General features: G+C 70.4%; 50 protein-coding genes and 3 pseudogenes (2 of these 53 running past the window's edge). 21 read left to right on the top strand and 32 right to left on the bottom strand.

From position 1 onward, the window contains the following. The 3 genes in view from ACWDEX_RS12265 to ACWDEX_RS12255 are tightly spaced (each overlapping or abutting the next) and all read left to right on the top strand, a layout consistent with a single transcriptional unit that may run on beyond the window. Nucleotides 1-977, top strand: the 3' portion of a protein-coding gene (locus ACWDEX_RS12265; RefSeq protein ID WP_450463184.1) for an ABC transporter ATP-binding protein. 154 nt of this gene lie to the left of the window's left edge; 977 of the gene's 1131 nt are visible here — the last part of the coding sequence; its start codon lies beyond the left edge, outside the window; it ends in the stop codon at nt 975-977. Beyond that, on the top strand, nt 974-1690 hold the full coding sequence (locus ACWDEX_RS12260; protein WP_450463183.1) for an ABC transporter permease: 717 nt from the start codon (nt 974-976) through the stop codon (nt 1688-1690). Before ACWDEX_RS12265 ends, ACWDEX_RS12260 begins: the two co-directional genes overlap by 4 nt. Further along, nucleotides 1687-2355 (top strand): ABC transporter permease, encoded by a 669-nt coding sequence (locus ACWDEX_RS12255; RefSeq protein ID WP_450463182.1) that lies wholly within the window; start codon nt 1687-1689, stop codon nt 2353-2355. Before ACWDEX_RS12260 ends, ACWDEX_RS12255 begins: the two co-directional genes overlap by 4 nt. A gap of 83 nt (nt 2356-2438) precedes the next feature. Here the strand turns inward: ACWDEX_RS12255 and ACWDEX_RS12250 are convergent, their stop codons facing one another. The 4 genes from ACWDEX_RS12250 to ACWDEX_RS12235 are packed head-to-tail and all read right to left on the bottom strand — an operon-like array spanning nt 2439 to nt 6704. Beyond that, nucleotides 2439-3056, bottom strand: coding sequence for a GTP-binding protein (locus ACWDEX_RS12250; protein WP_450463181.1), 618 nt, complete (start codon nt 3054-3056; stop codon nt 2439-2441). Then, nucleotides 3043-3483 carry a DUF742 domain-containing protein gene (locus ACWDEX_RS12245; RefSeq protein WP_450463180.1) on the bottom strand — a complete coding sequence of 147 codons (441 nt, stop codon included), beginning with the start codon at nt 3481-3483 and terminating at the stop codon, nt 3043-3045. Before ACWDEX_RS12245 ends, ACWDEX_RS12250 begins: the two co-directional genes overlap by 14 nt. Before the next feature lie 36 nt (nt 3484-3519). Beyond that, the gene (locus ACWDEX_RS12240; RefSeq protein WP_450463179.1) at nt 3520-3996 is read right to left on the bottom strand and encodes a roadblock/LC7 domain-containing protein; all 477 of its coding nucleotides are present in this window, start codon (nt 3994-3996) and stop codon (nt 3520-3522) included. Further along, the gene (locus ACWDEX_RS12235; protein WP_450463178.1) at nt 3993-6704 is read right to left on the bottom strand and encodes an ATP-binding protein; all 2712 of its coding nucleotides are present in this window, start codon (nt 6702-6704) and stop codon (nt 3993-3995) included. The genes ACWDEX_RS12240 and ACWDEX_RS12235 overlap by 4 nt, the downstream gene beginning before the upstream one ends. A 422-nt stretch (nt 6705-7126) precedes the next feature. Between ACWDEX_RS12235 and ACWDEX_RS12230 the strand changes: the two genes are divergently transcribed. Continuing rightward, nucleotides 7127-8086 (top strand): ABC transporter substrate-binding protein, encoded by a 960-nt coding sequence (locus ACWDEX_RS12230; protein WP_450463177.1) that lies wholly within the window; start codon nt 7127-7129, stop codon nt 8084-8086. A gap of 318 nt (nt 8087-8404) precedes the next feature. Beyond that, a complete protein-coding gene (locus ACWDEX_RS12225) occupies nt 8405-9202 on the top strand; it encodes a VOC family protein (protein WP_450463176.1) in 798 nt (265 codons plus the stop codon). Nucleotides 9203-9368: 166 nt separating this feature from the next. On the opposite strand, the gene ACWDEX_RS12220 is transcribed toward ACWDEX_RS12225, so the two are convergent. Both ACWDEX_RS12220 and ACWDEX_RS12215 read right to left on the bottom strand, forming a co-directional pair. Next, complete coding sequence (locus ACWDEX_RS12220) at nt 9369-9785, bottom strand: DUF6114 domain-containing protein (RefSeq protein ID WP_450463175.1); 417 nt, start codon at nt 9783-9785, stop codon at nt 9369-9371. Next, entirely contained in the window at nt 9785-10462 is a 678-nt protein-coding gene (locus ACWDEX_RS12215; protein ID WP_450463174.1) for a DUF6230 family protein, read from the bottom strand. The genes ACWDEX_RS12220 and ACWDEX_RS12215 overlap by 1 nt, the downstream gene beginning before the upstream one ends. A 625-nt stretch (nt 10463-11087) precedes the next feature. Between ACWDEX_RS12215 and ACWDEX_RS12210 the strand changes: the two genes are divergently transcribed. Together ACWDEX_RS12210 and ACWDEX_RS12205 are read left to right on the top strand one after the other, a co-directional pair. After that, nucleotides 11088-11741 (top strand): Tat pathway signal sequence domain protein, encoded by a 654-nt coding sequence (locus ACWDEX_RS12210; RefSeq protein WP_450463173.1) that lies wholly within the window; start codon nt 11088-11090, stop codon nt 11739-11741. 183 nt (nt 11742-11924) lie between these two features. After that, nucleotides 11925-12941: an alcohol dehydrogenase gene (locus ACWDEX_RS12205; protein ID WP_450463172.1), complete on the top strand. Its 1017-nt coding sequence runs from the start codon at nt 11925-11927 to the stop codon at nt 12939-12941. Between the two features lie 20 nt (nt 12942-12961). On the opposite strand, the gene ACWDEX_RS12200 is transcribed toward ACWDEX_RS12205, so the two are convergent. Further along, the gene (locus tag ACWDEX_RS12200; protein ID WP_450463171.1) at nt 12962-14224 is read right to left on the bottom strand and encodes a cytochrome P450; all 1263 of its coding nucleotides are present in this window, start codon (nt 14222-14224) and stop codon (nt 12962-12964) included. Next, entirely contained in the window at nt 14221-14997 is a 777-nt protein-coding gene (locus ACWDEX_RS12195) for an alpha/beta fold hydrolase (protein WP_450463170.1), read from the bottom strand. The genes ACWDEX_RS12200 and ACWDEX_RS12195 overlap by 4 nt, the downstream gene beginning before the upstream one ends. Nucleotides 14998-15161: 164 nt before the next feature. On the opposite strand from ACWDEX_RS12195, the gene cyc2 reads away from it, so the two are divergent. The 4 genes from cyc2 to ACWDEX_RS12175 all read left to right on the top strand — a co-directional run bounded on the left by cyc2 (nt 15162) and on the right by ACWDEX_RS12175 (nt 21959). Then, on the top strand, nt 15162-17333 hold the full coding sequence (cyc2, locus tag ACWDEX_RS12190; RefSeq protein ID WP_450463169.1) for a germacradienol/geosmin synthase Cyc2: 2172 nt from the start codon (nt 15162-15164) through the stop codon (nt 17331-17333). A 250-nt stretch (nt 17334-17583) separates the two neighbouring features. Beyond that, on the top strand, nt 17584-19470 hold the full coding sequence (gene phsA, locus ACWDEX_RS12185; RefSeq protein WP_450463168.1) for an O-aminophenol oxidase PhsA: 1887 nt from the start codon (nt 17584-17586) through the stop codon (nt 19468-19470). Nucleotides 19471-19802: 332 nt separating this feature from the next. Beyond that, complete coding sequence (locus ACWDEX_RS12180) at nt 19803-20948, top strand: aminopeptidase P family protein (RefSeq protein WP_450463167.1); 1146 nt, start codon at nt 19803-19805, stop codon at nt 20946-20948. Nucleotides 20949-21035: 87 nt separating this feature from the next. Continuing rightward, nucleotides 21036-21959 (top strand): phosphotransferase, encoded by a 924-nt coding sequence (locus tag ACWDEX_RS12175; protein ID WP_450463166.1) that lies wholly within the window; start codon nt 21036-21038, stop codon nt 21957-21959. Nucleotides 21960-22030: 71 nt separating this feature from the next. Here the strand turns inward: ACWDEX_RS12175 and treZ are convergent, their stop codons facing one another. After that, the gene (gene treZ, locus ACWDEX_RS12170; protein ID WP_450463165.1) at nt 22031-23776 is read right to left on the bottom strand and encodes a malto-oligosyltrehalose trehalohydrolase; all 1746 of its coding nucleotides are present in this window, start codon (nt 23774-23776) and stop codon (nt 22031-22033) included. A 166-nt stretch (nt 23777-23942) separates the two neighbouring features. Between treZ and ACWDEX_RS12165 the strand changes: the two genes are divergently transcribed. Then, a complete protein-coding gene (locus ACWDEX_RS12165) occupies nt 23943-24494 on the top strand; it encodes an FHA domain-containing protein (protein ID WP_450463164.1) in 552 nt (183 codons plus the stop codon). Nucleotides 24495-24509: 15 nt separating this feature from the next. Here ACWDEX_RS12165 and ACWDEX_RS12160 read toward each other — a convergent pair. Then, nucleotides 24510-24926, bottom strand: a pseudogene (locus ACWDEX_RS12160) (dihydrolipoyl dehydrogenase); the annotation flags it as partial. Between ACWDEX_RS12160 and ACWDEX_RS12155 the strand changes: the two are divergent. Next, nucleotides 24926-25172, top strand: a pseudogene (locus ACWDEX_RS12155) (LysR family transcriptional regulator); the annotation flags it as partial. The pseudogenes ACWDEX_RS12160 and ACWDEX_RS12155 overlap by 1 nt on opposite strands. Before the next feature lie 50 nt (nt 25173-25222). Here the strand turns inward: ACWDEX_RS12155 and treY are convergent. Together treY and glgX are read right to left on the bottom strand one after the other, a co-directional pair. Continuing rightward, nucleotides 25223-27568 (bottom strand): malto-oligosyltrehalose synthase, encoded by a 2346-nt coding sequence (gene treY / locus ACWDEX_RS12150; RefSeq protein WP_450463163.1) that lies wholly within the window; start codon nt 27566-27568, stop codon nt 25223-25225. Between the two features lie 81 nt (nt 27569-27649). After that, entirely contained in the window at nt 27650-29761 is a 2112-nt protein-coding gene (gene glgX / locus ACWDEX_RS12145; RefSeq protein WP_450463162.1) for a glycogen debranching protein GlgX, read from the bottom strand. Between the two features lie 511 nt (nt 29762-30272). Here glgX and ACWDEX_RS12140 point away from each other — a divergent pair. Both ACWDEX_RS12140 and ACWDEX_RS12135 read left to right on the top strand, forming a co-directional pair. Beyond that, on the top strand, nt 30273-31511 hold the full coding sequence (locus ACWDEX_RS12140) for an SAV2148 family HEPN domain-containing protein (RefSeq protein ID WP_450463161.1): 1239 nt from the start codon (nt 30273-30275) through the stop codon (nt 31509-31511). Between the two features lie 98 nt (nt 31512-31609). Then, the gene (locus tag ACWDEX_RS12135; RefSeq protein WP_450463160.1) at nt 31610-32332 is read left to right on the top strand and encodes an exonuclease domain-containing protein; all 723 of its coding nucleotides are present in this window, start codon (nt 31610-31612) and stop codon (nt 32330-32332) included. Between the two features lie 20 nt (nt 32333-32352). On the opposite strand, the gene ACWDEX_RS12130 is transcribed toward ACWDEX_RS12135, so the two are convergent. Next, the gene (locus tag ACWDEX_RS12130; RefSeq protein ID WP_450463159.1) at nt 32353-33216 is read right to left on the bottom strand and encodes a phosphotransferase enzyme family protein; all 864 of its coding nucleotides are present in this window, start codon (nt 33214-33216) and stop codon (nt 32353-32355) included. A gap of 169 nt (nt 33217-33385) precedes the next feature. Here ACWDEX_RS12130 and mgt point away from each other — a divergent pair, with 169 nt between their 5' ends. Then, complete coding sequence (gene mgt / locus ACWDEX_RS12125; protein WP_450463158.1) at nt 33386-34588, top strand: macrolide-inactivating glycosyltransferase; 1203 nt, start codon at nt 33386-33388, stop codon at nt 34586-34588. 92 nt (nt 34589-34680) lie between these two features. On the opposite strand, the gene ACWDEX_RS12120 is transcribed toward mgt, so the two are convergent. After that, complete coding sequence (locus ACWDEX_RS12120) at nt 34681-36948, bottom strand: MMPL family transporter (protein WP_450463157.1); 2268 nt, start codon at nt 36946-36948, stop codon at nt 34681-34683. Between the two features lie 277 nt (nt 36949-37225). Here ACWDEX_RS12120 and ACWDEX_RS12115 point away from each other — a divergent pair, with 277 nt between their 5' ends. Continuing rightward, a complete protein-coding gene (locus tag ACWDEX_RS12115) occupies nt 37226-37774 on the top strand; it encodes a DUF1697 domain-containing protein (protein ID WP_450463156.1) in 549 nt (182 codons plus the stop codon). Between the two features lie 129 nt (nt 37775-37903). Here the strand turns inward: ACWDEX_RS12115 and ACWDEX_RS12110 are convergent, their stop codons facing one another. From ACWDEX_RS12110 to ACWDEX_RS12100, 3 genes and pseudogenes are all read right to left on the bottom strand, one after another. Beyond that, nucleotides 37904-38311 carry an NUDIX domain-containing protein gene (locus ACWDEX_RS12110; protein ID WP_450463155.1) on the bottom strand — a complete coding sequence of 136 codons (408 nt, stop codon included), beginning with the start codon at nt 38309-38311 and terminating at the stop codon, nt 37904-37906. 243 nt (nt 38312-38554) lie between these two features. Beyond that, nucleotides 38555-38686: pseudogene (locus ACWDEX_RS12105) on the bottom strand (IS256 family transposase); the annotation flags it as partial. After that, a complete protein-coding gene (locus ACWDEX_RS12100) occupies nt 38661-38912 on the bottom strand; it encodes a hypothetical protein (protein ID WP_450463154.1) in 252 nt (83 codons plus the stop codon). The gene ACWDEX_RS12100 and the pseudogene ACWDEX_RS12105, both read right to left, overlap by 26 nt. A 76-nt stretch (nt 38913-38988) precedes the next feature. On the opposite strand from ACWDEX_RS12100, the gene ACWDEX_RS12095 reads away from it, so the two are divergent. Next, complete coding sequence (locus ACWDEX_RS12095) at nt 38989-40047, top strand: ketopantoate reductase family protein (protein WP_450463153.1); 1059 nt, start codon at nt 38989-38991, stop codon at nt 40045-40047. Between the two features lie 9 nt (nt 40048-40056). Further along, nucleotides 40057-40656 carry a TIGR03086 family metal-binding protein gene (locus tag ACWDEX_RS12090; RefSeq protein ID WP_450463152.1) on the top strand — a complete coding sequence of 200 codons (600 nt, stop codon included), beginning with the start codon at nt 40057-40059 and terminating at the stop codon, nt 40654-40656. Between the two features lie 291 nt (nt 40657-40947). On the opposite strand, the gene ACWDEX_RS12085 is transcribed toward ACWDEX_RS12090, so the two are convergent. From ACWDEX_RS12085 to ACWDEX_RS12025, 13 genes are all read right to left on the bottom strand, one after another. Then, nucleotides 40948-41742, bottom strand: a complete 795-nt coding sequence (locus ACWDEX_RS12085) for a sirohydrochlorin chelatase (protein ID WP_450463151.1) — start codon at nt 41740-41742, stop codon at nt 40948-40950. A 6-nt stretch (nt 41743-41748) separates the two neighbouring features. Continuing rightward, a complete protein-coding gene (locus ACWDEX_RS12080) occupies nt 41749-42639 on the bottom strand; it encodes an ABC transporter permease (RefSeq protein WP_450463150.1) in 891 nt (296 codons plus the stop codon). After that, nucleotides 42626-43405, bottom strand: coding sequence for an ABC transporter ATP-binding protein (locus ACWDEX_RS12075; protein WP_450463149.1), 780 nt, complete (start codon nt 43403-43405; stop codon nt 42626-42628). The genes ACWDEX_RS12080 and ACWDEX_RS12075 overlap by 14 nt, the downstream gene beginning before the upstream one ends. Nucleotides 43406-43440: 35 nt before the next feature. Next, entirely contained in the window at nt 43441-44517 is a 1077-nt protein-coding gene (locus ACWDEX_RS12070; protein WP_450463279.1) for an aliphatic sulfonate ABC transporter substrate-binding protein, read from the bottom strand. 270 nt (nt 44518-44787) lie between these two features. Further along, the gene (locus tag ACWDEX_RS12065) at nt 44788-46122 is read right to left on the bottom strand and encodes a sulfate adenylyltransferase subunit 1 (RefSeq protein ID WP_450463148.1); all 1335 of its coding nucleotides are present in this window, start codon (nt 46120-46122) and stop codon (nt 44788-44790) included. Nucleotides 46123-46124: 2 nt separating this feature from the next. After that, entirely contained in the window at nt 46125-47060 is a 936-nt protein-coding gene (gene cysD / locus ACWDEX_RS12060) for a sulfate adenylyltransferase subunit CysD (RefSeq protein ID WP_450463147.1), read from the bottom strand. A 55-nt stretch (nt 47061-47115) separates the two neighbouring features. Continuing rightward, on the bottom strand, nt 47116-47826 hold the full coding sequence (locus ACWDEX_RS12055; protein ID WP_450463146.1) for a phosphoadenylyl-sulfate reductase: 711 nt from the start codon (nt 47824-47826) through the stop codon (nt 47116-47118). Then, nucleotides 47823-48008, bottom strand: coding sequence for a hypothetical protein (locus ACWDEX_RS12050; RefSeq protein WP_450463145.1), 186 nt, complete (start codon nt 48006-48008; stop codon nt 47823-47825). The genes ACWDEX_RS12055 and ACWDEX_RS12050 overlap by 4 nt, the downstream gene beginning before the upstream one ends. Then, nucleotides 48005-49696 (bottom strand): nitrite/sulfite reductase, encoded by a 1692-nt coding sequence (locus ACWDEX_RS12045; protein ID WP_450463144.1) that lies wholly within the window; start codon nt 49694-49696, stop codon nt 48005-48007. The genes ACWDEX_RS12050 and ACWDEX_RS12045 overlap by 4 nt, the downstream gene beginning before the upstream one ends. Nucleotides 49697-49846: 150 nt before the next feature. Further along, nucleotides 49847-49930: a putative leader peptide gene (locus ACWDEX_RS12040; RefSeq protein ID WP_450463278.1), complete on the bottom strand. Its 84-nt coding sequence runs from the start codon at nt 49928-49930 to the stop codon at nt 49847-49849. Nucleotides 49931-50056: 126 nt separating this feature from the next. Further along, nucleotides 50057-50629 carry a GNAT family N-acetyltransferase gene (locus ACWDEX_RS12035; protein ID WP_450463143.1) on the bottom strand — a complete coding sequence of 191 codons (573 nt, stop codon included), beginning with the start codon at nt 50627-50629 and terminating at the stop codon, nt 50057-50059. Nucleotides 50630-50735: 106 nt separating this feature from the next. Then, complete coding sequence (locus ACWDEX_RS12030) at nt 50736-52121, bottom strand: hypothetical protein (RefSeq protein WP_450463142.1); 1386 nt, start codon at nt 52119-52121, stop codon at nt 50736-50738. Nucleotides 52122-52345: 224 nt separating this feature from the next. Beyond that, on the bottom strand, nt 52346-53500 hold the full coding sequence (locus ACWDEX_RS12025; protein ID WP_450463141.1) for a YihY/virulence factor BrkB family protein: 1155 nt from the start codon (nt 53498-53500) through the stop codon (nt 52346-52348). Nucleotides 53501-53623: 123 nt separating this feature from the next. Here ACWDEX_RS12025 and ACWDEX_RS12020 point away from each other — a divergent pair, with 123 nt between their 5' ends. Together ACWDEX_RS12020 and ACWDEX_RS12015 are read left to right on the top strand one after the other, a co-directional pair. Continuing rightward, entirely contained in the window at nt 53624-55276 is a 1653-nt protein-coding gene (locus ACWDEX_RS12020) for an acyl-CoA dehydrogenase family protein (protein WP_450463140.1), read from the top strand. A gap of 80 nt (nt 55277-55356) precedes the next feature. After that, a complete protein-coding gene (locus tag ACWDEX_RS12015; RefSeq protein WP_450463139.1) occupies nt 55357-56094 on the top strand; it encodes a helix-turn-helix domain-containing protein in 738 nt (245 codons plus the stop codon). Here ACWDEX_RS12015 and ACWDEX_RS12010 read toward each other — a convergent pair. After that, the gene (locus ACWDEX_RS12010; protein WP_450463138.1) at nt 56077-56478 is read right to left on the bottom strand and encodes a VOC family protein; all 402 of its coding nucleotides are present in this window, start codon (nt 56476-56478) and stop codon (nt 56077-56079) included. The two genes, ACWDEX_RS12015 and ACWDEX_RS12010, sit on opposite strands and share 18 nt — an antisense overlap. Nucleotides 56479-56582: 104 nt before the next feature. Beyond that, a protein-coding gene (mmuM, locus tag ACWDEX_RS12005; protein WP_450463137.1) for a homocysteine S-methyltransferase crosses the window boundary here: on the bottom strand, nt 56583-57234 show its 3' portion. The gene runs 275 nt beyond the window's last position; 652 of the gene's 927 nt are visible here — the last part of the coding sequence; its start codon lies off the right edge, out of view; the stop codon is at nt 56583-56585.

Below are 57234 nucleotides of genomic sequence, written 5' to 3'. Positions count from 1 at the left end.
TCGAGCCGAGCGAGGGCACGATCACGCTCGACGGCGTCGATGTCAGTCAGCAGCCGGTGAACTCGCTGCGGAGGTCCATGGGTTACGTCATCCAGAACGCCGGACTCTTCCAACACCGCACCATCGTCGACAACATCGCGACCGTGCCCCGGCTGCTCGGCTGGAAGAAGGACAAAGCCCGCTCCCGAGCGCGGGAGTTGATGGAACGGGTCGGGCTCGACGCCTCGCTCGCCAAGCGATACCCGTACCAGCTCTCCGGTGGACAGCAGCAGCGTGTCGGTGTGGCACGGGCACTCGCCGCGGACCCGCCGGTACTGCTGATGGACGAGCCGTTCTCCGCCGTCGACCCGGTCGTACGCAAGGGCCTCCAGGAGGAACTCCTGCGGATCCAGGACGAGTTGGGCAAGACCATCGTTTTCGTCACTCATGACATCGATGAGGCGATCCGGCTCGGCACCATTGTCGCCGTGATGCGGACCGGCGGCCGGCTCGCCCAGTTCGCGCCGCCCGCCGAACTTCTCTCCTCGCCCGCCGACGCGTTCGTGGAGGACTTCCTCGGCGCGGACCGCGGCATCCGGCGGCTGTCGTTCTTCACCTCCGAGACCCTCGAGCTGAAGAAGGCGCCGATCGTCGCCGTCGACTCCTCCGCCGAACAGATCGCCTCCCGCGCGACGGGCGAGACGCCGTACCTGCTCGTCACCGACCTCGATGGCAGGCCACTGGGCTGGAGCGAGCCCGAGGACCTGGTCGCCGGTGACATTGCCCCCGGCCAACTGCTTCCGTACGGAAGGCCGTTCGAGTACGCAAAGGACTCGCTGCGGGCCGCGCTCGACGGGGCCGTACTCTCGCCCACCGGCTGGGCCGTCGCCGTGGACGGCACCGGGCGGGTCGCCGGGGTGGTCTCCCAGCAGGCCATCGGCGCGGCCATCCGCGCCGCCCACGCCGAGGGGCGTACGGACGCGACGGTCGCCGGATGAACGGCTTCTTCCACATCCCGAGCGACCTTCAGAACACCTACTTCGGGCTGATCGGCCTGCACTTGAGGGAGGCACTGATCCCGGTCCTGGCGGGTCTGGTCGTCTCGCTGCCACTCGCCCAGCTCTGTGTGCGCTTCCGCTGGCTGTACCCGCCGGTGCTGGGGGTGACGACGGTGCTGTACGCCATCCCGTCGCTGGCCTTCTTCGTCATCCTCATCGACTACACCGGCATGAGCGAGACCACCGTGATGATCCCGCTCTCCGTCTACAGCCTGGTCGTCCTCGTCCCGGCGATCGTGGACGGCGTCCGCTCGGTGCCGCAGGAGACGCTCGACGCCGCCAGCGCGATGGGCTTCGGATCCGTACGCCGTTACCTCCAGGTCCAGTTGCCGATCGCCGTGCCCGCGATCATCGCCGGGCTGCGGGTGGCGACCGTGTCCAGCATCAGTCTGGTCAGCGTCGGCATGCTGATCGGTAACCAGGGAGCACTGGGCAACCTGCTCAACGACGCGAACATCTACCACCGGCCCGTGTACGCGGTGAACTCGGTGGTCACGACGGCGGTCCTGGCGATCCTCGTCGACACCGTGCTGGTCCTGGTCCGCGTCCTGCTGACTCCCTGGATGCCGGGCGGCGCGAGCCGTGGGGCACGGAAGGCCGCCGCGAGCCGGACCGACGCGGCCGTGCCCGCCCTGGAGGAGTCAGCCCGATGAACGTCCTGAACTTCATCCACGCCTTCTTCAGCGACGGGTCCCACTGGCACGGATACGACGGCATCCCCACCCGCCTGTCGGAGCACATCCAGTACTCCCTGGAAGCACTCGCGATCGCCGCCGTCATCGCGCTGCCGATCGGGCTGGTCACCGGTCACTACGGGCGTGGCGGCAACGTCCTCGCGCTGGCCGCCAACGGCAGCCGGTCCGTGCCCACCTTCGGACTGCTGGTGCTGATGGTCACCTGGCTCGGGTTCGGGCTGACGCCCGTGATGATCCCGCTGGTCGTCCTCGCCATCCCACCGATCCTGGTCACCACCTACGAGGCGGTCCGCTCCGTGGACCCCTCACCGGTGGACGCGGCGCGGGGCATGGGCATGCACGAGACGCGGATCCTGTTCCAGGTGGAACTGCCCGGAGCCCTGCCGCTGATCCTCGGCGGCCTGCGCTCGGCGGCCATCCAGATCGTCTCCACCGCCACCATCGCCGCGTACGTCGGCCTCGGCGGCCTCGGCCGGTACATCATCGACGGGCTCTACCAGAAGAACTACGAGAAGGTGGTCGGCGGCGCCACGCTGGTGGCCGTGATGGCGCTCACGACGCTCGGGCTGTTCTGGGCGGTCGCCCGGATCACGGTGTCGCAGGGCGTCCGCAGGAGCGGCTGACCAAGCCCTACCGGTTGCCGAACGGAACACGGGCCCGGGACGGCCTCCCCGCCGTCCCGGGCCCGCGCTCTCCGTACCGTGGATCAGCCGCCGCTGCGCGCCAGCGCCAGCTCCAGGACGACGAGCAGCGCGTCACGGACCGAGCCGCGTTCGCGGGCGTCGAAGACGATGACCGGGACGTGCTCGGAGACGTCCAGCGCCCAGCGGGCCTGGTCGACGTCGTACTCGACCCTGCCGTCGAAGGCGTTGAGGGCCACCGCGAACGGGATCTGCCTGTGCTCGAAGTAGTCCACGGCCGCGTAGCAGTCGTCGAGACGACGTGTGTCGACGATGACGAGCCCTCCCACCGCGCCCTCGACGATGTCGTCCCACATGAAGCCGAACCGGTCCTGACCGGGCGTGCCGAACAGGTACAGCTTCAGGGTCGGGTCGATGGTGATGCAGCCGAAGTCCATCGCGACCGTGGTCGTGGTCTTGCGCGGGGTGTGGGTGAGGTCGTCCACGCCCGCCGCGACCTCGGTGATGGCCGCCTCGGTGGTCAGCGGTTCGATCTCGGAGATCGAGCCGACGGCGGTGGTCTTGCCCACGCCGAAGCCGCCTGCGATCACCATCTTGACCGGCAGCGGCGGCCGTACGGCGGTCCCCCCTGCTCGAGCGGAGCCGAGAGCCTGGGGGAGGGCGGCCGGTTCAGTCGGTGTCACGGAGTACCCCCCGGGAGTCGGGGATGGCCCGGAGGCCATCGATAACCCTGCGCAGGACGGATGCGTCGCGAGTGACGTCGGTGTGTGGCACGTGCACCGTCAACTGCCCGGCGGCGCGCAGGTCCTCGGCGAGGACCCGGACCACGTTGAGGTGCAGCCGCAGCCGGGCCGCGATCTCCGCGATGGACTGCGGTCGCCGGCACGCGGCGACGATGTCGTGCTGCTCGAAGGAGAGCCGGTCGAGCGCCTCGAGTCCCGCGGGGGTGGCCACCACCTGGGTCTCGACCGGGATCGGCCGGCCGGACGCGGTGGGCGCCACCCGGCCGGCGGTGACCAGGAACGGCCGTACGGCGGGGGCGGGCCCCACCAGGTCCGGCGGTGTGGAGCCGTCTTCGTCGGCACCGCGCGGAGTGCGGCCGTCCGCCATGGGTGTTCTGTCCTTCCTGGACCGGGGCGATACCGGTCACCCCGTTGACACGGTGCCGACGCTGTTCTTCAGCTCCAGCACGAGCTGGGGGCTGAGCGCGGCACCGGCCCGGTTGGCGAACAGGGTCATCTCGTAGGCGATGTTGCCCAGCTTGGCCTCCTTGTCGGCGACCACGCCGAGAACGGCGCCGCTGCCGATCGCGGAGACCAGGACATGGCCGCCCTCCAGGTCGATGATGACCTTGTTGAGGCCGCCCAGTCCGTAGTTGCCGGACGCGCCGGCGGCCAGGCTGGTGATGCCGGAGACGATGGCGGCGAGCCGTTCCGAGTCGGCGTGCTCGCGCAGTTGGGAGACGGCGATGAGCAGCCCGTCGGAGGAGACGGCGATGGCGTCGACGACGCCGGCGGTCTCGGTCGCGAAACGGTTGAGCAGCCAGGTGAAGTCGGCTGCGGCGGCCTGCAGATCGGCCGGCGTGGTGTCTCCTGCCGGAGTCTCACCTGTCGACGTGCTCACTGCTCCGCTCCTTCCGGGAGGTGGTTCTGGTCGTGCCTGTCGTGCCTGTCGTGCTCGTGCGGGACGGGCCGGGTGGCGCTGTCACGGTGGGCGCGCTCCACGGCTGCCTCGAACTCCTCGAGTGCGGAACGGACTTCGTCCGCGTCGGCGGGCCGGGGGGCCTGCCGCGCCGCTTGCTGGGTGGCATCGGACCCGGTGGTTCGCAGTGTCGCGCCCCGGACACGCCGGCGCAGGGGGCGGGGGCCGCCGGGTGGGTCCTGGGCGGGGGAGGGTGCCGTCTTCCGGGGACCGGTGCGGGCAACCGGGGCCGGTTCTCCGGACCTGGGGCGGGGAACCAGCGGGGGGTCCTCGGCGTGATCGTGAAGGGTGGTGGGGTCCGGTGGGACCGAACGGCCGAGCGGCGCGGAGGGGCCTTCGCTGTCCATGCCGTCGTATCCGGCCATCCGTTCGCCGAGGCCCGCACGGTCCACGGGGTGCGCGGTCGTCTCCCCGGCCGCCGAATCCTGCTCCCGGCGGGGAATCCGCCGGGGCAGCGGGGTGGGCTGTGCGCCGGTGACACCGTCGGCCGGGAGTGCGGCGGGCCGATCGGCGGCCGAAGGTCCGTCCGCCGCGGTGGCGGGTCGTATCGCGGACCCGGAGCCCTTCGCGGTGAGCCCCGGCGACGGCACCGGGCCGCCGGCCGACGGTTGCGCCGCCGTCCGGCCGGGCACCGTGCCCGGCGCCTGTGCGGTCACCGGGCTCATCGTCAGCAGCAGCGACGAGGGGATCTCGACCGTCGCGGTGACGCCGCCGCCGGGCGTACGGGACAGCTCGACCCCCACCTCCCAGCGGCGCGCCAGCGTGCCCACCACGAACAGGCCGAGCACCTTCGTCGGTACGACGTCCAGACGCTCGCGGCGGATCAGCCGGGTGTTCTCCTCGGCGAGCCGCTCGGCGCTCATGCCCAGGCCGTGGTCGGCGACCTCGATCATCGCGCCCGAACCGGCCGTGCTCACCGCGACCTCGACGGGGCTGCCCGCGGGCGAGAACGCGACGGCGTTCTCAAGGAGTTCGGCGATCATCAGCGTCAGGTCGCCGATGATGTCGGGCTCCACCATGACCTCGGTGCCGGTGCGCAGCCGTACCCGCTGGAAGTCCTCGATCTGGCCGAGCGCCGCGCGCACGACGTTGGAGAGCGCGGTGGGGCCGGCGTCCAGGACCGTCTCGCGGATCCCGGCGAGCAGCATCAGGCTGTCGGCGTTGCGTCGCAGCCGTACGGCGATGTGGTCGATGGAGTAGAGGCGTTCGAGCAGCGCGGGGTCGGTCTCCCCTCGCTCCACCGCGTCGATCAACGAGAGTTGACGGGTGGTCAGGTTGCTGACTCGGCGTCCGACGTTGCCGAACATCTCGGCGACGTTGCGGCGGGTGAGCACCTGACGCTCCAACAGGGCGGCTGCGGTGGACTGCACATGGTTGAACGCCTCGGCGAGTTCCCCGATCTCGTCCCGTACGGTGACCGGCACCTGGCGCAGCCGCGGCGGACCGGCGTCCTCGGCGTCGTCGTCGGCCACACGGGCCAGTTCGCGCCCGGCCACCTCGGCGACCTGCTGGGCGGCGTCGGTGAGCGCCTGGACCGGCTGGACCACCGAGAGGCGCACCGCCACCGAGAAGGCGAGCCACAGGACGAAGCCGAGGATCGCGAGGCCGAGCAGCAGACCGGCACGCCACCAGGCGTCGTTGGATGCGTCATGAGCGCGGTCGGCGATCTGGCCGATGAGCGAGGCGGTGATGTTCAGCCGGCTCTCGGCCTGCTTCGGGTAGTCGGGATACTTGCTCAGGGCGCCCTCGAACGCCCGGCGGATCTCGGCCGGGGTGGTCGCCTGCAGCGCGCTGGGGTCGACCTGGAGCTCGGCGTACGTCTGGGCGATCGCCCGCTGTGCCGTGCTGCGCTCGATGGAGGAGAGCTCGTCCGCCTGCTCTTCGGTGGCGAATCGCGCGAAACGGTCCGCCTGGTAGGTGTACAGCTCGTAGGAGCCGACGGCGTTCGTGAACTCGATGAGGGCGTTGCTGTCACCGGTGCTCGCCGAGAACACGCTGGTCTCGAAGGCGCTGTGGGCGGAGTCGGCGCGCAGCAGGGAGTCGAGCAGATTGCCGGTGAAGGTGGCCGCGAACGCGGCGTTGCGGTCGAGGCCGAGACCGTCGATCAGTCCCTTGGCGGCGTTGGTGTAGGCCGGGTCGATGGCGTCAGCGGGCATGTAGTCCCGCGAGATCTGCTCACGCAGGCTGGTCAGACCCTCGACCTCCTTGAGGGCCTGCGCCTCGGTCTGCGGCAGCCGGTCGCCGAAGGTGGTGCGGACCTTCTGTACCTGGGAGTCCACGGCCTTCTGCGCTCGACGGTAGGCGGCGAGCGAGGGCTCCGTGCCGCGGGCAGCCGACTCGTACCGCACGGAGAGCAGGATGGCCTGCTGGTGTTCGCGCTCCACCCGGTCGACGAGGACCGCGACCTGCCCGCTGTCACGGACGAGTTGGGCCGCCGAGGCCGCGCTGCGCGCCTGTCCCACCTGGTCGGTGATGATGAACGCGAGCAGCACGGCGAGCATGGCGAGCGGCACGCCGACGAGGACGTTGAGCTTGCGTCTGAACGGCCATCGGTCGGCGAAGCCGCGTATACCGCCCCTGGGCGGCGACGGCGCCGGCCGGGCCGACGCGTCCACCTCGTTCGTGGACACCGAGCCTCCTTCGAGGGCGTCTTCGGACGTGCGAAGTTCTCACGTGGCCGTAATCGATCGGCCGGGGTCACCAGCGGAACCGGTTGGGGCCGGCGCGGAACGGCACAAGGAGGACCGGGACTCCGTGCTCGTTCCGCAACGCGGCGCGCCGTCGGTTTCCGGGAGACTATCGCCTCTTCAGGACCTTGATCAGGTTGCACTACGTCAAGAATCCATTACAAAGAGCGCGTGGTTCCGTCACGGTCCGGCCCTCACTTCTCCATGACCGGACGTTCACAACTGGCCGCGCATCGAGGCCAATCGGTGATCAGAATGCTCTTGACTGACCGAGAACGGGCTGGATTGGATCAATGGTGTGCGGTTTCCATGCTCCGCACACCTGTGCCATGCCCCGCCCCATCCCCGAGCCCGGAACGGGAACCGTGACTTCTACCGCGAACACCAGCATGTCCAGCAGGAGATTCCCCGGCGCGGCCGCCGTCGCACTCGCCGCCACGACGGCACTGCTCGCGGGGTGTGGCTCGTCCTCCGACGACAAGTCCGACCCGCTCTCGGAAGGCAAGGCGAGCGGCGACGCGGTCGTCGTCGGCTCCAACAACTTCGCCGAGAGCATCCTGATCGCCGACATCTACGGCGAGGCACTCAAGGCCAAGGGCATCAAGGTCACCTACAAGCCGAACATCGGAAGCCGCGAGACCACATACGGCCTGCTGAAGAACGGCTCCATCACGGTCCTGCCCGAGTACAACGGCGCGCTGCTGGCATACCTCGACAAGGAGGCCGCGCCGAAGACGCTCGCCGCCACGACGGCGGCCATCAACGCCAAGCTCGACTCCAAGCTGACGCTCCTCGAACCGGCGCCCGCGCAGGACAAGGACTCCGTCACCGTCAACGCGGCCACCGCGAAGAAGTACCACCTCACCGACAAGTCCAGCATCGCGGACCTCAAGGACGCCGCCAAGGACATGGTCTTCGGCGGCTCGCCGGAGTTCCAGACCCGTCAGCAGGGCCTGGTGGGCCTGGAGAAGACCTACGGGCTGAAGTTCAAGTCCTTCAAGGCGCTCGACGCGGGCGGTCCGCTGACCCAGGCGGCGCTGACGAAGAACACCGTGCAGGCCGCGGACCTCTTCACCACGGACCCCACCATCACCAAGGAGAAGTTCGTGGTCCTCCAGGACCCGAAGAACCTCTTCGGGCTCGAGAACGTGCAGCCGCTGGCGTACAAGTCGGGGCTGTCGAAGGAGGGCGTCGCCGCGCTCAACGCGGTCTCGGCCAAGCTGGACACTGCGGCGCTGCTGGACATGGACGCTCAGGTGCAGCTCGAGAACAAGGACCCGCTCGACGTCGCGAAGGCCTGGCTGAAGTCGGCCGGCCTGGACTGACGGCCGCGAACGGATCGACGCGGGTGCCCTCGCCCTCCTCCAGGGGCGTGGCGCCCGCGTCGTCCTGGGTGACCGTGGAGCCTCGCTCCGGTCGCCCATCGCCCATCCATCACCCGGATGACGGCGCTCCACTCACCTCCACGGAAGGTGACTCTCCGTACACTTGTCCTGCCTTACTGTGTCGGGCGACGGGTCTCCGGATGACGACCGGCGCCCGGTGACGCATCCTTGCAAGGGTGCGCGGGGTACCCGGGGGGCCCTGAGCGAACGACGGAGGAGGCGTACGGCACCTGCCTCCGGGAACCGGGCGGTGTGGTCATGGTCAAGAACGAGGCACGCGAATGGGGGGAGCGCCCCGGTCACTCGGTGTTCGGCGCACCGTGCTGGGTCAGCCTGACCGCACGCGACGTCGAGGCCGCGGAGGGCTTCTACCAGGCCGTGTTCGGCTGGGAGTGGCAGCCGGACAGCCTCGGTGACCGCTTCCGGGTGGCGTTGGTGGACGGGGTCCCCGTCGCCGGGATCGCGGCCGTCTCCTCGATGTGGCAGATGGCCGTCACCTGGACCCCGTACTTCGCGGTGGCCAGCGCCGACGAAGCGGTGTCCCGCTGCCGGGAGCGCGGCGGGACGGCGGCCGTCGGGCCGATCGCCGTCCCGCCCGGCCGGATGGCCGTGCTCGCGGACCGCGACAGTGCAGTCTTCGGTGTCTGGGAAGGCCCGCTCGTGACGGGCTGGCAGCAGTGGCGCGAGGCCGCTCCCACCTTCATCCGGCTGCACACCCGCGATGCCTTCGACGCCGCCATGTTCTACGGGGAGGTCCTTCAGTGGGCCGCCGCGCGCAGCGGCTGCGAGGTCCACTACGACGGTGACGAGGTGGTCCTGCGCAGCGACGGAGTGGCGGTGGCACGGATCCACTCCGGAGCGGTGGAGGCGGCGCCCGATCCCACGATCCGCCCACACTGGCAGGTCCACTTCGCGGTCACCGACCTCGACGCCTGTGTTCGGGCCGCCCGTGCGCACGGCGGTGAGGTCCTGCTGTGGGAGGAGGGCGCGCAGGAGGCGATGCTGGCTGATCCCGACGGGGCGCGGTTCACCGTGACGTCGAAGCGGGAAGCCTGAGCCGAGCCGAGCCGTCGGGGAGGTGTACGCGGAAGGCTGTAGGGGGTCGGCCTGCCGGAGCCGGCCGCGCACCGGGCGTGGTGGGCGTACGGCCTCGGCGGGCGGGAACCGGTGGGGAGCCCCGTGTGGTACGGAGCCGGAACCCGCCCGCCGAGGGGCACAGGGGTCAGGACGCGGCCGAGTCGGCGGTGGCGGCCCGTGTACGACGGCGGCGCAGGAGGCCGCGGCGCGGCTCCTGGTCCGGCAGCCAGCCGAAGGTCAGACAGCTGCCCGTCGCGCCCAGCAGCAGACCGATCAGGAAGCCACCCAGGTTGGACGTGAGCCAGGTGCCCAGGGAGAGCAGGATGCCGATGACCGAGTAGAAGAGCCGCTGGGCCGGGTTGAAGAGGATCAGCAGACCGCACAGCAGCATCACCGTCGGCAGCAGATACCCCGCCAGGCCCTGCATGCCGACGTGCATGACCACCTTCAGCGACGCCTTCTCGGTGAGGAGGATCTCCGCACCGGCCAGCGTCAGCAGCAGCCCGCCCCAGAAGGGACGCCGGGCCCGCCACTGCCGGAACGCGGCTCTCGGCCGGGCCATCAGCACCCCGTGTCGCTGAAGCGGAGCTTGAGCCCGGGCAGTTTGAACACCCCAGCCGTGGTGGCGTAGTTGGTCTGCCGCAGGTTGGCGATGTGCACGGTGTCGGCCTGCTGGCTGAACATGCCCTTCCTGGCCTTGGCGTTGGCCTTGTTCAGCTTGCTCCCGTCGTTGCCGATCTCGATGTTGTTGAACGCGGCGTCGCCCGACAGCTCGGTCGAGTCGGTGGTCAGATCCTGCGCGGTCACCGGGGTCGCGCCGTCGCCCGCGGTGATGAGCAGGTTCGTGCCGCCGAGGTTGACGCTCTGGCACAGCTTGGTGAGCGTCGCGTTCTTGATCGCGGAGGTGACGACCAGTACCTGGCCGCCCGTGTCGCCGGCGTTCGGGCTGTTCTTGGCCATGTTGTCGAGGGAGCCGAACTGCTCGAAGCCGGTGCCGTCGAGGTTCGTGGCGGTGACCGTGAAGGGCATGCCGGAGATGGCGAACTGCACACCCAGCGCTCCCTGGGCGGTCATGATCGCAAGACCCGCGGCGATCAGGGTGGCGGGCACCGCCATCACCGCGGTGCGGCGCAGGCGGACTCTTCCGCGTCTTTCGGGTGCCTCCTGGGCGGCTGTGCCGCCTTCCGAGGGCTCAGGGGTGGAACCGGTGGACGCCGTGACGTCCGGGGACGAGGCCATGTCTGCTCCTGGGCATAGTCAATGCAAGTAGGGCTTCACTGGCACGTTGTCCTGGCGCGGACAGCGCCTGCCGTGCACGCCTCCTCGCACCTCCCGGCGCGTGCGAGGGCGTTCTCGTGGCGCGGCAGTGGCCGCCGTGGAAGTTACCCGTGGTTACAGTCGGGGTCAAGGAGTTGTGACGCAGAGGTGTTGACTGTGCGGTGTGTCCGTGAGTGACGCCCGCAGGCCGCCGGACCTGAATTCCCGGCCCACCTGCGTATCGCCGCCGGAATGGCCAACTTCGGTGCTGCAACTTGACGTTGACGCTGCATCAGGTCTACAACAGCCTCTGAATTACCATGGATCCGTGGCGTCGGATCCGTCGCACGGCGCACGTCACCCTCCCGGCATCGCCTCCCAGGGGCGTCGGTGACACCCTCCACACGCGCGGTGCACGATGCGCGATCCTTCGCATGGCCGCGATCCACCGTCCCCCCCGTGGCACCGACACGGCCGCCTCCCTGTCTGCGGCCCGCCCCTCGGTGTCCCGCCCGTCGCTGTCGGCCCGTCACGTACGGAGAAGGCGTCATGGGCCGGCAGTGTCGTACCACCTCACCGACCCCACTTCGGAGAAGAGGTATCCCCCATGCGTACGACCAGATCCCTGCTCGCCCTCGTCGGCGCCACCGCCGCACTCGCCGTGGCCGCGGCGTCCCCCGCCTCCGCGAGCGGCGCGGTGCTCACCACCACCGACGGCACCGCCGTCGCAGTCGGCGACGTCCTCAACGCGTCGCTCACCGGCGTTACCGCGGCAACGCTCTACTCCAGCGCCACCGGTACCAGCGGCGTCTCCTGCACCTCGTCCGCGTTCACCGCCACCGTCACCGACAACCCCGCCGCACCGGGCACCGCCACCGAGTCACTCACCGGTCACACCTTCGACAACTGCACCAGTAACGTCGCCGGTGTTCTCAAGGTCAGCGGCATCACCGTCGACAACCTGCCCTACACCACCAAGGTCGCCTCCGACGGCACGGTCACCGTCACCCCCGCGGCCGGCTCCACCATCCAGACCACGGTGAAGCTGAGCACCCTGCTCGGCACGATCACCTGTGTCTACCGGGCCCCGAGCCTGACCGGCACCGCGAACAACCCCGACCAGAGCCTCGCCTTCGACAGCCAGCACTTCACCAAGGTCTCCGGCACGTCCTTGTGCTTCAACGACGGCTACTTCACGGCGAAGTACGCCCCGGTCACCGACACCAGCCTGCCCGGCAACCCGGTGGTCGAGGTCAACTGAGCCCCAGCCGACGGCCGCGCCCGCCAAGCCGGGGGCGGCCGTCCTTTCCTGGACCTCGGGACAGAGAAGTGGCGCTCCGGGGAAGAAGCGGTGGCGCGCGCTTTACTGAGTCACTGAGCGCGAATACGGAGTGGTCCCCTCCGTGGTCAGGGAGCCACTGTGAACCGCAAGGAAAGGGAAGCCATGTCCGTCATGCGAGTGGCCCAGGTGGTCGAGCCCGGAGGAAAGTTCGAGATCGTCGAGCGGGACTTGCCGCAGCCGGGACCGGGACACGTGCGTATCGCCGTGGAGGCTTCCGGTATCTGCCATACCGACGCGATGTTCGTGCAGGCTCCTTTTCCCGGCATCACCTTTCCTCTTGTGACGGGGCACGAGGTGGCCGGCCGGATCGACACCGTGGGAGAGGGGGTGAGTGGCTGGGAAGTCGGTGACCGGGTCGGGGTCGGCTGGTTCGGAGGGCAGTGCGGCCACTGCCGCCCCTGTCGCCAGGGCGACTTCATCAGCTGCCTCAATCTGAAGGTCCCCGGCTTGTCCTACGACGGCGGATACGCCACCCACATGGTCGCGCCCGTAGAGGCCCTGGCACACATTCCGGCGGGCCTCGACGCGGCTGATGCCGCACCGCTCGGGTGCGCGGGCGTGACGACCTTCATGGGACTGCGTAACAGCGCCGCGCGCGCCGGTGATCTCGTCGCGGTGCTGGGCGTGGGTGGCCTGGGGCACCTGGGCGTCCAGTACGCCGCCAAGATGGGATTCGAGACCGTGGCGATCGCCCGCGGTCAGGACAAGGAGTCCCTGGCGCGGCGGCTGGGCGCGGACCACTACATCGACAGCACGGCCTCCGACCCCGCGCAGGCACTGAAGGAACTGGGCGGAGCGAAGGTCGTCCTCGGCACCGCGGCCAGCTCCGATGCCATGTCCGCGACGATCGACGGACTCGCGCCGCGCGGTCAGCTGGTCGTCATCGGCGTCACGGATCAGCCGATCCAGGTGACACCCCTGCAGCTCATCACCGGCAGCCAGTCCGTGAACGGGCACGCGTCGGGCACGGCGCAGGAAGTAGAGGAGACCATGGCCTTCAGTGCCCGCACCGGTGTCCGCCCGATGGTCGAGACAGCGCCGCTCGACGAGGTCAACACCGCTTTCGCCCGCATGCTCTCGGGTGCGGCGCGCTTCCGCATGGTGCTGACGGCGTCTTGATCCCTATCGACTGGTGACCGTCAGACCACCACCAGGGGCAGCGACTTGATGCCGTTGATGAAGTTCGAGACGAGTCTTCTGGGCGGCGCGGCGAGACGGAGAGCAGGCAGGACCCGCAGTGCCTCCTCGTAGAGCACATGGAGTTGCAGCCGGGCGAAGTGCGCGCCCAGACAGACATGCGGGCCGTCCCCGAAGGAGACATGCGGGTTCGGCGTCCGGGACAGGTCGAGCCGGTCAGGTGCGGTGAAGACGCGCTCGTCACGGTTGGCTGACGCATGGAAGACGACCACCTTGTCGCCCCTGCGAATGCGCCGGCCGGCCAACTCGGTGTCGGCGGCCGCGGTCCGCCGGAAGCTGAGGACGGGTGGATGCCAACGCAACAACTCGTCGACGGCAATGGGCAGGTGATCGGAGCGTAGACGTAGTCCGTGGTACGCAGACGGATGCTCGGCAAGCGCCAGAAGGCCGCCAGGCGCCGCACTGCGCACCGTGTCATTGCCCGCGATCGTCAGCAGGAAGAAGAACATCTCCAGTTCGCCGTCGGTGAGTTCGGGGTCGGTGGCGAGGGTGGTCATGATGTCGTCATCGGGGTGATCCCGCTTGTACGCGGCCAGTTGCCGCGCGTAGGCGAACATGTCCCGCAGGGCGCCCGGTGAGCGCGGATTCACCGGACCGCCCCCGGCGTCCCGTAGCGGCTCGCCGGACTCGTCCGGGTCCTGGTAACCGATCACACGCTGCGTCCAGTGCAACAGCAGGCCCCGGTCGGACTCCGGAACACCGAGCAGATCGGTGAGGTTGAGGACGGCGTAGTCATCGGTGACGGCAGCCACGACGTCACAGGTGCCGTCACCCGCGCGTGCCCGTTCGAGGGCGTCGGTGAACAGGGCGCGGGCGCGATCGCGGGCGGTGGAGGCGAAGCGGTCGATACGGCGCGGGGTGAAGGCACGGCTGACCAGCCGTCGCAGCCGTCCGTGCCGCGGCGGGTCCTGATTGAGCATCATGCGCCGGATGAACGGCAGGTCGTCCGGGTCGGGGTCGCGGATCTGCGTGGCGCCGAGGCACGAGGAGTACGTACGTGAGTCCTTGAGTACGCGCGTCACGTCCGCGTGCCGGGTCACCGCCCAGAACCCGGGTCCCGCGGGCCAGCCGAGCACCTCCGGCTCGTCCTGCCAGGCGACCGGGTGGTGATCGCGCAGGGTGCGGTACGCGGCATGGGGAACCCCGTCGGCGTACCGGCGCGGGTCGAAGACGTCCGGGACGGGCGGGGCCTGCCGTACGCTCACGCGACATCCTCGGCCCGCAGAAAGTCCTCGACCGTCCGCACCAGGTCGAGGGGCGTCTCGTCCATCGCGTAGTGGCCGGCGGCCGGCAACTCCAGCAGTTCGCCCCGCGGGTACCAGTTCAGCCAGGTCTCGCGCATCAGGGCCGCGGACAGCGCGGGGTCCAGCGCTCCGATGACGGCCAGCGCGGGCACCGGCGAGCCCGTGACCTCCGTGTGGAAGTCCTCCGAGGCCCACGAGTCCAGCCAGGCCCGGAACGCCTTCGCGTCACTGTGCGCCAGCGACCGCGCGACCATCCGGTCCAGCCAGGCGTCCGGGCGTCGGCCGCCGGTGGTGATGTCGATGATGGCGCGCCGGTTGTCCGGCCTGTGCGCGGCGTTTGCGAACAGCTCCCACTGGTCGGCGGGGAGCGGCAGGCCCGAGGCCGGAACCGGGGAGACCCCGACGATCCGGCGCAGCCGTTCGGGGGCGAGTGCCAGCAGCCGTTGGGCGACCGTGCCGCCCATCGAGTGTCCGATCACGGAGAACCGCTCCCAGCCCAGCCGGTCGGCCAACTCCACGAGATCCACGGCGGCCTCGGCGGTACTGAACGCGCCGACCGCTTCCCTCGCCTTCCCGTACCCGCGCAGATCCACCAGCGCATAGGTGAAGGCCGCTCGATCGAGATCCGGCAGCACCGCCGCGTACGCGGCACGGTCGGCGAACCAGCCGTGCACCGCGAACACCTTGTGGGCGCCGTCGCCGTGTACTTCATGAGGCAGCACGAAGGAGGTCATGCGACCACGGTGGCGTGGGGGAGAGGGCTCGGCAAGGGGGCGTGCGCACCGGAGAGCGGTCGTCGTCGGGGCCGCGGAAAGGCTCCGCGCCCCGGATTCACGCGAAGGTGTGATCATGTTTTGTCCCACGGATGTCCCGGCCGGGCCATGGGTAGGGCCGGGCCATGACGCAGCCGTTCGAACTCCCCCACTTCTACATGCCGTACGCCGCGCGGCTGAATCCGCATGTCGACGAGGCGCGGGCCCACTCCACTCAGTGGGCGCGCGACATGGGCATGCTGGAGGGCTCCGGCATCTGGGAACAGTCCGACCTCGACGCGCACGACTACGGCCTGCTGTGCGCGTACACCCACCCCGACTGCGACGGCCCGGCCCTCTCGCTCATCACCGACTGGTACGTGTGGGTGTTCTTCTTCGACGACCACTTCCTGGAGACCTTCAAGCGCACCCAGGACCGCGCGGGTGGCAAGGCCTACCTGGACCGGCTGCCGCTGTTCATGCCGCTCGACCTCACGGTCCCCGTACCGGAGCCGCAGAACCCCGTCGAGGCCGGACTCGCCGACCTGTGGTCGCGCACGGTGCCGTCGATGTCCCTGGACTGGCGCAGGCGGTTCGCGGTCGCGACGGAGCATCTACTGGGCGAGTCCCTGTGGGAGCTGTCCAACATCAACGAAGGGCGGATCGCCAACCCGGTCGAGTACATCGAGATGCGCCGCAAGGTCGGTGGCGCCCCCTGGTCGGCCGGGCTCGTCGAGTTCGCCACCGCCGAAGTACCCGCCTCCGTGGCCGGGACGCGGCCGCTGCGCGTGCTCATGGAGACGTTCTCCGACGCGGTCCATCTGCGCAACGACATCTTCTCCTACCAGCGCGAGGTCGAGGAGGAGGGCGAACTCAGCAACGGCATCCTCGTCCTGGAGACCTTCTTCGACTGCGGTACGCAGGAGGCGGCCAACGCCGTCAACGACATCCTCACCTCGCGGCTGCACCAGTTCGAGCACACCGCGCTCACCGAAGTGCCCGCGCTGGCCCTGGACCGGAGCCTCACCCCGGACGAGGTCGCGGCCGTCGCCGCCTACGCCCAGGGACTTCAGGACTGGCAGTCCGGCGGTCACGAATGGCACATGCGGTCCAGCCGCTACATGAACCAGGGTGCCCGCTCGAAGCAGCGCCCCCTCGGCCTGTCAGGTATCGGCACATCCGCCGCCGACGTACGCGGTCTGCTCGCCGACGCGGGCGCCGAGAGGCTGCGGGCTTACACCCATGTCCCCTTCCAGCACGTGGGACCATCGCTGATCCCCGATTTCCACATGCCCTACGAGGTGCGGCTCAGCCCTCATCTGGACGGCGCCCGCCGTCGCCTCACCCCCTGGATGCACCAGGCGGGCATGCTCCAGGAGGGCGTCTGGGACGAGGACAAGCTGGCGGCGTACGACCTTCCGCTGTGCGCGGCGGGCCTGGACCCGGACGCCACGCCCGAGGCGCTGGACCTCAGTTCCCAGTGGCTCGCCTGGGGCACCTACGGCGACGACTACTACCCGCTGGTCTTCGGCCACCGGCGCGACCTCACGGCGGCCAAGCTGTGCACCGAGCGGCTGTCGTCGTGCATGCCGGTCGACGGCGAGGAACTGCCCGTCCCCGTCAATGGCATGGAGCGCGGGCTGATCGACCTGTGGACGCGCACCACGGCCGCGATGACCCGTGAGCAACGGCGCACCCTGCGCGCCGCCGTGGACACGATGACCGAGAGCTGGCTGTGGGAGCTGTCCAACCAGCTCCAGCACCGCGTCCCGGATCCCGTCGACTACCTGGAGATGCGCCGCGCCACCTTCGGCGCAGACCTCACCAAGAACCTGTGCCGCATGGGCCACGGCCCCGAGGTCCCGCCCGAGGTGTACAACAGCGGCACGGTCCGCGCCCTGGAGAACGCGGCCATCGACTACGCGATGCTCATCAACGACGTCTTCTCGTACCAGAAGGAGATCCAGTACGAGGGCGAGTTGCACAACGCCATCCTCGTCGTGCAGAGCTTCTTCGGCTGTGACTACCCGACGGCCGTGCGAGTCGTGAACGACCTCATGACCCAGCGCATGCGGCAGTTCCAGCATGTCGCCGCGCATGAACTGCCCGTTCTGTACGACGACTTCGAGCTGTCCGACGAGGCGCGCGCGACCATGGACGGCTATGTCGTGGAGCTGCAGAACTACATGTCCGGCATTCTGAACTGGCACCGCGGCTGCCACCGCTACGGCGCTGCCGACCTGGCCCGGCGCGCTCACGGCTTCGTGCCGGACCTGGCACCGGCCGTCATCCGGCGGGCAGAGCCGGCGGCACGCTGACCGCACGCCGGGACGCCCCGGGGAGTTCCGTGAGGATCCCCGGGGCGGCCCTGCGCAAGGGTCGGTCTACCGTCGTGACGGCTGCCATCGACAACAGGGCGTCCCGGTCGTTTCGAGACGACCGAAAACAATTGCCCGGAACGGGGCATTCAGGGAACTGGGGCGAGACGCCGGGAGTCTTTCGAGGTGACGGCGGCCTGACCAGGTTGCCGGGACACGTGAAAACGGGGAAACACGGGGGTGTTCGACCTTGACCGACATCATCGAGAGGCCCACAGGCGCGGGCGCGCGGGAGCAGGAGAAGACGTGGGGTGAACTGGTGCCGTACGCGGCGCCGTTGACCATCCCGCCGGTCCTTCGCCCGTACTCCGGCGACGTTCTGCGGGAGACCGAGATCGCGCTGCGACCCACCTGGGTGCGCCTGCACCCGCAACTGCCGCCCACCCTGATGTGGGGGTACGAGGGGTCGGTGCCGGGCCCGACCATCGAGGTGCGCCGCGGGGAGCGGGTCCGCATCGCCTGGACCAACCGCATCCCGAAGGAGAGCGAGTACCCCGTCACGGCCGTCCAGGTCAAGCTGCGCCGACAGAGGCCTCAGGCGAGCACCGAGCCGGGCCGCGGGGGTGTCGAGCCGGACAAGGACGTGGCGGCCCTGCCCGCCTGGTCGGTGACGCATCTGCACGGCGCCCAGACGGGCGGCGGCAACGACGGCTGGGCGGACAACGCCGTGGGGTTCGGCGACGCCCAACTCGCCGAGTACCCGAACGACCACCCGGCGGTCCAGTACTGGTATCACGATCACGCTATGAACATCACGCGATGGAACGTGCACACGGGGCTGTACGGCACGTACCTGATCCGCGATGACGAGGAGGACGCTCTCCACCTCCCCTCGGGCGAGCGGGAGATCCCGCTGCTGCTGGCCGACCGGAACCTGGACACGGACGAGGACGGCCGCCTCAACGGCCGGCTGCTGCACAAGACGGTCATCGTCCAGGACCAGAACCCGGAGACGGGCGAGCCTGTGTCCCTGCCCTTCACCGGCCCCTACACCACGGTCAACGGCCGCATCTGGCCGTACGCGGAGGTGGACCCGGCCTGGTACCGCTTCCGGTTGCTGAACGCGTCCAACGCGCGCATCTACGACCTCGTCCTGGTAGACGAGGAGAACACCCCGGTACCGGGCGTGGTGCACCAGATCGGCAGCGACGGAGGCCTGCTGCCGCGCCCCGTGCCGATCGACTTCGACGACGCGCTGCCGACGCTGACCGCCGCCCCGGCCGAGCGTTTCGACCTCCTCGTCGACTTCCGCCAGTTGGCCGGCCGGACGCTGCGTCTGGTCAACAAGGGCCCCAACCAGGCCCCGGGGGTGCCGGACCCGGAGGGCGACGTGCGCTACCCGGACGTGCTGGAGTTCCGCGTCCGCGGCTGCGAGGAGGCCGGGAAGGACGATGCCTTCGAGCTGCCCGAGGTGCTCTCGGGCTCCTTCCGCCGTCTCACGCACGACATCGAGCACGGCCACCGGCTGATCGTGCTCACCCCGCCGGCCACCAAGGGCGCCGGCGGCCACCCGCAGATCTGGGAGATGACCGAGGTAGCGGATGCGCGCGGTCTCCACCTGCCTGCGGACGGCATCATCCAGCTCACCGGTCCGGACGGCAAGACGAAGACATACCGGCGCACGGCCCGGACGTTCAACGACGCACTCGGCTTCACCCTCGCCGAGGGAAGCTACGAACAGTGGAGCTTCCTCAACCTCGCCCCGATCGTCCACCCGATGCACATCCACCTGGCCGACTTCCAGCTCCTCGGCCGTGACGCGTACAACGTCACCGGCTTCGACCCTGCGGTCGGCGGCACCCGTGCCCCGATCACCTTCGATCCGGACACACCGATCCCTCTCGCTCCCAACGAGCAGGGCTACAAGGACGTGTTCCGGGTGCCGGGAGGCCAGGTGCTGCGCGTGATGGGCCGGTTCGACGGGGCGTACGGCCGGTTCATGTACCACTGCCACCTCCTCGAGCACGAGGACATGGGCATGATGCGGCCGTTCGTCGTCATGCCGCGAGAGGCCATGAAGTTCAGCCACGAGGCGGCGCACGGCGGGCACGACGGCCACGCCGGGCACGCCGGCTGACGGTCCGCGGGCGCCCGACGGCTCGTTTCGGCGCCCGCACGATCACGGCCCACACGAAGGGCGCCTCCGAGCAGTGGCTCGGGAGGCGCCCTTCGTGTCCATCTCTTCTTCGCGACTCTGTCCCTGGGGACGTTCACGGCCTCCACCGGACGCCGTTACATCGTGGAACTCTCCGCGAGTGAGCGGCGGCAGAACAGGCCGGGCTCCCGGCCGGCCCGGCGTGCGGCCCCGATCTGTCGTGCGCCATGGCCACGATGGGCTCGCGTCGGTTCTCCTGGAGGGGCAGGATGCTGCTCGTAGAACTGGCTGACCCCGACCAGCGGAGGACATGGATGACCGGCACGCCCGCGCTGCCCGACGAAAACAGCCCCACGCCCTTCACCGCGGAAGACTACGCGGCCCGAATGCGGCGAGCCGCGGAATCCGCGGCGGAGACCGGGCTCGCAGGGCTTTTGATCGCACCGGGACCCGACCTGGTGTGGCTGACCGGGTACCGGCCGGTGGAGACCGAGCGCCTCACCCTTCTGGTGCTGCGGGCTGGACACGACCCCGTCCTCGTCGTGCCCACCCTGGAGGCCCCCGACGTGGCGGAGGCGGCCGGCGCGCCCGCGCTGACACTGCGCGACTGGACCGATGGGCAGGACCCGTACGAGGCAGCCGGCTCCCTCCTCGACGCCGCCGGCCGCTACGGCATCAGCGACAACGCCTGGGCCATGCACCTGCTCGGCCTGCGTGAACGCCTCCCGAACAGCGACCACATCGCCCTCACCCGCGCCCTCCCGATGCTGCGGGCGGTCAAGGACACCGCGGAACTCGACCGGCTGGCAGCGGCAGGCGCGGCGGCGGACGCGGCGTACGACGAGATCCAGAAGGTCCCCTTTGCCGCACGCAGGGAACGGGAGGTCGCCGCGGACCTCGCCGAGTTGCTGCGCCAGTTCGGACACGAGCAGATCGACTTCACCATCGTCGCCTCGGGCCCCAACGGCGCCAATCCGCACCACGAGGCGGGCGAGCGCGTCATCGAGCGCGGGGACATGATCGTCCTCGACTTCGGCGGCCTCAAGCACGGCTACGGCTCGGACACCTCCCGCACGGTCCACGTGGGCGAGCCGACCGACGAGGAGCGCAAGGTGCACGACCTGGTGCGCGAGGCCCAGGAGGCGGGTTTCCGGGCGGTCAGGCCGGGCGCGGCCTGCCAGGACGTTGACCGGGCGGCCCGTGCGGTCATCGCCGATGCCGGGTACGGCGAGTACTTCATCCACCGCACCGGGCACGGGATCGGCGTCACCACGCACGAGCCGCCCTACATGATCGAGGGCGAGGAACAGCCCCTCGTCCCCGGCATGTGCTTCTCCGTGGAGCCCGGCATCTATCTGCCGGGCCGCTTCGGGGTCCGCATCGAGGACATCGTGACGGTGACCGAGGACGGCGGACGCCGCCTCAACAACACACCCCGTGAGATCGCGATGGTCGACTGAGGGCAGGGCCGACCGCCGCCGGGCCCCGGTGGTCGGCCGCCCCAGCACCAGGAGCACTCCGCACGCCCCCGAGACGACGGCACGATCATGACCCAGGCACCGAAACCGACGGCGGAAACCGTACGCCGACTGGTCCGTTCCCTGCTCCGCGACAGCGACGAGACGGCCGTGTCACCGGTCGTTGAGGGCGGCCCGCACTCCACGTGGTGGGTCGGCACGCGTCATGTGCTGCGGCTGGCCCTCGACCGCGAGGCCTCCGCGCGCCAGCGTCGCGAACTGCGGCTGCGGGCCCTGGTGCGTTCGCACATCCGGATCGCGGTCCCGACGAGCGTCGCGCACGGAGAGTGGGCCGCCGGCCTCGGCTACACCCTCGACACCCGGCTGCCCGGTGCCACCGGCGAGGAACCGGGTATCTCCGCGGTCGGCGAGGCGGATCTCGCCGCGCTGCTCACAGGGCTGCGCGAGGTGCCCGTGCGCCAGGCCGAGGCACTCGGCGTCCCGCGCGTCGCACCGCGCTCCCTGGAGGACGTACGGAGGGCCGCCGTGAGCGCCGCCGAGCGCTTCGCCGAGGAGGACGAGTTCGCCCCCGCCCGGCTCGCCCAGCTCACCGCGCCCGCCACCCGCCAGCTCGTCGCGCAGCCCGGTGCCGCCGTCCTCGTACACCACAACCTCCGCGGCGAGCATCTCGTCGTGAGCGGCGACGGACGGGTGCGCGGTGTCCTCGGCTGGACCGACGCGATCGTCGACGACCCGGCCGAGGACATCGCCCAGCTCGCCGTCGCCGTCGGCGCGCCCGCCGCCGTACGCGCCGCCACCCTCGCCGGGTACGGTGCCCGCCCCTGCCTGCGCGGCCTGTGGCTCGCCCGCTGTGACACGCTCGTCCAGCTCGCCGACGGTCTCGAGGGGGCGGACCGGTCCCTGCTGCCGACCCTGCGCGCCAGGGTGCGGCACGCCTGGGAGGCGATCCTGCTGGAGCGGGTCACCGAGCTTCCGGATGACGAGACGCCGTGATGACGACGCCGTAGGAGGCGGCCCCTCCGCTGCCCCGGGCGCACGAGGCCAGCGGCGCCCCGCCGTCCGCATCAACCCTGCGTCAGCACCACGCACGACTCGCCTGGCAAGCTCAGCACCCCGTCCTCGCCCGGAGGCGGTACGGGCTCCCATGCGGCCAGGACGCGCGCGGGGTGGACGCCGAGGGGGATCCGGGCCGGCCGCTTGGCGAGGTTCACGGCGACCCGTACGTCCCCGCGGCGCATGGCGAACCAGCCGGCGTCCTCGTCGTAGGCGACCTTCACGTCCTCGAGGTCGGGATCGGTGAGGTCCGGCTGCGCCCGACGCAGGGCGATCAGCTCGCGGTACCAGGCCAGCACGCGCGCGTGGTGGGCGCCTTCCGGCTCGGACCAGTCGAGGCAGGAGCGCTCACGCGTCGCCGCATCCTGCGGGTCGGGCACGTCCTCCTCGGCCCAGCCGTGCGCCGCGAACTCCCGGCGCCTGCCCCGTCGTACGGCGTCGGCGAGGGCGGGATCGGTGTGGTCGGTGAAGAACTGCCAGGGCGTTCCCGCGGCCCACTCCTCGCCCATGAACAGCATCGGCGTGAACGGGGCGGTGAGTACCAGTGCCGCCGCGCACGCCAGGAGTCCCGGCGAGAGGGACGCCGTGAGCCGGTCTCCCCGGGCGCGGTTGCCGACCTGGTCGTGGTTCTGGGCGTAGCCGAGCAGGCGGTGCGCGGCGACACGGGTGCGGTCCAGCGGGCGGCCGTGCCTGCGGCCACGGAACGTCGAGTACGTGCCGTCGTGGAAGAAGCCGCCTGTCAGGGTCTTGGCGAGGGCCGCGAAGGGGGCGCGGGCGAAGTCCTCGTAGTACCCCTGCGATTCGCCGGTGAGCGTCGTGTGCAGGGCGTGGTGGAAGTCGTCGTTCCACTGTGCGTGCACCCCCAGACCCGTCTTCGCGCGCGGGGTGATGACCCGCGGGTCGCCCAGGTCCGACTCGGCGATCAGGAAAAGTGGCCGGTCCACCTCGGAGGCCAACGCGTCCACCGCTTCGGACAGTTCCTCCAGGAAGTGGATCGCGCGGGTGTCGCGCAGCGCGTGCACCGCGTCCAGTCGCAGCCCGTCGATCCGGTAGTCACGCAGCCAGGCCAGCGCGCTGCCGACCAGATACGCGCGTACCTCGTCCGAGCCCGGCGCGTCCAGGTTCACGGCGGCGCCCCAGGGGGTCTGATGCGTCTCGGTGAAGTACGGGCCGAACGCCGGGAGGTGGTTGCCGGAAGGGCCGAGATGGTTGTGCACCACGTCCAGTACGACGCCGAGGCCGAGTTCGTGGGCCCGGTCGATGAAACGTTTGAGCGCGTCGGGCCCGCCGTACGGCTCGTGCACCGCCCAGAGACTCACGCCCTCGTACCCCCAGCCGTGCCGACCCGGGAACGGACACAAGGGCATCAACTCCACATGGGTCACGCCCAGGTCAGCCAGATGCCCGAGACGCTCGGCGGCCGCGTCCAGCGTGCCCTCGTGTGTGTACGTTCCCACGTGCAGCTCGTACAGCACCGCGCCCGGCAGCGCCCGCCCGGACCACGTGGCACGCCAGGGGTACCGCCCCTGGTCGACGACCGCGCTGAGCCCGTCGGGGCCGTCAGGCTGGCGGCGCGAGCGCGGGTCGGGCAGCACGGGGCCGTCGTCCAGGGCGAACCCGTACCGGGTGCCGTCCTCGGCCTCGGCCTCGCCGGTCCACCACCCCGCGCGCTCCGGATCGCGCTCCAACACGCGCGTGGCGCCACCGCAGTGAAGCGTCACCCGGGCGGCCTGCGGTGCCCACACCTCGAACTTCACGGACTGTTCCCCCTGGTCGGCTGATGCTGGCACGTCCATCGTGCGCCAAAGAAGATCAATCCGCTTCCGAACCGATCATTTTGACGCACCGAACGACTCTGACGGCGGCAAGACCTGTCCCTGCGTTTTCTGGACACCCCAGCAGGACTGTCCGACAATCACATGCGTGACGTCGTCCTTCGAGTTCCATACGTACCCCGCGCGGCTGTCGGACGCCGAGCGTGACAGGGCGCTGAAGGTGCTCCGTGACGGTGTCGCCCTGGGGCGCCTGTCGCACGACACGTTCATCCGGCGTATGGAACTGGCGCTGGCCGCCCGTCAGCCCCACGAACTCGCCGCGCTCACCGCGGACCTGCCCACCGAGAAGCGGTGGTCCCGGATGGTCTTCGGGACCGTCGAGGCGGTCTCCGGGTTCACCGTGCGGCTACGCAGGGCCTGGCAGGCCGAGCGGCTGCCCAAGCTGCTGCTCCCGAACCCGGGCAGCCCGTATCCGCTGAGGATCGGCCGCGACCCCGCCTGCGGCCTCAGGCTCAGCCACGAGACCGTCTCCCGCGTGCACGCGGAGCTGACCCGCCAGGGCGGCCTATGGGTGCTGCGCGACCTCGGTTCGACCAACGGCACGACCGTCAACGGCCGCCGCGTGATCGGCGCGGCGGTCGTGCGTGACGGAGACCAGGTGGGTTTCGGGGAGATGAAGTTCCGGCTGGCGACGGGGTAGTCCCGCGCGGGGCGCCTACTGCTGGTGCAGCCCGCGCCCCGCGAGCGTCAGGAACGCCTCTCCGACCGCCTCCGACAGCGTGGGGTGGGCGTGGATATGCCGGGCCACGTCGGACGGCTGTGCGTCCCAGCCGACGATCAGCTGACTCTCCGCGATCAGTTCCGAGACATGAGGGCCCACCAGGTGCACACCGAGCACCTGCCCGCCGTCCTTCTCCGCGACGACCTTCACCATGCCGCCCTGGCCGTGCACCATGCCCTTGGCAAGGGCGGTCAGCGGCATGGTGTTGACGTCCACCTCGTGCCCGCTCGCGCGTGCCTCCGCCTCGCTCAGCCCGACGGACGCGGTCTGCGGTGACGAGTACGTGACCCGGGGCACGGCCGCGTGGTCCACCGGCATCGACGGCACCCCGGCCAGTGTTTCGGCCACCAGCCGAACACACCTCAACGGCCGTGCGCATGGCGGCGGCCGGCGTCGGCGTCACCACCCGCCCCGTCGCACGTCGTGCGGGGCGCCGTGGGTGAGGGCTGCGTGGTGCTCTCCGTCGACCCGCCCTGGAAGCGCCCGCTGGCGGTCTTCTCGCGCCTGCCACCGACGGGCGTGGCCGAGGAGTTCGTGGACGTCCTGCGCCGCTACGGAGGACTGCCGGCACCGACGGCGGCCACGGACGTCATATAGGTGCCCCACGGGCACCACGGCTGCTCGGGGCCGGTAAGGCTCCACCGTCGTCACTCCTCGGCGGTCCGCTCCAGCAGCGCCACCGGCAGCCTGGCGAACAGGTCCTCCACGCGGATGCGGCCACCGAACTCCCGTTCAGGTGTGAGTGCGTCGGTCCATCGGCCCGGCGGCAGCGTGAGGGAGGTGCCGCGCCAGCCACCCGCCTCCGTCAGTCGCAGCGACAGCCTGGTGACCGCCGTGAGTACCTGTCCGGAACGCACGAAGGCCACGCAGTGCGCAGCCCCCGGTCCCTCGGCGGACAGTGGCGTGTACGTCGCCGACTCGCCGAAAAGCTCCGGGCGCAGTCGGCGCAGCCGCAGCGCCGCCATCGTGAGATCCGCCTTGTCGGAGGCCACCACCTGCGGTGTGAAGGGCCGGCGGTTGTCGGGGTCGACCAGCGCCCGGTACTCGCCCTCCGTGCCCTGGTAGACGTCCGGCACGCCCGGCATCGTCAGCTGGACCAGCGCGGCCCCCAGGACGTTCGCCTGAATGTACGGCGCCAACGTGTCGCGGAAGCCCGTCATCAGCCGCCCCGGCGCCCCGCACGGTCCGCCCGCGACGAACGCCGCCACGGCTTCCTCGTAGGCGGGATCCTGCTCGGTCCACGAGGTGTGCAGCCCCGCCTCCCGGACGTGCTTGAGCAGCGCCCCCTGGAGGCGTTCCCCCGCCGCCGGTCCCAGCCCGAAGAACGTCTGCCAGGCCGTCCACACCAGGTGCGGGTCGGGCGCTCCGTGGCCCGCTCGGGTCACCTCGGCCAGCACGTCGGCCCAGCGCTGCGGGCACTGCGTGAGCACCGAGATGGCCGCGCGCACGTCCGCGCTGCGCTTCGTGTCGTGCGTCGACAGGACGGTGCCGGTGGCGGGCCAGTCACGCTGCACGCGCGCGCAGTAGGCGTGGAAGTCCTCGGCGGCCACGGCCGGGACCCCGGGGTCGCCGCCCACCTCGTTCGCCGACAGCAGTGGCACATAGCGGTAGAACGCCGTGTCCTCGACGGACTTGGCGCGCAGTGCCGACGCCGTCTGCGCGAACCGGGCCCGGAACTCGTCGTGCCCGGGGCCGTCCCCGACCTGCCCCAGCACCAGGTCCCGTACCACGTCCACCGCGTGCGCCTCCTCGGGCACCGTGAAGACGGCACGGGCCTCGGCAGCGGCCTCCTCGGTGACCACCGTGGCGGCGTCCGTCGCGGAGTACGGACGGTAGACCTTCAAACGGACGAGCAGTTCCCGCAGCGCGGTGCGCAGTGCCCAGGGGGCGTGGTCGCGCAGGGCCGGCGAGGCGGCGCACACACGGCTCGCCAAGCGCGTGAGCCGGTCCACCTCGGTGGCCAGCTCGTGCGTGACGACGTGGCGGGCGGCACTGCGCACGCTCGGGGCCCAGTCGCCGCCGCGGTCACCGGGCAGGGCCGCGAACCGCCGGTAGAGACCGAGCAGCTCTTCGGCGCCCGCCGGGTCCGTGAAGAGCCCGTCCACCTGGCGCAGCGCGTCGTAGCCGGTGGTGCCCGCGACCGGCCAGGTCGCGGGCAGGCGCTCGTCCGCCGAGAGGATCTTCTCGACGACCGTCCAGCGGCCCCCGGTGGCCTCGTGCAGGCGGCGCAGATACGCGTCCGGGTCGGCCAGGCCGTCCGGGTGGTCCACACGCAGTCCGTCGACGACGCCGTCGTCGAGCAGCCGCAGGAGCGTGCCGTGCGTCGCCGTGAAGACCTCCGGGTCCTCGACGCGTACTCCGATGAGCTCGGAAATGCTGAAGAACCGTCGGTAGTTCAGTTCGGTACGGGCCAGCCGCCACCACACCGGGCGGTACCACTGGGCGTCGAGCAGCAGCGGCAGTGGCAGTGTCTCGGTGCCCTCGCGCAGCGGGAAGACATGGCCGTGATAGCGCAGCACCTCCCCGTCGACCTTCAGGTCCCCCATCTCCTCGCCGAGCCGCCGGCCCAGCACCGGCAGCAGGAGCTGACCGCCCTGCGCGTCCCAGTCGATGTCGAACCAGCGTGCGTACGGGGACGCCGGGCCCTCGCGCAGCACCTCCCACAGGGCGTGGTTGTGGCGCGGCGACAGGGCCATGTGGTTCGGGACGATGTCCACGACCAGGCCGAGCCCGTGCTCCCGTGCGGTGCGGGCCAGAGAGCGCAGCCCCGCCTCGCCGCCCAGTTCGTCCCGCACGCGCGTGTGGTCGACGACGTCGTAGCCGTGTGTCGAGCCCGGGACGGCCTCCAGCACGGGTGACAGATGCAGGTGCGAGACACCCAGCGCGGTCAGACAGGGCACGGCAGCCTCCGCCGCTTCGAACGGGAACCGCGGTTGCAACTGCAGCCGGTAGGTGGCCGTGGGCACTGCCGGGGCGGGGCGCACAGATGTCATGGGTGCTTACGTACCCGCTCGGCACGGGAACCCGCCCCTGCTTCCTCCGCCCGACCATCCGCGCGTCGCTCGTGGGACAGCCTAGGTCGGCCGCTGCAGCACCATCAGGCTCCGGTCCAGCAGTGTCAGCAGGTCCCCGGGGGCGACCTTCGCGCCGGTGCCCGGTGTCACCCCCTCGGGGAGGGCCGTGTCGGCGACCACCTGCCACTGACGCCCGTGGCCCATCGGCACCGTGAACTCCAGGGACTTCGGGGAAGCGTTGAACAACAGCAGGAACGAGTCGTCCACGATCCGCTCTCCGTGCGGGCCCGGCTCGGAGATCGCGCTGCCATTGAGGAACACGGTCAGTGCACCGGCCTGCGCCGACGTCCAGTCCCGCTGGGTCATCTCCTCGCCCTGCGGGGTGAACCACGCGATGTCGGACAGTTCGTCGTAGGTGGTGCCCTGGGCCAGGCGCCCGTGGAAGAAGCGGCGCCGGCGGAAGACCGGGTGGTCGCGGCGCAGCCACACCATCGCGCGCGTGAACTCCAGCAGGTCGCTGTCGTCCTCCGGCCACTCGACCCAGGACAGCTCGCCGTCCTGGCAGTACGCGTTGTTGTTGCCCTGCTGCGTGCGGGCGAACTCGTCACCGTGGCTGAGCATCGGCACGCCCTGGGACAGCATCAGCGTGGCGATGAAGTTCCGCATCTGGCGCTCCCGCAGCTCCAGCACCGCCGGGTCGTCGCTCTCGCCCTCGACCCCGCAGTTCCAGGACCGGTTGTAGCTCTCCCCGTCGCGGTTGTCCTCTCCGTTGGCCTGGTTGTGCTTGGTGTTGTACGAGACGAGGTCGCGCAGCGTGAAGCCGTCGTGGCAGGTCACGAAGTTGATGGAGGCCAGGGGGCGGCGCCCGTCGTCCTGGTAGAGGTCCGAGGAGCCCGTCAGTCGGGAGGCGAACTCCGCGAGCGTGCGCGGCTCGCCGCGCCACAGGTCCCGTACGGTGTCGCGGTACTTGCCGTTCCACTCGGTCCACAGCGGCGGGAAGTTGCCGACCTGGTAGCCGCCCTCACCCACGTCCCACGGCTCCGCGATCAGTTTCACCTGGGAGACCACCGGGTCCTGCTGGACCAGGTCGAAGAACGACGACAGCCGGTCCACCTCGTGGAACTGCCGCGCCAGTGTCGCGGCCAGGTCGAAGCGGAAGCCGTCCACGTGCATCTCGGAGACCCAGTAGCGCAGCGAGTCCATGATCAGCTGCAGTACGTGGGGGGAGCGCATCAGCAGGGAATTTCCGGTGCCCGTGGTGTCCGTGTAGTACCGCGGATCGTCCGCCAGCCGGTAGTACGAGGGGTTGTCCAAGCCCCTGAAGGAGAGCGTGGGGCCCAGATGGTTGCCCTCGGCGGTGTGGTTGTAGACGACATCCAGGATGACCTCGATGCCGGCCTCGTGCAGCGCCCGCACGGCCGACTTGAACTCCAGGACCTGCTGCCCGCGGTCGCCCCAGGAGGCGTACGCGTTGTGCGGTGCGAAGAAGCCGATCGTGTTGTAGCCCCAGTAGTTGCTCAGGCCCATGTCCACCAGACGGTGATCGTGAACGAACTGGTGTACGGGCATCAGCTCCAGTGCGGTGACGCCGAGTTCCGCCAGGTGTTCGATGATTGCCGGGTGCGCGAGACTCGCGTAGGTGCCGCGCAGTTCCTCGGGCAGCGCCGGATGGCGCATCGTCAGGCCCTTCACATGGGCCTCGTAGATCACCGTGCGGTGGTACTCGGTACGTGGCCGCCGGTCGTCACCCCAGTCGAAGTACGGGTTGATCACCACGGACGTCATGGTGTGCGGCGCCGAGTCGAGGTCGTTGCGCTTGTCGGGCGCCCCGAAGGGATAGCCGTACACCTCCTCGCCCCAGGTCACGACTCCACTGATGGCACGCGCGTACGGGTCGAGCAGCAGCTTCGCCGAGTTGCAGCGCAGCCCGCGGTCGGGGGCGTACGGGCCGTGCACCCGGAAGCCGTACCGCTGCCCCGGCATCACCCCGGGCAGATACGCGTGTCGTACGAACCCGTCGATCTCCCGTAGTTCCACTGCCGTCTCCGAGCCGTCGTCGTGCAGCAGACACAGCTCGATCCGGTCGGCGGCCTCCGAGAACACCGCGAAGTTGGTCCCGGCGCCGTCGTAGGTGGCACCGAGCGGATACGCCTCTCCAGGCCAGACCTGCATGAATACGACCTTCCCAGTTCTGCCGGCCCCTGGGGGGGAGTCCTGAGGTCGAGTCTCCCCGAAAATGACCGCTCCCTCTCCTGAGCGAAAGGGATTTCCGGCGCGCCGCTGGGTGGTTCGGCGGGCGATCGAGTCCATGACGCGGGGGAGGACCGTCCGCGGAAGTCACGCCTCCGCCTTCGTCAACCGCCGCATGGGTCAACGCGCGGACTTGTCGTCACCCCGTGGTGTGGGTGAACGCGGGCCGCCACCACGTCGCGCGCGACGAGGAACGGCAGCGCCGAGCCGACCCACTGACAGGGCATTTTGCTCGGCCCGCACGACGTCAGGGCTATGAATCCGCTCACTCCGCCGGTCGTTGTCGATCAGAACGCGCCTGCGGAAAACGGAAGTTGAGAAAAGACCCTGTCCATCCGGCTGCAGCGCGCGGCGATCCCGGAGTACCCTTCCTTGATCGTTGGCTGGGGCCTGGCCCCTGGGGAGGCTCGGGGGAGCGGAAGGCGGTGCGAGGGTGGGCTCGGCAGGGCTGGAGCTGCCCCCTGGTGACGAGGGTCATGAGGGAAACTCCGCGGATGTCCCACCCGGGGCGGTGTCCCTGGCCCGGCCGATGGACATGGGATCCATCGGGCCGGAACTGGACTGGAACGCCGAGGCCTGGCGTGAGGTGCGAACCCGCGCCCAACGGGCGGGACGCGCCTACATCTGGCTGAACCTGGTCGAACAGCGACTGCGCGCTGTCGTGGCCGCGGTTCTCCGTCCCGTCTACGAACCCGTCCACGGCGATGACTGGGCGGTTGCCGCGGCCGGACCGGCCGGCCAGGAGTGGGTGCAGCGCGCTGTCGCGGTACGCGAGGTCAGCCGACGCAAGGGGTACCTGCTCGACCCCGCCGACGACAACGTACTGAGCTTCCTGACGCTGCCGCAGCTGCGCGAACTGATGGTGCAGCACTGGCCGTGCTTCGAGCCGTACGTCGACGAGCGCCGCGACGTCGAACTCGCCCTGGACGAGCTGGAAGTGACCCGGAACGTGGTCTCACGCAACCGGGCCCTGTCGGAAACCGTCCTCGCCCAGGCCGAGCGCGCCTCGGCGAGGCTGCTGGAGATCCTCGGCGCGGGCAGTGACGTGCCTTCCGCGCGCCGGCTGCCCGTCGACGCCGTGGAGGACCTGGTGGGCGACCGGTACGCGGACGTGGTCGCCGTCCATCCGGACCGGGTGCGGCTGCTGCGTCAGTTCCCCGCCGAGGACATCTTCGGCGGCGCGCGGCGCCTGGACGCCGTCGGAATCGGCCTCAACCTGCTGGTGCAGAACTTCTCCGGCCGTCGGCTGGTGCGTCTGGCGGAGTCGGGCTGCCGGGTGCGGCTGCTGTTCCTCAACCCGGCGTCCAGCGCGGTCAAGCGGCGCGAGCGGGAGCTGGGCATCAAGAAGGGCGAGCTGAGCCGCGCCGTCGAGATGAACATCCTGCACATGCGTCGGGTGCGCTCGAAGCTGCGCGACCCGGGCGCCTTCGAGATCCAGGTCTTCGACGAGACGCCCCGGTTCACCGCGTACCTGGTCGACGGGGACGGCTCCGACGGCATCGCGGTCGTGCAGTCCTATCTGCGCCGCACCCGGGGCATGGAGGCGCCGGTGTTGGTGCTGCGCGGCGGCAGCAGGGTGGTCACGTCGGGGGACGTCGACGAGAGCGGACTCTTCCCGACCTACCGCGAGGAGTTCGAGATGATGTGGGCGGATTCGCGTCCGGTGTCCTGAACTGTCCCCTGGGTGAGGGGCGCGATCCTCGGATTGTCAGTGGTGCATGGGAGGGTGGTGACCACTGGGGGAAAGCACCACCGAGAAGGGGGGCCGCCATGGCCTGGCACCAAGAGCTGCTGATCGGCTTCGACCTGGAGACGACGGGGACTGATCCATACGATGCGCGCATCGTCACGGGGGCGGTCGTCGAGGTCGCGGACGGTCGGTCACTGGGACACCGGGAGTGGCTGGCGGACCCGGGCGTGGAGATCCCGGCCGACGCGGTGGCGGTGCACGGGATCAGCAATGAACGCGCGACAGCCGAGGGCCGCCCGGCCGACCAGGTCGCGGACGCCATCGCGGAGGTCCTGGTGGCGCACTGGAGGACGGGCGTCCCGGTCGTCGCCTACAACGCGGCCTTCGACCTGACCCTGCTCTCCGCTGAGTTGCGGCGGCACGGGCTGCCGTCCCTGCGTGATCGCCTGGGCGGCGAGGACCCGGCACCGGTCATCGACCCGTACACGATCGACCGGTGGGTGGACCGTTACCGCCGCGGCAAGCGCACCCTCGAAGCGGTCTGCACGGAGTACGGGGTCGATCTGGAGGCGGCGCACGATGCGGGGGCGGACGCCCTGGCCGCGGCCCGGCTCGCCGGCGCGATAGCGCGCCGCCACCCGAAGATCGCGGCCCTCGGACCGGCGGAGCTGCACCGCCGTCAGATCGAGTGGTACGCGGCCTGGGCGGCGGACTTCCAGAGTTTCCTGCGCCGTAAGGGCAACACGCAGGCCGTGGTGGACGGGACGTGGCCGCTGCGGCAGGCGGCGGAACAGACGGCCTGACAGGTCCTGGTGCCGGGGCGCTAGAAGGGATACCAGCGGACGGTCTCGTCCCCCTCCCGCAGGGACGCCACCCGTCGCTCGAACTCGGTCAGCGCCTTGGGGTTGCTCGGTGCGTGCTGGGCGACCCAGGCACAACTGGCGGTCTCGCGTGCCCCGCGGAGTACAGAGCAGCCCTCCCATTCGCGCACGTCCCAGCCGTACGTCCGGGTGAAGGTGTCGTACGCCTCGGTCGCAAGTCCGTAGCGGTCGTGGGAGAGGGCCATCACCACCAGGTCGTGCTCCCGCAGATCGGCGGAGAAGGTCTCCAGGTCGATCAGCACCGGGCCGTCCGGGCCGATGTGCACATTGCGGGCCAGTGCGTCGCCGTGGATCGGGCCCGGCGGCAGATGCGGCGTCAGTGCGGCAGCCGCGGCGGCGAACCCGTCACGGCGCTCGCGCAGATATGTCGCGTCCGCCGGGTCGACGGCATCGCCCGCGAGCCGCAGCCAGCGCTCCACACCGCTCAGCAGATCGCGGGGCGGCAGCGCGAAGGAAGGGGAGGGGAGCGAATGCACGACCTTCAGCAGCGCGGCCAGATCCCGCGGCTCGGCGGGGCGTACGGCTTCGGGCAGCCGGTGCCACACCGTCACCGGGTGGCCGTCCACCAGTAGCGCCTTGGGGTCGGCGGCGCGCACCGCCAGGACGCCCGCCTCTGCGAGCCAGACGGCGATGTCCAGCTCCCGCCGCGCGCGGTCGAGGAGTTCGGCATCACGGCCCACCTTGACCACCAGGTCGCCGGCGGCGAACACCGCGTTCTCCCCCAGGGCGAGGAGTCGCACGTCCCTCGCCGCGCCGGGCAGTACGCCCGCCGTGGCCAGTACGTCCCGTGCCGTTGCCTCGTCCATCGTCCGTCTCCGTGTCCTCGACGCATTCCTGTCGTTCGTCGGTCAGTGTCGCATTCGCACAGGTGGGGCCGTGTGGGCGGTGCCGCAACGGTGCGCTGGACCGTCATGGCCACCGGGCCGTCCACAATTGAATTGTACGAGACGTCTCGTCTCGCCTAGGCTCGCGGGCATGACCACCACCCCGAACCCCGCCCACATCGCCATGTTCTCCATCGCCGCGCACGGCCATGTGAACCCGAGCCTGGAGGTGATCCGCGAACTCGTCGCGCGCGGACACCGGGTCACCTACGCGATCCCGTCGGTGTTCGCGGAGAAGGTCGCCGAGACCGGAGCCGAGCCCGTCCTCTACACCTCGACGCTGCCGTCCCCCGACGACGACCCCGCGGCCTGGGGCACCACGCTCCTCGACAACGTGGAACCCTTCCTGAACGACGCGATCCAGGCTCTCCCGCAGCTCGTCGAGGCGTACAAGGGCGACGAGCCGGACCTCGTGCTGCATGACACCGCCTCCTATCCGGCCCGGGTCCTCGCCCGCCGCTGGGGCATCCCGGCGATCTCCCTCGCTCCCCATCTCGTCGCCTGGAAGGGGTATGAAGAGGAGATCGCCGAACCCATGTGGGCCGAGCCCAAGAAGACCGCGCGCGGACAGGCGTACTACGCACGCTTCGAGGCCTGGCTCGCGGAGAACGGAATCACCGAACACCCCGACCGGTTCGCCGGCCATCCCGCCCGTTCGCTCGTGCTGATTCCGAGGGCACTCCAGCCGCACGCGGACCGGGTCGACGACAAGGTGTACACCTTCGTCGGCGCCTGCCAGGGCGACCGTGCGGCGCAGGGCGACTGGCAGCGACCGGTCGGCACCGACAAGGTGCTGCTCGTCTCCCTCGGCTCAAGCTTCACCAAGCAGCCGGCCTTCTACCGCGCGTGCGTCGAGGCGTTCGGCGGGCTGCCGGGCTGGCACATGGTGCTGCAGATCGGCCGGCACGTCGATCCGGCGGAGCTGGGCCCCGTGCCGGACAACGTCGAGGTGCGGGACTGGGTGCCGCAGCTCGCCATCCTGAAGCAGGCCGACGCGTTCATCACGCACGCCGGGGCGGGCGGCAGCCAGGAAGGTCTGGCGACCGCCACGCCGATGGTCGCGGTGCCGCAGGCAGCGGACCAGTTCGGCAACGCCGAGGTGCTCCAGTCGCTGGGCGTTGCCCGTCATGTGCCGAGCGAGGAGGCGACGGCCGGCACACTGCGCGAGGCGGTGCTGGCACTCGTCGACGATCCCGAGGTGGCGCGCCGTTTGAAGGAGATCCAGGCTCAGCTGGTGCAGGAGGGCGGCACCCGGAGGGCCGCGGACCTGATCGAGGCGGAACTGCCCGCGTAAGCCGTGACGCCGGGTACGTGTGACCGTGCTCTGACATGACGTCGTGGCCGGGGGCGCTTGCCCCCGGCCACGATGTGCGCACCAACGGAAGGTCAGACGCCGACCTTCTCGCCTTCCGGCACGTGCGGCGGTGCCACCGCGGGCGACTCGTCGTGGGTGAGGTCGGGCAGCCAGTGCAGCCACTTCGGCAGGTACCAGTTCCGCTCGCCGAGCAGCGCCATCACCGCCGGGAGCAGGACGCCCCGGATGACCGTCGCGTCGATGAGGACCGCGGCGGCGAGGCCCACACCCATCTGCTTCATGGTCTGCATGGACAGCGTGCCGAAGATCGCGAAGACGGCGACCATGATGACCGCGGCGCTGGTGACGACACCCGCGGTGGTCACCACACCGTGCGTGATCGCGTCCTTTGTCGTGCGGCCCCGCATGCGCGCCTCACGGATCCGGGAGACCACGAACACGTGGTAGTCCATCGAGAGCCCGAACAGGATGACGAAGAGGAACAGCGGCAGCCAGGTGACGATCGCGCCCACGCCCTGGGCGCCCACCAGAGACGCGCCCCAGCCGTGCTGGAAGACGGCGACCAGGATGCCGTACGCGGCGCCGACCGACAGCAGGTTCAGCACGATCGAGGTGATCGCGACCGTCAGCGAGCGGAACGACACAAGCATCAGCAGGAAGGCGAAGACGACGACGAACGCGAAGACCGGGACCACCGATCCGACGAGTTGGTCGTTGAAGTCGTGCGAGCCCGCGACCTCTCCGGTGATCGGCGCCTGGACGCCCTCAACCTTGCCGAGGGTGGCCGGCCGCACCTTGTCGCGCAACAGCTCAAGGCTCTTGCCCGCCTTGTCCTGGTCGGAGCCGCCGACCAGGGGTACGGACACCAGGGCGACGTTCTGCGCGTCGTACAGCTTGACGTTGACCGGGCCGCGCGACGCCCCCGAACTGACCGCCTGGCTACGGAGCGCGGTGAGCGCGGCCTTCACGTCGGGGGCGTTGATGTCCTTCGCCTTGACGACGACCTGGGCCGGACCGGAGCCGCCGGGGAAGGCGTCGTTGACCCGGTTGTAGGTGGCCACGATGGGCAGTTTGTCGCCGAACTCCTGGTCCAGGGTGAGGTTCTGGGTCTTCATGCCGAGCGCGGGCGCCGCGATCGCCAGCAGGGCACCGGCCGCGACCACCAGGGAGACGGCAGGCTTGGCGAGAACAACCTTGAGGACGGCACGCCACGTGCGGCTGCCTTCCTCGACGGAGCGACCCCGCCGGGCATTGCGCGCCCGCCGCTTGTCCGGGTGCAGGAACGGGATACGTCCCTTCTCGACTCGCTCGCCCAGCAGCGACAGCAGCGCGGGCAGCACGGTCACCGAACCGACCATGGCGACCGCCACGACCATCAGCGAGGCCAGGCCCATCGCCTCGAAGGTGGCGAGCCCGGTGAAGAGCATGCCCGCCATCGCGACGCACACGGTGATGCCGGAGACGATGACGGCGCGTCCGCTGGTCGCGGCCGCGATGCGCAACGCGGTGCCCGGGTCGCGTCCGGCCGCCCGCTCCTCGCGCTCGCGGCGCAGGTAGAAGAGGCAGTAGTCGACACCGACGGCAAGGCCCACCAGCAGCATCACGGAGTTGGCGGTGTCGTCCATCGGCTGCAGATGGCTGACGATGCCCATCAGACCCATCGTCGCGATGATCGCGGTGATGGCGAGCGCGACCGGCAGCAGCGCCGCGACCAGCGCCCCGAACGCGATCAGCAGGATGCCGAGCGCCACCGGCACCGCGGAGTACTCGGCCTGCTTGAAGTCGTCGCCGAACGCGTCGGAGAACGTCTTCTGCATGCTGGCGCCGCCGATCTCCTCGATCCGCAGCTCCTGGTGTTCCTTCTGGACCTGAGCGACGGCCTTCAGCACCGGCTCGACCCGGTCGCCGGCGGTGTCCGCGTCGCCGCGCATGTCGAACTGCACGAGGGCGCTGCGGCCGTCCTTCGAGATGGTCTTGGTGTCGTACGGCGAGGTCACGGCGGTCACCCGGCCGGTACCCTCGACGGCCCGCACGACCGCGGTGACGGAGGCACGGAACTTCTCGTCCGTGGCCGTGGTCCGGCCGTCCTTGGCCTGGATCAGGACGGTCTCGCCCGCCGGCTCCTTGATCCCGGCCTCATCGATGATCTTGGCGGCGGTGTGTGTCTCCCCCTTGAGCTGGTCGGCGTGGTTGACATCGACCCGGCCGGCCGCCGAGCCGACGGCCATCGCCAGAACGACGAACACCACCCAGATGCCGACGGCAGCCCATCGGTGCCGGGCGCTCCAACCGCCGGCCCGCGCGGCGATGCCCCGCACCCGTGTTTCTCCACTCGCCATGACGGGCTTGCCCCCTCGTACACGGGTGACGACCCCCTGCCGTCACCGTTCGTATCGAAGGTAGGGGCGGCGTAAGCACGACTCGTCGTACTGGTCGGTGAATCGTGAACGCCGCATGTCATACCCTCGGCCCCCGCCACTCTCCCCATCCAGGAGGACAGGACCCCTACATCGTCTCGGGGTTCCAGGGGACCGGTATCAGGGTCGGGCCCCGTACCCTGAGCCGAGGGCGCCAAGCAGACCCTCACGGGTACAACAGCCGTTCTAAGGTGAGCGGATGACGACGACGTACGCGGCGCTGCTGCGCGGCATCAATGTGGGCGGTCACCGGAAGCTGCCCATGGCGCGACTGCGCACCCTGCTGACCGGGCTCGGGCACACGGGCGTGACCACCTACCTGCAGAGCGGCAACGCGGTCTTCACCGCCGACGGTGGCGATGAGGAGACTCTTGCGGCGGAACTGAGCCGGGCGATCGAGGAGCACTTCGGCTTCACCGTCGACGTGCTCGTCCGCGACCACGCGTATCTGAAGGCCGTACGGGACGCCTGTCCGTTCCCGGCCGACGAACTGGAGGGCAGGCAACTGCACGTCACGTACTTCTCCGCACCGGTGGACGCTGTGCGGTTCGCGGAGATCGACCAGGCCGGGTACCTGCCGGAGGAGTACCGGCTGGGCGAGCGTGCGCTCTACCTCTACGCCCCCGACGGCCTCGGCCGGTCCAAGCTCGCCGAGCACCTCGCGAAGCCTCGGCTGAACAAGGGCGTGGTCGCTACCACCCGCAACTGGAACACGGTGGTCAGACTGGAGGAGTTGACCGGTTCCTGAGTAGAAACCCGCCGTCGAGGCACCATCGAACGGTCGAGGGCTGGACGGCGGGCCGCAGCACATGGCTTCTCAGCTCCAGGGCAGAGCGCGCGGGTCGAGCCGTCTGCCCGTTCGATTACCCTCCGGTTATCAACTCTCCTGCTTCAACGGACTTTTGTGTCCCGAGAGCGGCCGAGTGCTCTGACCGCTCCTCAGTGACTGCCGATGTCTGGAGACGTGATCAGGAGGATGTCCGACCATCCCTTGGGCAGCAGTCGATTCGCGGAGTCCGGGTTGCCACTGCTGACGAGGCTGAGCCCAGCCTTCCTCGTCCATGCTGGAGTCAGGGGTACGAAGACTCAATAAAAACGAGGGACGCCCCGTGATGCCCGGCCCGACCGCAGCGAAGAACAGCGCCGGAATGCTGGCCCTGGTCTGCAGTGGGTACAGCGGTATCGGCTGGTCGAGTCCGAGTTCTTCACGGGCCTCGCGTACGGCGGCCTGCTGCGGAGTCTCGCCGGCCTCGCCACCACCGGCCACAACCTGCCACACATTCATGTCCTTGCGTTGCAGCGCAGCGAATTCGACCTGGCCCCGACCCGGCGGAAAGGAACGACAAGGACTTGAAAAGGGGCTCGGGGCATCGTGGCTCCTGACTGGTGGTGGGATCAGCCAAGCTTCTGCCCCAGAAGAGGGCCTGTCCAGTGAACGGTGTTTCTGGGGTTGTTAGGAGTTCAGCGGCGGGCGGCGGAGAGCCGGCCGTCAAGGTGATCTCGAAGGCGTTGAGGGCGGCCTTCAATCGCCGGTCAGCTGGATACCGTCGGCCTTCGCCCGGTCCACCAGCTGACTGATCAACTGGTCGTCCAGCGCATCCCGCGCCCCGGCAGGAGCCACTTCCTCCACAGCATCAGCCGAGACGATCGCGTCTGTCATCAGGTGTCATTTCCTGTTCGAAGATCCACCGTTGACCGTACAGACCCTGGTGCAGGCGTACTTCGGAGATGGTGTGTCCGAAGAGGGGGCCCTCGAGCCGGTGGATGATCAAGCCGCGTACAAGGTGGGCGAGTTCGTTCGGGTCCTGTGGCAGTTCGCTGGTGTCCAGGTCACCGGGGTCGCTGTACGGGCTCTGTGACAGGTAGGGGTCCAGGTACGTGTCCATGCCCTGGACGCTCCACTCTCCCCCAAGGGCAAGGTCCAGCGATCACACGCCCGTCTTCTGTGCGAGGCTCGCCGGTATGCGCTACATCATCATCGGAGCAGGGGCAGTTGGCGGAGCGATCGGCGCGCGGCTCGCCGGGGCGGGGCACGAGGTGGTCCTGGTCGCGCGGGGCGCGCAGTACACGGCGTTGCGCGAGGGCGGGCTGCGCTTCCACGCCCCGGACGGCGAGCACATCCATCGGCTGCCGGTCGTCGACGGGCTCGACGCGCCGGGGGAGTTGAGGCCCGATGACGTTCTCGTACTCGCCGTCAAGACACAGGACAGCGAGGCCGCGCTGGACACCTGGGGTACCGCGCCCGTTGCGGGCGGCGGCACGGCCGCCGAACAACTGCCGGTGCTCTGCGCGCAGAACGGCGTCGAGAGCCAGCGGCTCGCCCTGCGCCGTTTCCGTCGTGTGTACGGCGTCTGCGTCTGGTTGCCGTCCACGTTCGTCGAACCGGGTGTCGTCTCCGCGGCCGGCACGCCGCTCACCGGAGTCCTGCACCTCGGCCGCCATCCGTTCGGCGTCGACGAGACCGTGCGCAGGATCTCCGCGGACCTGGAGGAGGCGCGATTCGAGGCGCCGGTCGTGCCGGACGTGGCGCGCTGGCAGTACGCCAAGCTGCTCGGCAACCTCGCCAACGCTGTCGAGGCGGTCAGCGGGCCGATCGCCGACGAGGAGTCGCGGCGGCTGTACGCACGCGTGCGGGCCGAGGGGGAGTCGGTGCTGCGGGCTGCCGGGATCCCGCACGCGAGCGAGGAGGAACAGCGGGAGGCGCGTGGCGACAAGGTGCGGCTGGTACCGCTGGAGCGGGTCGAGCGGGGCGGCGGCTCCTCCTGGCAGTCCCTCGCCCGGGGCACCGGCACGATCGAGGCCGACTACCTCAACGGCGAGATCGTCCTGCTGGGCCGACTGCACGGCGTAGCGACCCCCCTGAACGAGCTGCTGCAACGGCTCGCCACCACGTTCGCCCGGGAGCGGCGGGCGGCCGGGTCGCTGCCGGTGGCGGAGTTGGTGCGGCTGGCGGACGAGGCGGTTGCGGCCGCCGAGGGGGCTGTCGCGTTTGTTCAAGAGGAACCGGCCGGCCGTCACTAGCGTGGAGGCATGAGCGATGCGTACAAGAACGTGCACCCCTACATGGTCGAATGCGCCGCCGAAGCCGCCCGCGTGGCCCGTGGCGTCATGGCGGAGCACCTGTCCCAGCCCACTCACTGCCCCGAATGGGACGTCCGGGCCCTGGTGAACCACTGGGTCCTCTACACCTCCCACGGCATGGAGCACCGCGCCCGTCGCACGACGCTCCCCGAGGAGCTGACCGCACGCGACTTCACCGCGGACCAGGGCTGGGCGCAGGCGTACGCCGACCAGCTCGACCGTGCCGTCGCCGCCTGGGACGACCCCGCCGTGTGGGAGGGCGAGATCGACCTGGGCATGGCGAAGATGCCCGCGGCCGAGCTTGCGGCGATGATCGTCAAGGAGATGGCGGTCCACGGGTGGGACGTGGCAGTGGCCACCGGCCAGGAGTTCCGTGTCTCCGAGGGAGCCGCCCGGCTCGTCCTGGACGTCGTCGAGACCCACGGCGACATCTACCGCCAGTACGACGGCTTCGCCGCCCCGGTCGCCGTCCCCGCTGACGCACCGGTCTTCGAGCGTGCGCTGGCCGCGAGCGGCCGCGACCCGAGGCAGACCGCGATGACACAGTGAAGTGGTGACGCGCCGGCGGGGTGCCGAGACAATCCCGCGCGGCGCGCCGCCGACCGCACTTCGATGGCGCCGCGCGGGCCGCTTCGATCGAGGACGGGGCGGGTACCCCGGTCAGCGCGCCAGGATGGCCTCGGTGACGGTGGGGTGCCTCAGATAGTCGAGCACGCTGTGCGGCCACAAGGGCGCGTTGGTCTCCCGCGCAGTCCAGTTGACGCTGGCGCCGGAGTCCCGGTCCCCGCCCCGGCGTCGCCTGCTGACGCTACCGGATCACATGGCGGACGGACCCGGTTGTCAGCCGCTGCGGGCGGCTGCCGTCGGCCGGACCGTACGCGGGGACGGTGCCGGGCTACGAGACATCAACGCTCGCGCCGTGTCGTACCGCTCCAGCAGCAGCCGTGCCACCTCCGGAGCCGGGCCCAGCGGCTCGGCCAGTACGTCCGCCGCCGCGGCCCCCTGGGCGATACGGTCCGGCAGTCGGCCCGGGGCGATGACATAGGGGGCGACGGCGACCCGTTCGCACCCGAGCGCCCGCAGCTCGCGCACCGCGTCCTCGGTACGCGAGAACCCCGCGGGAGAAACAGCGGAGGCGAACGCAGGCCGCACGGCGCACCAACCGGTGTTCCGCCACTCCCGCGCGATGTCAGCGATCACTGCGCTCGCCTCCGGGTCGGTGGACCCCGCCGAGGCCAGGACGACCCCGGTCGAGGACCTGTCAGCGGGCGTCAACCCCGCCTCGTACAAACGCCGCTCCAGCGCCTGGAGCAACAGCGGAGACGGGCCGAGCACGTCGGCCTGCCGGATCCGCAGCTGTGGCGGGGCGTCCCGCAGGACAGCCGGGATGTCCGCCTTGGCGTGGAAGGCACGGGTCAGCAGCAGGGGCAGGGCTACGACGTCCTGTGATCCTAGCGCCTCCAGTGACTCCAACACCCCGTGCGCCGACGGGAGGTTGAAGTCGAGGAAACCGGTCTCGACACGCAGCCCCGGCCGCAGCGACCGTACTCGTCGCACCAGGGCGTGGACGGTCGCCGCATGCCGCGGGTCACGGCTGCCGTGGGCGATGACAAGAAGAACCGGCGTGGGATACACGGGACTTCAGCTCTTCACCAGCAGGCCGCGGCCGCGCAGCACACGCCGCTCCAACGGGCTGAAGATCAGCAGGTCGATGGCGACGCCGACGAACAGGATGAGGAGAATGGCCTCGAAGACCATGGGCATCGAGCTGGCGTTGCGGCCGTTCTCCAGCAGCGCGCCGAGCCCGATGCCGAGGTCCGGCGACGAAGCGATGATCTCCGCCGCCATCAGTGAGCGCCAGGAGAACGCCCAGCCCTGCTTCAGACCTGCCAGATAGGCCGGCAGTGCGGCCGGCAGGACGATGTGCCAGGCGCCCCGCAGCCCCGTCGCGCCCATCGTGCGGCCGGCCCGCAGGAACAGCGGAGGCACCTGATTGATGCCGGAGACCAGGCCGCCGGCGATCGAGGGAACCGCGCCGAGGAGGATCACCGCGTACATCATCGAGTTGTTCAGGCCCAGCCAGATCACGGCCGGCGGCACCCACGCCACCGACGGCAGCGACTGCAGACCGGACAGGACCGGCCCGATGGCCGCGCGCACGAACGTCACGCGGGCCACCAGCAGCCCCAGTGGGGTGCCGATGGCGAGCGCGAACAGGAAGCCCAGCAGGCCGCGCGAGACACTGCTCCATATGTAGCCGAGAAGCCTGCCCTGCAGCCAGGCGTCCTTGAACTCGTTCCCCACGTCGGCGGGCGAAGGCAGTTTCGCCGGGTCGTCGACGATCTTCAGGGAGATCAGGGCCTGCCAGACCACCAGGATCAGGGCGATCGCTACCAATGGCGGCAGGACCTTGTGGGTGAGGGTCCGCCGCAGTGGCGGGCGGCCGGTGGCAGGGACCTCCAGGGCGTCCAGGCCCGCCACAGGACTGCCCGGTTCGGCGACCGGCGTCGTCTTCGTCTCAGTACCGGCCATGACGGCGGATCTCCCCACGCAGTACTTCCGTGATCTTCAGGGACAGTTCGGCCACCGGTGCGTCCTCGATGCGGCGCGGCTGCGGGATGTCCACCGTCCACTCGCGGGCCACCCGGCCGGGGCGGGAGGACAGCAGCACCACGCGCTGCGCGAGCCGTACCGCCTCGCGCACGTTGTGCGTGACGAACAGCACCGACAGCCCTGTCTCAGCCCAGATCCGGGTCAGCTCCTCGTGCAGCACGTCCCGGGTGATGGCATCGAGCGCCGCGAACGGCTCGTCCATCAGGAGAAGCCGGCTGTCCTGCGCGAGCGCCCGCGCCAGGGCGACGCGCTGCCGCATACCGCCGGACAGCTCGTGCACCCGCTTGCCGTACGCGCCCCGCAGACGGACGAGTTCGAGCAACTCCTCGGCCCGGCCCCGTCGCTCGGACGGGGGAACGCCCCCAAGGCGCAAGGCCAGTTCGATGTTCTTGCCCGCGGTCAGCCACGGGAAGAGGGCGTGTTCCTGGAACATCAGGGCCGGGCGGCCGTCCGTCGTGATGGACCCCGCGCTGGGCTCGTCGAGCCCTGCGACCAGATTGAGCAGCGTCGACTTGCCGCAGCCCGAGGCCCCCAGGAGGGTGACGAACTCGCCCGGCGCGACGTCGATGCTGATGTCGTCCAGGACGAGCTGCTGCCCGCCCGGCCCCGTGAATGACTTCGAGACATGTTCGAGGCGAGCCGCGTACTCGACCGCCTCGGCGGCCTTGGCGTAAGTCATGGCCATGGTCGTCACCTCCTGGGAACTCATCGGGACGGGACCTACCTGACGCCGAGACCGGCGTCGCTGACCGGGCTCTCGCCCGTGGCCTTGAGGACCTTGTCGAGGATCGTGAGGTCGTAGATGCCGTCCAGCTTCGGGTTCTTCAGCAGCCCGGCCCTGACCGCGTGCCGCGCCTCGGTGTTCAGGGTGGAGGCCAGCGGGTCATCGGTGATCTGGATGGACTTCCACGCGGGGTCGAGGACGTTCGCCGGCAGCGCCTTGCCGGAGTCGGCCTTCAGTTGCCTGTTCGCCGCCGCCCTGGCCTCGTCGGGGTTGGCGTTGATCCACTTGTTGGTCTCGACCGAGGCCTTCAGCACGGCCTCGACGGCTTTCGGGTGTTCCTTGAGGAATGTCTGGGACACGATGATGTTCGTGATCACGAACTTGTTGTCCGGCCACAGCGTGGACTCGTCGAGCAGGACCTTGCCGCCCTCGGCGACCAGCTTGGACGCGGTCGGCTCCGGTACCCACGCGCCGTCGATGGAACCGGACTTGTAGGCGTCCGGCGTGACCTTGTTGTCGGTGCGGACGACCGAGACGTCGCCCTTTCCGCTCAGCGCGTCGACCTTCCAGCCCTGATCCGCGATCCAGTTGAGGAACGCCACGTCCTGAGTGTTGCCGAGCTGGGGCGTCGCGATCTTCTTTCCCTTGACGTCCTTCAGGGATGTGATCCTCTTCGGATTGACGACCAGCTTCACACCACCGGCGGCCGAACCACCGATGATGCGCAGGCTCTTGCCGTCGGACCTGGTGTAGCTGTTGATCGCAGGGGAGGGGCCGATCCAGCCGATGTCGATGGAACCGGAGGTGAGGGCCTCGATCTCGGACGGGCCGGCGTTGAAGATCTGGTACCTGGCCCGCGTGGCGCCGAGCGACTTCTGGAAGAAGCCCTTCTGGACGCCCACGAGCGCGGTGGCGTGGGTGAGGTTGCCGAAGTAGCCGATCTTCACGGCATTGAGTCCGTCGATCTTCTCGGCCCCGGCGGCGACCCGCTGGCGGGACGTGTCGTCCTCGGCCCGGGACCCGTAACCGCAAGCGGTGAGAGTGAGCAGGGGAAGCACGGTGAGCGCGGCCATGCCGCTGCGCAGCCGGAAAAGGGGGAGGTTGGCAGGCACGGGAGGCGGTCCTCTCGTTGGCCCGGCGGTCACGGTCTCTCAGGTCGTGGCCGGGAGATCGGCAAAGGGTCTTCGTCGCTTCCGGGGAGGGGGCACTTCCCCGGCGCGCGGGAAGCGCGCGTGCGTCATCGCGCACATCGCGCCACTCCGCCCTGCCCGCTGCCGAGAGCCCCACTGCCGACGCGGCCGCCCTCCTTCGCGAACGTCGAGTAGACGTCGATGGGGGTCATGTCAGAAGTCCCACCCGTTCTCCACGGCCTCGGCCGTCACCGGCTCAGGCGAGACGAACGAATCGCCGGCCATGCCCGCGGTGAGCGTGGTGCCGTCGGCCGGGTCGATCAGGATGAACGAGCCGGTGCGGCGGGAGTCCGCGTAGGCGTCCATCGGCAACGGCTCGGCGGTACGCACCTTCACCCGCCCGATGTCGTTGGCGGCGAGCTCCCCCGGATGCGGGTGCGGGGACAGGTCGTCGAGGGCGAGTCGGGACGGGATGTCCTTGACGATCGCCTTGACCGTGCGGGTGCCGTGCTTGAGCAGCACACGGTGCCCGACGGCCAGCGGCCGGTCGGCGACATGGCAGACCGTCGCCTCGATGTCCCGCGTGGTCGTGGGGGTGTCCTTGCTCGGCACGATCAGGTCGCCACGCGCGATGTCGATGTCGTCCTCCAGCAGGAGCGTCACCGACTGCGGCGTCCATGCCACGTCGACCGGCCTGCCCAGCAGGTCGATGCCGGAGATCCTCGTCGTACGGCCGGCCGGCAGGACCGTGACCTGTTCCCCGACCCGGAAGGTACCGGCCGCGATCTGGCCGGCGTAACCCCGGTAGTCCGGGTGCTCGGCACTCTGCGGGCGGATCACGTACTGCACGGGCAGCCGCGCGTGGCAGTGCGCCAGGTCGTGACTGACGGGCACGGTCTCCAGGTGCTCCAGGACGGTCGGGCCGCCGTACCAGTTCATGGTCGCGGAGGGCTCCACGACGTTGTCACCGGCCAGTGCCGAGATCGGGATCGCGGTGACCTCCGGGATGCCCAGTTCGGCCGCGTACGCCGTGAACTCCCCGGCGATCGCCGCGAAGACGGACTCCTGGTAGTCGACGAGGTCCATCTTGTTCACGGCGAGAACGACGTGCGGAACGCGCAGCAGGGCCGCGATCGCCGCGTGACGGCGGGTCTGCTCGACGACGCCGTGGCGCGCGTCGACCAGGATCACGGTCAGCTCGGCAGTGGAAGCGCCCGTGACCATGTTGCGGGTGTACTGCACATGGCCGGGCGTGTCGGCGAGGATGAACCGGCGTCGCGGCGTGGCGAAGTAGCGGTAGGCCACGTCGATGGTGATGCCCTGCTCGCGCTCCGCACGCAGTCCGTCGGTGAGGAGGGCCAGATCGGGGCCGACCCGGCCGCGGCTCGCGGAGGCGCGCTCCACGGCCTCCAACTGGTCGGCGAGGACCGACTTGGAGTCGTGCAGCAGGCGGCCGACGAGCGTGGACTTGCCGTCGTCGACCGAGCCGGCGGTGGCGAACCGCAGGAGAGTGGTGGCGGACAGTTCCGTGGTCATGGTCGTGGTCATGGTCAGAAGTACCCCTCGCGCTTGCGGTCCTCCATGGCGGCCTCGGAGAGCTTGTCGTCGGCGCGGGTGGCACCGCGCTCGGTCAGCCGGGACGCGGCGATCTCCGCGATGACCTGGTCCAGCGTCACCGCGTCGGATTCGACGGCGCCGGTGCACGACATGTCACCGACGGTGCGGTAGCGCACAAGACGCCTCTCGGCCCTCTCGCCCTCCTTCGGGCCACCCCACTCGCCCGCGGTCAGCCACATGCCGGACCGCTGGAAGACCTCCCGCTCGTGGGCGAAGTAGATTCCGGGAAGCTCGATGTCCTCCCGGGCGATGTACTGCCACACGTCCAGTTCGGTCCAGTTGGACAGCGGGAAGACACGGACGTGCTCGCCGGGTGCGTGGCGGCCGTTGTACAACTGCCACAGTTCGGGGCGCTGGCGGCGCGGGTCCCACTGCGAGAACTCGTCGCGCAGGGAGAAGACGCGCTCCTTGGCGCGGGCCTTCTCCTCGTCCCGGCGCCCGCCGCCGAAGACGGCGTCGAACCGCTCGGACCGGATCTTCTCTGTCAGCGGGAGGGTCTGCAGGGGATTGCGGGTGCCGTCGGGACGCTCCTTGAGCACACCACGGTCGATGTAGTCCTGTACGGAAGCCACATGGAGGCGCAGGCCGTGTGTCGCCACCACATGGTCGCGGTACTCCAGCACCTCGGGGAAGTTGTGTCCTGTGTCCACATGCAAGAGCGAGAAGGGCACCGAAGCGGGCGCAAAGGCCTTCAGCGCCAGGTGCACCATGACGATCGAGTCCTTGCCGCCGGAGAAGAGGATCACCGGCCGCTCGAACTCACCCGCCACCTCGCGGATGATGTGGACGGCCTCGGATTCGAGGGCGTCCAGATGGGACAGCGCGTACGGGCTGTCCGTGCCCTCCTCCGCCGTGGCGACGGTCGTCATGCTGGTTTCCTTTCACTCAGCAGCGCATGAACGTCCAGCGAAATCACGGTCGACGTCAGCCGTGCAGCCCGCACTCGGTCTTGGCGCGGCCCGCCCAGCGGCCGGCGCGCGCGTCCTCGCCCTGAAGCACCCTGCGAGTGCAGGGGGCACAGCCGATGGAGGGATAGCCGTCCGTCAGCAGCGGGTTGGTGAGGACACCGTGCTCGGCGACGTACGCGTCCACGTCGTCCCGGGTCCAGCGGGCGATCGGCGAGATCTTGACCTTTCCGCGCTTGGCGTCCCAGCCGACGACCGGGGTGTCCACCCGGGTCGGCCCGTCGTCGCGGCGCATCCCGGTCACCCAGGCGTCATAGCCCTTCAGCCCCTCCTCGAGGGGCTGGACCTTGCGCATCCCGCAGCACAGGTCGGGGTCACGGTCGTGCAGCCGGGGACCGTACTCGGCGTCCTGCTCGGCGACCGTTCGGCGCGGGGTGAGTGTGATGACGTTGACGTCCATCACGGCCTCGACCGCGTCGCGGGTGCCGAGGGTCTCCGGGAAGTGGTAGCCCGTGTCGAGGAAGACGACGTCCACGCCGGGCATCGCACGGGAGGCGAGGTGGGCGACCACCGCGTCCTCCATGGAGGAGGTCACACACCAGCGCCTGCCGAACGTGGCGGCGGCCCACTGGAGGATCTCCGGTGCGGAGGCGTCCTCCAGGTCACGGCCGGCCTGTTCGGCAAGCTCCCTCAACAGGCCGCGCGAGGCATCTTCCTGAGTGGCGGTCATGTGTGTTCCTCTCCGCTGTCGGCTCGTCCGAGTCCCCGGGCCAGCAGGCCCAGGAACCTCAGCCGGAAGGCTCGGTTGCACGCTCCGCATTCCCACGCTCCTCCCGCACTCTCGGCTTCGCTGGGGAGCAGGTCTTCTTCGCCGCAGTAGGGGCAGTAGAAGGGGGCGGCCCGCTCGCTCACGACAGGGCCTCCTCACTTGCGCGCGCGGCCCAGGCGGCGAACCGCTCGCCCTCCTCGCGTTCCGCCTGGAACCGCCCGAGGACGCGCTCGATGTAGGCCGGCAGCTCCTGCGAAGTGACCTTCAGACCGCGGACCTTGCGGCCGAGGCCCGCCTCCAGGCCGAGCGCGCCGCCGAGGTGCACCTGGAACCCCTCGACCTGCTCGCCCTTGTCGTCGAGGACCAGTTGCCCCTTGAGACCAATGTCCGCGACCTGGACACGGGCGCAGGCGTTCGGGCAGCCGTTGAGGTTGATGGTGATCGGCTCGTCGAAGTCCGGGATGCGGCGCTCCAGTTCGTCGATCAGTGAGGAGCCGCGAGCCTTGGTCTCGACGATGGCCAGCTTGCAGTACTCGATGCCGGTGCAAGCCATGGTGCCGCGCCGGAAGGGGGAGGGCTTCACGGTGAGGTCGAGGGCCTCAAGGCCCTCGACGAGCGAGCCGACCTTCGACTCCGCCACGTCCAGCACGATCATCTTCTGCTCGGCGGTCGTACGGACCCGGCCCGAGCCGTGCGCCTCGGCGAGGTCCGCGATCTTCGTCAGTGTGCTGCCGTCGATGCGGCCCACGCGCGGCGCGAAGCCGATGTAGAAGCGGCCGTCCCGCTGCCGGTGCACGCCGACGTGGTCGCGCCAGCGCCCCACGGGCTGCGCGGGCGCCGGACCGTCGACCAGCGTGCGCTTCAGGTACTCCTCCTCCAGGACCCGGCGGAACTTCTCGGCCCCCCAGTCGGCGACGAGGAACTTCAGTCGGGCGCGGTTGCGCAGCCGTCGATAACCGTGGTCGCGGAAGAGGGAGATGACGCCCTCGAAGACGTCGGGGACATCGTCGAGCGGTACCCAGGCGCCGAGCCGCTGCCCGAGTTTCGGGTTGGTGGACAGGCCGCCGCCGACCCACAGGTCGAAGCCGGGCCCGTGCTCGGGGTGGCGCACGCCGACGAAGGCCACGTCGTTGATCTCGTGCGCCACGTCCAGCAGGGGCGAACCGGAGATCGCGGTCTTGAACTTCCGGGGCAGGTTCGAGTACGCCGGGTTGCCGATGACCCTGCGGTGGATCTCCTCGATGGCGGGGGTGCCGTCGAGGATCTCGTCCTCGGCGATACCGGCGACGGGCGAGCCGAGGAGCACGCGGGGCGTGTCGCCGCAGGCCTCGGTGGTGGACAACCCGACGGCCTCCAAGCGGTTCCAGATCTCCGGCACGTCCTCGATCCGGATCCAGTGGTACTGGATGTTCTGCCGGTCGGTGATGTCGGCGGTGCCGCGTGCGAACTCCTGTGAGATCTCGCCGATGACGCGCAACTGCCGTGTGGTGAGTCGGCCGCCGTCGATACGGACGCGCAGCATGAAGTAGGTGTCGTCCAGTTCCTCCGGCCCCAGGATCGCGGTCTTGCCGCCGTCGATCCCGGGCTTGCGCTGGGTGTACAGGCCCCACCAGCGCATCCGGCCGCGCAGGTCGTTGGGGTCGATCGAGTCGAAACCCCGCTGGGAGTAGATCGTCTCGATGCGCGTCCGCACATTGAGACCGTCGTCTTCCTTCTTGAACTGTTCGTTGCCGTTGAGTGGGGTGAAGTGACCCAAGGCCCACTGCCCCTCGCCGCGGTGACGGCTCACCTTGTGGCGGGGCATGGCGGGGTTCTGCGAGGTGGCGGCCATGGTGGGGTACGTCCTTTAGGCAGCGATGGGCGGGAGGCTCTGACCTACTTGAGGGAGCGGCTCTGACCTGCGCATACGGGCATATGACAAGAGGCACGCGTCGTCATTGCGCGAGAGTGGGAAGAGGGGGCGGGAGCTGGCTGGGGACTCTCAGCTCGCCGGACAGACGGCGCTGGACGTGCGGACGAGATCGACGTGCCGTCGACTCACCAAGGCAACTCCAGCTGCGGACATGACGGAAGCGTGGCACGGCGATCTGGGCGCAGTCCAGCTTCATCCAAAATGCGGACACCTTTGTCCCGGAGTGCGGAACAAGGGTGTCGTCGGTCGTACGTCCCGGGGCAGGCGCCTCCAGGTGGTTCAGTGGTCGTGGGCGCCCGGCCAGGGCCCCGGTGTGGCGACCGCCGGTTCCTCCTCGACCTTGGTGTCGAACAGTTGGAAGCCGCGACGCTGGTAGTTGGCCATGGCGTGCTCGCCGTCCTTGCTGCACGTGTGCAGCCACACCCGCTTCGTCTCCGCCCGTCCAGGCCAGCGGTCCGCGAGGTCCCATGCGCGGGCGGCCCCGTACGACAGCAGGTGCCCACCGATCCGCCGCCCGCGGAAGGCCTGGATGAGCCCGAAGTAGACGATCTCCACGACCCCGTCGTCCTGCGGTTCCAGCTCCACATACCCCGCCGGCGTGCCCCGGTCATAGGCCACCCAGGTCTCCACACCCGGCCGGTTCAGGTACTCCTGCCAGCGCGGGTACGACCAGCCCAGCCGGTCGGTCCAGCGGATGTCGCCACCCACCGACGCGTACAGGAAGCGGCTGAACTCCGGCGACGGCTCCTGCGCGCGGACGATGCGGACATCGCCGTCGGGGGTAGCGGCGGGCCGCAGATCGGCCGGGGACGTCTGCTCCAGGGACCACGTGGTCACGATCAGGGTGCTCATGCGGTCAGGGAATCACGCGGCCGCGCGGTACGACAAAGGAGTCCCGGTGCCACCCGGAGACACCGCCCGTGGTACGGCGCCTGCGTTCAGATCTCCTGCTCGTGCCCTACTCCAGGGCGTCGTCCACGGAGGCCAGTGGAACCGCGTACAGCACCCGCCCGCCGGCTGGACCGGACTGCTCCTCGTCCCCGTTCACCGTGCCCTCGGTCAGCGTCCACAACTCGCCCGTCTGCTGCCAGTACGAAAGGGACGCGGTGCGCCGACCCCAGCAGGCGTACGTCTCGTCGGCCGCGCATGTCGCCGCCTTCGCCCCCGATGTGTTCTGCCGCCAGAGCGTGCCGGGCCGGCTGTCGACGGACGGTGTCCGGTCGACGTACCAGTCCGCCCGCCCCGCCGGCTCGCGCCGGTGCGAGAGCACGCCGCGCACCTCGGACGCCTCTGTCTCGTACGCCTCGGTCGCTTGGACGTCGCCGCGCGCGTCCGTGGCCAGCAGGCCGCCGCGGCCCGGCGTGGTGCTGTACGCGTAGCGCCAGACGCGGGCCGCCCGGCTGGTACTCCCGCGGTGCGGCCGCTCACCCGCGACCAGGCTGCCCGGGGTCGAGGTGCGGTCGAGCGAGAGGGCGGAGAAGCAGGGGACCGCTCGGTCGTCGGTCCTCGAACAGGGGCCCCCGACCGGACGGTAGGAGCCGATCGCCGGCAACACGTACTGGTTGCCGTGTGCCGCGTAGCCGCCCTTGACCCGGCCGACCGCGGTGCTGTCGACGTTCGTCCTCAGGATGCGGCGCAGGTCGAAGACCAGCAGGGAGTCGCGGGCAGTGACGATCAGTCTGTCCCGGTACCAGACCATGCCGGACATACGGGAGCGGACGGGTGTGAAGTCCTTGCCGTCGGCGCGCGGGGCGACCAGCAGGACCCAGCGGTAGGAGAGGCGGGCCGGGTCGTTGGCGTCGATGAAGGCGATCCGGGCCAGGCCACGGTCGGCGGCCGGGCCGCCGGAGTGGCGGTCGTCGTGCGTCCAGCCCGACAGGATGACCCGGTCGCCGCCCCAGCGGCCGTCGTCGGTGGCGTCGCCGGAAGTGGTGACGGACCGGGGCACCCACCGCGTGGTGGTCGCGTCGTCCTGGTCCCAGCAGTAGGCGCGCGTGGCCGTCGGCCTGAGGGGGAGTGCGGACGTCTCGGAAGTGTCGCAGGCGGACTGGTCGCGCATGGTGCGGTCGGCGGACGCGAGGACGTCGTGAACACCGACGCTGCCGCCGAGCGAGCGGGTGAGCGTGTCGAGGGTGCCGCGGTCTGTGAGGTTCTCGTGCAGGCGGAACTGCGCGATCCGGTCCGGGGCGGTGATGCGGGTCAGGCCCCCCGGATTGTCCCCGCCCGCGGCCTGCGAGGTGCTGATCAACGTGGCGGCGCCGGTGAGTGCCAGCGCGGTCGCGGCCAGCGTGGCCCGCAGTGCGCGGCCCCTGCGCCTGCGACGGTGCCTGCCACGGTGCTTCATACGACCTCCTGGCGTCGGCCAACTGCTCCTCGTGATCCGCATGTTGAACGCGGAGCAGGTGGGGTGGCCTGTGAGAGGGATGCTACGGCAGACGGATGCGGGACCGGTCGAAGACCCGGGAAATGAAGGGTTAACCCGACCGAGGTGCTATGCGTCGGGGTGGGCGACGGGCGCGCGGGCGGCGTGCGCGCCCCGCGCCCGCACCGGCCCCAGGTGACCGCCACTCACTCCCTGGGCCCCCGCCCGTTCTGCGGCTGGGGGCGCGCGCTGCGCGTCTGCGCGCGCAGACGAGACGTGACATCCTCCGGGGGCAGGAAGCGGGACCAGCGTTCGGGGAACTCGGCGGGCATGTCCGGGTCGTCGGGGTCGGGGTCGGCCGCGTGGGCGGCCGCCGCCCGGGCCACGTACTCGGCGGCCTGCTCGTGTCGCAGCCGCTCGTTCGCCGCGCGGGCCGCCGCCGTCGCCGCGGCCGGCCACACCCGGTCGATCGCCGCGTTGACGGCCGCGCCGACGAGCACCGCGAAGGCCGACACCCCGATCCACAGCAGCACGGCGACGGGCGCGGCCAGTGAACCGTAGATCGTCGGCCCCTCGACCGTGTGCGTCAGATAGATGCGCAGCAGGAAGCTCCCCAGAACCCACATCGCCAGCGCCACCAGTGCCCCGGGCACGTCCTCGACCCACTGCGACCGCACCGGCACGGACACGTGATACAGCGTTGTCAGGAACACGATCGACAGGACGATGACCACCGGCCAGTACAGGACCTGGACCACCGTCGTCGACCACGGCAGGACCTTCACCATCGCGTCCGGACCCGCGACCATCAGCGGCAGCGCCACCGAGCCGATCAGCAACGCCACGATGAACAGACCGAACGCGAGCAGCCGCGTCTTCACGATGCCCCGGGTGCCGTCGAGCCCGTACATCACCGTGATCGTGTCGATGAAGACGTTCACCGCCCGCGATCCCGACCACAGAGCGAACAGGAATCCGATGGAGATGACGTCCGGGCGGCCGCCCTTCATCACGTCGTGCAGGATCGGCTGGGCGATCTCCGTGACACCCCGGTCGGACAGGACCGTCCGGGACGCCTCCAGCAGGTTGTTCTCCAGGCTGTGGATGGTGTCGGCGTCGGTCCAGGCGTCGACGTACCCGAGCAGTCCGGTGAGGCTCAGCAGCAGCGGCGGCACGGACAGCAGCGTGAAGAACGCCGCCTCGGCCGCGAGGCCGAGGATGCGGTACTCCATGCACGAGTTGACCGTGTCCTTCAGCAACAGCCAGGCGGTCCTGCGCTTGGAGACGTTCCGGTAGAGGACGCGCGCACGGTGGAGGCGGCCGGACGTCCGCTCGGGGGTTTCACTTGCTGCTGACTGCACTCCCTTACGGTATCCGCCGCGAGGCGGCACTTCTGTCCCGGAGGTCACGCCCCCGCGGAGCGTGGCGTCCCACCCCGGGCGATGGGGGTGACCGATGGCGTACCGAGCGGTAAGTTCGCAGACATGGCAGCGAGCACGCACACCGTGACCAATCAGGCTCCGCCGCTGGTCGCATACGACGTCTTCCGTGCCGACCGGGCCCTCGTCGAAGCCGTCGAACGGCATCTGGACCCCGCGCTCCTGGACGAGGCCCGCGACGACCTGTCGGGGCTCGGGCGCAGCGCGGGCTCCGCCCAGGTGCAGGAGTGGGGGGCCCAGGCCAACGAGAACCCCCCGAAGCTGCGGACGCACGACCGCTACGGCAACCGGATCGACGAGGTCGAGTTCCATCCGGCCTGGCACCGGCTGATGGGCAAGGGTGTCGGTGCGGGGCTGACCGCGGCCTGGTCGCGTCCGGGCGGGCACGTGCGCCGCGCGGCCGCCTTCCTGGTCTGGACGCAGGTGGAGGCGGGCACCGGCTGTCCGTTGTCGATGACCCATGCCGCGGTGCCGGCCCTGCGCACGGACCCGGCGCTCGCCGCCGAGTGGGAGCCCCGTCTGACCTCCATGGTCTACGACCGTGGTCTGCGCCCCGCCGCCCAGAAGGCCGGCGCCATCTTCGGCATGGGTATGACCGAGAAGCAGGGCGGCAGCGACGTACGGGCGAACACCACGGTGGCACAGCCGCTCGCCGAGGACGGGACGTACGCGCTGACGGGCCACAAGTGGTTCTGCTCGGCCCCGATGTCGGACGGGTTCCTGGTTCTGGCGCAGGCAGCCCCTTCCGGCAGGGGGACAGGCGGCCTCACCTGTTTCCTCGTGCCGCGCGTGCTGGAGGACGGCACCCGGAACGTGTTCATGATCCAGCGACTCAAGGACAAGCTCGGCAACCGGTCCAACGCCTCCAGCGAGGTCGAGTTCGACGGCACCTGGGCGCGCCGGGTCGGCGACGAGGGGCGCGGGGTGCGCACCATCATCGAGATGGTCGCGGCGACGAGGCTCGACTGCGTCCTCGGCTCGGCCTCGCTGATGCGGCAGGCCGTGGCGCAGGCGATCCATCACTGCGACCACCGGGAGGCGTTCGGCGGCAGGCTCGTCGACAAGCCTCTGATGCGCAATGTGCTCGCCGACCTGGCGCTTGAGTCGGAGGCCGCGACGACGCTGGGGCTGCGGCTCGCGGCGGCGTACGACGACGGGAGCGAGCAGGAGCGGGCTCTCCTCCGGCTCGCGGTGCCGGCCGCCAAGTACTGGGTGACCAAGCGCTGCACCCCGCTGGTGACGGAGGCCTCGGAGTGCCTCGGCGGCAACGGCTACGTGGAGGAGTCCGGCATGCCCCGGCTGCTGCGGGAGTCGCCGCTCAACTCCATCTGGGAGGGCGCGGGCAACGTCCAGTCGCTCGACGTTCTGCGGGCGCTCCAGCGTGAACCGGAGGCCCTCGATGCCTATCTCCAGGAGGTCGGCCGGGCGCGCGGCGCGGACCACCGTCTGGACGGCGCGATCAAGAACCTGCTCACCGAACTCGCCGACCTGGAGGGCATCGAGGCGCGGGCACGCCGCCTGACGGAGCGGATCGCACTGGTACTCCAGGGGGCGCTGCTCGTCCGGTACGCGCCGCCGGCGGTCGCCGACGCCTTCTGCGCCTCCCGCCTCGGCGGTGACTGGGGCACCGCCTTCGGCACTCTGCCGCACAGCCTGGACCTGGCCGCGGTGGTGGACCGGGCACGGCCGGTCTCCTGACGGGGGCTCCTGAGACGGGGGCGCGGGGGGTCGTCGTGGGTGCGCCGGAGGCGCCGTAGCGTGCGCGTAGGCTGACGTGCGTGGCTGTCGACGAAGACCCCGCGGCCCCCGGCAAGGCTTCCGCGGTCCTCGGGTACGCGGAGCGGGCGTCCCGGCTCGCGGGCGCCGTCGTGTGGACCAGCACACCGCCCACCGTCGCCGGGCGGCCGGTCCTGCCCGACGGCTGTATGGACCTGCTGTGGACCGAGGGCAGACTCCTGGTCGCCGGCCCTGACACGCACGCGTTCCATCCCGAGGGCCCGCCCGCACGCTGGGCCGGTGTCCGTTTCCCGCCCGGCGCCGCCCCGGCCTTCCTCGGCGTCCCGGCCCACGAACTGCGCGACCGTCGCGTGGAGCTGGCCGACCTGTGGCCGGCCGGGGAGGTGCGCCGGCTCACCGGCCGCGTGGATGCTGCCGCCGATCCCGCGGCCGCACTGGAGGAGATCGCGCTGGACCGGGCGGGACCGACGCGGGACCCGGACCCGCTGCCCCGCGCGGTGGTCGCGGCGCTCACCGCCGGCCGCTCGGTCGCCGCCACCGCCGACGAACTCGGTCTGAACCCAAGGCAGTTGCACCGTCGGTCGCTGGCCGCGTTCGGTTACGGACCGAAGACGCTGGCCCGTGTGCTGCGGTTGCAGCGAGCGCTGACGCTGGCCCGGTCCGGGGTGCCCTACGCGGAGACGGCGTCCCGCGCCGGTTTCGCCGACCAGGCCCATCTGTCCCGGGACGTAAGGGAATTGGCGGGGATCCCGCTGGGTGAGCTACTGGCCCGCGGGTAGATCCGCGAACAGGTCGACGCTGTTGCCGTCCGGGTCGTGCACGACCGCGTACCGCATCCCCCACACCGCGTCCCACGGCTTGAGTTCACCGTGGTACCCGGCGCCCACCAGATCCTCGTAGACATCGTCCACCTCGGCGGGGGAGTCACAGCGGAAGGCCAGCCCCACCCGGCCGCTGCCGGTCGACGGCCGCCAGCCGGAGTGGAAGGAACGCACGGTCGCCTCGGTGTCCAGGGCGAGCCGCAGCCCGCCGGGCAGCGTCGCCTCGACGTGCGGCTGCGCCTCGGCACCCTCGGGGAAGGCGAGTCCGAGACGGCGGTAGAAGGCAAGGGACGCGGCCAGGTCGGAGGTGACGAGGCCGATCACATCGAATCGTGGTGTCATGCCGTCACCGTAGGAAGGCGAACCGGCCCGGGTCTTGAACGAATCGGACATGGGGAGCGGGGCCACGCGGTACGGCACCCGCAGCCCAGCCCGCCACCTACGGCTCAGGCCGCCGCCAGTGTCGCGGCGATCGACGCGATCGTCTCAGGCCCCACCCGGCAGCAGCCGCCGATCAGTCGCGCTCCGGCATCGCGCCAGCCCGTGACCTGGGCGGCGACGAAGGTGGAGCGGCCGTCCCAGGCGCGGGCCCGAGCGTCCCAGGCCTCGCCGCTGTTCGGGTAGGCCACCACCGGCTTGCCCGTGACGCGCGCGGCCGTGGCGACCGCGCCGTCCACGTCCTCGGGCGCGCAGCAGTTGACGCCCACCGCGATCACCTCGTCCACGTCGGCGGCCAGGGCGAACGCCTCCTCCAGCGGCTGGCCGGCACGCGTACGGTCGCCTGAGACGGTGTACGACAGCCATGCGGGGACCCCGAGCCCGCGCACCGCCCGCAGCAGAGCCGCGGCCTCGTCGGTGTCCGGGACCGTCTCCAGCGCGAGCACGTCGGGTCCGGCCGCGGCCAGCACCTCCAGACGGGGGCGGTGGAAGGCCGCCAGCTCGGGGACCGTGAGGCCGTAGCGGCCCCGGTACTCGGAGCCGTCGGCGAGCATCGCCCCGTACGGGCCGACGGACGCCGCCACCCACAACGGCCGGGTGACACCCTCGACGTGCGCCCGCCTCGCCGCTTCACGGGCCAACTCAACGCTGAGTACGAGG

The sequence above is a fragment of the Streptomyces sp. NPDC001020 genome (genome assembly GCF_053599115.1).
The sequence above is the reverse complement of the archived record's forward strand: the minus strand, read 5'-3'. Positions and strand labels throughout refer to the sequence as shown.

Coding starts and splice junctions, on each gene's coding strand:
- ACWDEX_RS12260 (WP_450463183.1), top strand. CDS start 974: ATGAACGGCTTCTTCCACATCCCGAGCGACCTTCAGAACACCTACTTC.
- ACWDEX_RS12255 (WP_450463182.1), top strand. CDS start 1,687: ATGAACGTCCTGAACTTCATCCACGCCTTCTTCAGCGACGGGTCCCAC.
- ACWDEX_RS12245 (WP_450463180.1), bottom strand. CDS start 3,483: ATGGCGGACGGCCGCACTCCGCGCGGTGCCGACGAAGACGGCTCCACA.
- ACWDEX_RS12225 (WP_450463176.1), top strand. CDS start 8,405: ATGGTCAAGAACGAGGCACGCGAATGGGGGGAGCGCCCCGGTCACTCG.
- ACWDEX_RS12220 (WP_450463175.1), bottom strand. CDS start 9,785: ATGGCCCGGCCGAGAGCCGCGTTCCGGCAGTGGCGGGCCCGGCGTCCC.
- ACWDEX_RS12215 (WP_450463174.1), bottom strand. CDS start 10,462: ATGGCCTCGTCCCCGGACGTCACGGCGTCCACCGGTTCCACCCCTGAG.
- ACWDEX_RS12210 (WP_450463173.1), top strand. CDS start 11,088: ATGCGTACGACCAGATCCCTGCTCGCCCTCGTCGGCGCCACCGCCGCA.
- ACWDEX_RS12205 (WP_450463172.1), top strand. CDS start 11,925: ATGTCCGTCATGCGAGTGGCCCAGGTGGTCGAGCCCGGAGGAAAGTTC.
- ACWDEX_RS12195 (WP_450463170.1), bottom strand. CDS start 14,997: ATGACCTCCTTCGTGCTGCCTCATGAAGTACACGGCGACGGCGCCCAC.
- cyc2 (WP_450463169.1), top strand. CDS start 15,162: ATGACGCAGCCGTTCGAACTCCCCCACTTCTACATGCCGTACGCCGCG.
- ACWDEX_RS12180 (WP_450463167.1), top strand. CDS start 19,803: ATGACCGGCACGCCCGCGCTGCCCGACGAAAACAGCCCCACGCCCTTC.
- ACWDEX_RS12175 (WP_450463166.1), top strand. CDS start 21,036: ATGACCCAGGCACCGAAACCGACGGCGGAAACCGTACGCCGACTGGTC.
- treY (WP_450463163.1), bottom strand. CDS start 27,568: ATGACATCTGTGCGCCCCGCCCCGGCAGTGCCCACGGCCACCTACCGG.
- glgX (WP_450463162.1), bottom strand. CDS start 29,761: ATGCAGGTCTGGCCTGGAGAGGCGTATCCGCTCGGTGCCACCTACGAC.
- ACWDEX_RS12135 (WP_450463160.1), top strand. CDS start 31,610: ATGGCCTGGCACCAAGAGCTGCTGATCGGCTTCGACCTGGAGACGACG.
- ACWDEX_RS12130 (WP_450463159.1), bottom strand. CDS start 33,216: ATGGACGAGGCAACGGCACGGGACGTACTGGCCACGGCGGGCGTACTG.
- mgt (WP_450463158.1), top strand. CDS start 33,386: ATGACCACCACCCCGAACCCCGCCCACATCGCCATGTTCTCCATCGCC.
- ACWDEX_RS12120 (WP_450463157.1), bottom strand. CDS start 36,948: ATGGCGAGTGGAGAAACACGGGTGCGGGGCATCGCCGCGCGGGCCGGC.
- ACWDEX_RS12115 (WP_450463156.1), top strand. CDS start 37,226: ATGACGACGACGTACGCGGCGCTGCTGCGCGGCATCAATGTGGGCGGT.
- ACWDEX_RS12110 (WP_450463155.1), bottom strand. CDS start 38,311: ATGAATGTGTGGCAGGTTGTGGCCGGTGGTGGCGAGGCCGGCGAGACT.
- ACWDEX_RS12100 (WP_450463154.1), bottom strand. CDS start 38,912: ATGGACACGTACCTGGACCCCTACCTGTCACAGAGCCCGTACAGCGAC.
- ACWDEX_RS12095 (WP_450463153.1), top strand. CDS start 38,989: ATGCGCTACATCATCATCGGAGCAGGGGCAGTTGGCGGAGCGATCGGC.
- ACWDEX_RS12090 (WP_450463152.1), top strand. CDS start 40,057: ATGAGCGATGCGTACAAGAACGTGCACCCCTACATGGTCGAATGCGCC.
- ACWDEX_RS12080 (WP_450463150.1), bottom strand. CDS start 42,639: ATGGCCGGTACTGAGACGAAGACGACGCCGGTCGCCGAACCGGGCAGT.
- ACWDEX_RS12075 (WP_450463149.1), bottom strand. CDS start 43,405: ATGGCCATGACTTACGCCAAGGCCGCCGAGGCGGTCGAGTACGCGGCT.
- ACWDEX_RS12070 (WP_450463279.1), bottom strand. CDS start 44,517: ATGGCCGCGCTCACCGTGCTTCCCCTGCTCACTCTCACCGCTTGCGGT.
- ACWDEX_RS12065 (WP_450463148.1), bottom strand. CDS start 46,122: ATGACCACGACCATGACCACGGAACTGTCCGCCACCACTCTCCTGCGG.
- cysD (WP_450463147.1), bottom strand. CDS start 47,060: ATGACGACCGTCGCCACGGCGGAGGAGGGCACGGACAGCCCGTACGCG.
- ACWDEX_RS12055 (WP_450463146.1), bottom strand. CDS start 47,826: ATGACCGCCACTCAGGAAGATGCCTCGCGCGGCCTGTTGAGGGAGCTT.
- ACWDEX_RS12045 (WP_450463144.1), bottom strand. CDS start 49,696: ATGGCCGCCACCTCGCAGAACCCCGCCATGCCCCGCCACAAGGTGAGC.
- ACWDEX_RS12040 (WP_450463278.1), bottom strand. CDS start 49,930: ATGTCCGCAGCTGGAGTTGCCTTGGTGAGTCGACGGCACGTCGATCTC.
- ACWDEX_RS12035 (WP_450463143.1), bottom strand. CDS start 50,629: ATGAGCACCCTGATCGTGACCACGTGGTCCCTGGAGCAGACGTCCCCG.
- ACWDEX_RS12030 (WP_450463142.1), bottom strand. CDS start 52,121: ATGAAGCACCGTGGCAGGCACCGTCGCAGGCGCAGGGGCCGCGCACTG.
- ACWDEX_RS12020 (WP_450463140.1), top strand. CDS start 53,624: ATGGCAGCGAGCACGCACACCGTGACCAATCAGGCTCCGCCGCTGGTC.
- ACWDEX_RS12010 (WP_450463138.1), bottom strand. CDS start 56,478: ATGACACCACGATTCGATGTGATCGGCCTCGTCACCTCCGACCTGGCC.